Here is a 41,345-nt window from a genome sequence, read left to right as displayed (position 1 = left end):
TAGTGCCAGTAGGAAGATCCGGATTCTTCTTCTCAACAGCCTTCTTGACCTGCTCGCGTTCGGGATCGGTCAGCTTAGTGACATCGACAACTCCGGTGAGCTCGGGGTCGTTGATCTTGATCTTCTCGTTGTCCTTGAGCTGGCGAACCGTCTTGTCCGGAGTGATCGTGGTCGTCGACTTGTCCGGGAAGGTCACGGTGACCGTGCCGTTTTCGGAGACGGTGATCGTGGTTCCTTCGGGGAGGTTCGGGTTCTCCTTTTCAACAGCCTTCTTGACCTGCTCGCGTTCGGGATCGGTCAGTTTATTGACATCAACAACTCCAGTGAGCTCAGGATCCTTGAGGGTGATCTTCTCATTGTCCTTGAGCTTACGAACCGTCTTGTCCGGAGTGAAGGTAGTTGAGGAACCGTCCTTGTAGGTCACGGTCGCAGTTCCATTGTCGGAGACAGTGATCTCAGCATCCGTAGGCAGATCCGGGTTCTTGGCCTTGATGGCATCGCTAACCTTGGTCTTTTCCTCGGGCGTGAGTTTATTGAGGTCAACGACTCCGGTGATATCGGGATCCTTCAAGGTAATCTTCTCTGCCATCTTCGGCTTGGTGACAGCGATCTTGAAGGGAACCTTCACCGGATCGGGCTGGCCGGGAATCGTCACGAGCACAGTGCCCGTCACATCGCCCGTCTCCTTATCCTCGGGGATCTGGTAGGTAATCTTGCCGTCGTTGCCAACGGTGAGTCCAGCAGGAGCTTCGCCGTCGACCTTAAACGTGGAACCGTCCGGGAAAGTGAAGCCTTCCGGCGTGGAGATCGGAACCTCAACCGTGGAACCGGACTTGCCACTGGAATCCGGATACGACGGCGTGACGAGCGGCGCCTTGAAGGTCTTCGTGCCGAGGTCCTTGCCGTTGCGGTTGAAGACAATCGTGACATTGCCTTCCTTGTCCACGGTGACTTTGTCCGTGTCCTTGAGCTGGTTGAGTTCCTTGACCTTAGCGTTGATGGCATCCTGTTCGCCGGGCGTCAGGTTATTCGGGTCGGATACTGCTGTCTCGGAAATCTTGGACGTGTAGTAAATGATGGTAGCGGTCAGCTCCGGGGAGACCGCACCAAGGTCGGTTGTGAGCGTGCCGGGGAATTCCTGGGTGCCGGGTTCGTGACTGATCCCGGGAACCTCAATATTCTTGGTGATTTTGCCCTTGACCTCGTTGTGAACATCCTGCTTAGAAAGTCCCGCGTCGTCGCCGTACTTAAGAATTCCGAGCTTGCCGTAATCCACATCGATAAGCCCCTTCACATCCTCAGGGGTGAAAGGCGCATCGGTATCCAGGCTGCGGATGAGAGTGTCCTGCTTCGTAGGGAGAACGCGGACCTTGAACAGGTTCGAGAAGGACTGGGTGTAGCGCATATCGTGGGCTTTGTCCGTGCGGATTCCGATAAAACGCTTACCGCCAATCGAGTTGGAGATACCAGCGTCATACTGACCGGAGATAACGGCGGTATTGCCGGCGAGCTTGAGGTCGAACCCGGAAAGCTGTTTCGCGGCTGACCACGCCTCGCCCTGGCCCGGGGCGTTAGTTCCCCAGAGCTTACCCTTGCTGTAGTCATCGGCTTTCAGCGTAACTGTTACCGGAGGAACGGGAGTGGACTTCAGTTTGTTCTGGTTTGTATTCGTGGACGGATCCAAGAAGACCAGAATATTGGGAACCTTCCCGATAGCGCTCACGGATTCGCTGCTGGGAACGACGACGCTAAACCCGTCTTCACCGGCTTTGTTTGTGATAGTGAGCTTTCCTTGATCATCCACGGTGACTTGATCACGGGTGAGACCGAGAGCAGGGTTGTTCTTGAGGAAAGCGTCAACGATCTTTGCCTGCTGATCCGCGGACAGGGTGTAGCTATTCGGGTCAGCAACAGTTACTTTGCCCGCGTTATGGGTGCTTTGATTTTGAGGGGCGCCCTTTTGGGGATCCGGGTTTTCCTCCCGGAACGCGAAAGGTGGAGCGTAGTAGAAAACCTTGACGTTGTAAGTGTCGAAGGTGTCCGGAGTCCCCTTCTTGGCCACGATAACCGGTACGTCCTTAACGCGATCTTTACGCTTCGGGCCGTACGAATTGGCGTTGGCCTCACTGAGGTTCTTTACCGTGAACTCATACTCATCGGGATTCAGGTTGTTCTTGGTGAGCTGAGCCTTGACGGAGTCAATCACCTCAGCCTCGGTCAGTCCATTGACTAAGAAGAAGTTCTTTGCGATGGCGCCGCCGAACTTTGCGGAGTTGGCTTGTTCGGCGCTGGAAGCTCCCGTGGGGGAAGCTGGATCGGCGAGCGCGGGTGTGCCGCCGAAGAATATAAGGGTGGCCGCCAGGGTGGCACCCGCTATCTTACGAAAAGAGGTCACGAGATCCCTTCCTTATTTCCCAATCGTTGAACAATGAATACAACATTGATTTGAATAGAGAATTCGTATCATTATTCTAATCCGCAGGTCAGAGGGTTGAAAACCGATTCCCTGTGACGTATGACCAGGTCTTTTATTGCTGGCGAATGTGCGGGTAACAGAGAGGGGTGGGTGCCGCCTTACCTGTTCAGGCTTGTATGCCACTGGGTGTAGCGTTCTTGAATGGCGTGGAATTCTTCTTCGGAGATGCCGTACTGGGCTACCTCGTCGAAGTCCACGTAAGCGCAGGCTTCTAAGCGCTGAATAAAGAATCCCATGTCGAATCCGAGATCGCTTTCCTTGGCGAGGGTGATGAGCTGGTCGTCGGTATGGCGCCCGCTTCGGCGAAGTGAATCCACATCCAAATAGTCACGCGGTTCTGCGCGGGAAAACAACGCGGCGACTTTGCTGCCCGCGGCATCTTCCTCCGCCAGAACTGGGCCGATATGTAACGTAGTCGGAGGGAAGCCACGCCAATCAACACCCATATCGATGGATAAAACGTTATCTCCGTCGGAGATGACCAGGTTGGCGTACTGGCCGCTTGCGTGCGTCGTCGCAACCTTGAAGCCGTATTCGATGCACGTTTCCACTACCTTCTGGTACGCCAGCGGGAACGTATCTGCATGCTTCTGGACGGTGAAAAGGTCGATATCTTCGGTGGGGCGCGTAATAATCCCGTGCTCACGTAGCGCTCCCGAGCCGCACAGAACGAAGCCGTACTCGTTGATCTTCGAGAGGATGAGGCGGGTGAGTTTACGCTGAAATTCGAGATTTTCCATGGAAGATCCGATTCTCCGGCAGCTCTGGGAATTTTGATTCCCACATCTCGTAGACGCGCCACGGCAAACTAAGTGTTGGCCAGACCTGCATGAGGAGTTCCCGATTGAGCCAGCGCTCCTGTTGCTCGGTAGTTCCCTCGTTGATCAACGCTGTATAACCGCGCTTGATGAGGCCGTTGCTTTCAAGATGGATCGTCTGAGAATTTGGTGCCCAGATGATCGAGTGGTCGAGGTAGAGAGTGCCACCCATGCCAGGGCCACGAAGCGCATTCAGAGAAGAGGGCAGTTCATAATGCTTGCGTTGTGAATAGGGTGCAATATCACGCATGCGGCCTCCTTTCTGGTTCTTCCCCCATCCTAGAGGGGAGGAGCGCCGCCGGCCATAGTGGGAACAATTAAATTGAATGCCGCGCAGAATAAATGCGATAAAATTATGCGTAACATCGTTATGTAGGGGTGCGGTTATGTAGGCACAAGGAGGTGCGAGTTATGGCACGGCTACATGTGAGAAGGCGGTGGTCCTTCTTCGATGATAGGAGCCGCCACTATTTGAGCGTGAACGGAAAGAAACGCCCGGAAGTACTGCTTCCCGAACGCGATAATGTTTTTGAGGTGGGCGACGGCGCCTGCGTTGCCCAGGTGCGAACGCTGGTTCCCCTCAAGAGCAATCCCGTATCTTTCTCCGCCGCGGAAGGTGATGACGTCTATCTCAGCTATCGCCTCAAGAAGGGAGCCATTATTGGCCTTATTGTGCTATTTGGCGCGGTGGCGGCCCTGCCCTTTGTGGTGAAGTCCGTGGATCGTATGATTCTGCTGCCGGTGGCCGGGGTATGCCTGATCGTGCTGCTGGTGCTGTCGTTCACCGTTTTTTCGACGATGTACACGCTCAAAATAGAGGACTCATCCAGAGTGGCTGTGTAGCCAACCGTGCGGGCCAGCTTCCCGTAGCCATGTGTGCTGGCAGCGGGCTAGGCGGCGTCGTCGTTCTTATCGGGAATGCACTGCGTTGTTGACGAAATACGCTGGGCTCCGCGATGGTCGGCGAGCCAGCGCTGGCCGTTAACGTCCGTGAAACAGAAACGGAAGTTTTCGTTGATAACGGCGCGCGGGGGCCGGTCGCCGAAAAGTGCGTCGCCGTAGGTGCCCACGTACTCGGCTTTTTCTTTCGGCGGGAGCGTGGGGAACGTGATTTCGTAGCCGGCGGCGGTTTGCCGGAATTCGTGATAGTGGTCGGCGGAGACGGTGAGGCCGTCGAGCGGTGCGGGCAGTGCGAGCGTGAGGTCGAAAACCGGGTTGGGGGAGGCGTTGTGGAAACTCGAGGTGATCTGCCGGCCGATTTTCCCGGTGTCGGTGCGGTGTTCCTCCGCGGTGATCTTATTTTGGGTGAAGGCCTGGTTGGCCTGGGAGAACTGCTCGGCTTTGATCGCCTCGTGGCGGTCGTAAATATTCAAGCCGAGGACGGCCACCGCGATAACCACCGAAATCAGCGAGAGCGTTTCGGATAGTGGCAGCCAGCCGCGCCGCTTCCTGCGCGGCTGTTCAGTGCCGATGGCCTTCTCCTCATCCATGCGGTTATCCCTTTTCTGCCTGTTTTCGAATCGTAGCCGCGCTTGGCGTGACTGATGCCGGCGCCGTGCAGCTCGGGCCCGCAGCGTGGGCCCACAGTGCGCGGCCACCGATGAATTTTAGCGGTTGGGGTTGTGGTGATAAAGGTCTATGGCGGGCATGCTTAGGTACTTCACTTCGCCAGTTCCTCGTACACGTGCGCATTTGTTCTTATGAGGGCGGCTGAGGCCTTCGCGAGCTCGGCATCGTCTGGCTGTGTGGTCTCATTGATCTTGGCAGATTCTGCGCATTCATTAGTCACCGTCATCCCTCCTTGGAGGTTGGTGGTAGTGCTGATGCTTCGATTCTAAGCCGCAATTCTCGTTGAGGATTTTCTTTGTTCAGCGGTTCCGCTCACTGCGGCCAGCTGGCGGCGTGGAACTTTTGTGTTTCGTGGCGGCTGGATGGCACAGCTAGACGCTTGCTGGTGCACTAACAAATGCCCCAAACTGTCAGTGCGATCAACGGCTGGAGGAGAAATGGCGTCGAGTAGTCTTACTATCCGTCTTGATAGCGAATTGAAGGATGGGGCGGCAAGTGTCGTGGAATCCTACGGGCTAGACCTATCGTCCGTTGTGCGAGCGTTTTTCACCGAAATGGTGAACACTAACTCGATTCCTTTGTCTTTCGATTACAAGCGCCCGAACGAGGAAAGCCTTCGAGCTATTCATGAGACTCGGGAAATGATTGCCTCGGGCAGCGGTAAAAGTTATGAGACTGGACGCGACCTCATTGAAGCGGCCTTGACATGAGCAGGCGCCTACAGGCGAAATTCGCTCCGGCATTCAGCAGAGACCTCAAAAAGAAAGCCACCAAACGGCAATGGAACCTTGCGGAACTGGAAAACGAACCGGATCTCATGACGAGCTGTTTCGTCGGTGAGCGGTAAGCCTAAGGTGGAGCGGGCGACGGGAATCGAACCCGCCTCTGCAGCTTGGGAAGCTGCCATTCTACCGATGAACTACGCCCGCGAGAGCGGTGAAACCTCACGCACGCGGCCGAACCGCAGGCGCGAAAGAATCACTAGGTGATTATCCTAGCGTGCCATCCCCGCCAGCGCAAAGCGCGTTCGTGGCTTAGTGCTTGCGGCACGTGTTGCTCAGTTCCCGCGGCACGTGCGGTCCAGCGCTCGCGGCGCAAAGCGCGCCCGAATTGCTTCAATTACTCCATATACCGCCGCGCGGGTGGCGCCCACCCGCGCGGGCGTGTCAGAATCTAGGCGTGTTACTTTCCGATGTTGATATTTTGCGCTCCGTGAGCGAGGGCCGCATCGCCCTGCACCCCTGGGATCCGGCGATGGTGCAGCCCTCCTCCATCGATATTCACCTCGACCGCTTCTTCCGACTCTTCGATAACCACAAATACCCGGTCATCGACCCGGCCGCGGACCAGTCCGACCTCACGCGCCTGGTAGAAGTCCCCGCCGACGGCGAATTCGTTTTACACCCGGGAGAGTTCGTGCTCGGCTCCACTTTTGAGCAGGTCACCTTGGGGAACGACGTCGCAGCTCGCCTGGAAGGAAAATCCTCCCTCGGGCGCCTGGGACTCCTCACCCATTCCACTGCCGGATTCATCGACCCGGGCTTCTCCGGGCATGTCACCCTTGAGCTTTCCAATACGGCAACGATGCCGATTAAGCTCTACCCGGGCATGAAAGTGGGCCAGTTCTGCTTCTTCCAGCTCTCCTCGGCGGCCAATAATCCCTACGGAGCTGGCGCAAGCGGTTCGCGCTACCAGGGTCAGCGCGGCCCCACGGCCTCGCGCTCCCACCTTAATTTCCACCGTATCGACGTGACCCACTACCCGGAAGCCGATAACTAAACTCCAGCCTTAGTACAACGCATCTGGCGCACCGCACGAAGCGTGCCGCATCTAGCAAACTGCCCGAAGCGCGCCAGCCTTAGCAAGCCTCGCGCTCCCAAAGCAAGCCCGGCCGCGCGGTCTCATCGAGAGCGGAAACACGGGACACTCCCGCATATTTTCGCTACTGTAATGATGTTCCATGCGTTAACAACGAGCTCCACCGCCTAAGAAACCGGCGCCCGCACCTACCAGCTGCATCGCGCCAGGTCACCCGCGGAGGGGCTCCGTGGCGTATGTTCGGCACGCGGCGCACGTAGAACACGTAGCGCACCCCGCGTGCATGGCAAAGGTCGAAGGGACGGAGGCTGCCGTGGCATACGTGCTCCTGCTATTTGCGGTGGGGGCACTGTGTGCACCGCTCGTGATGCAGCGCGGGCGTTTCGGCTTCGCAATCCTCGCCCTCCTCCCGGCTGGCACCTTCCTCTGGCTTCTCAGCTTCATTCCCCGCATCCTCCGTGGTGATGTTTACCAGCAGTCCCTCACCTGGGTACCCCAACTGGGCATGGACCTCGATATCCGCATCGATGCCCTCGGCCTGCTCCTCGCCCTCATCGCCACCGGCGTGGGCGCGGCGGTGCTCTTCTACTCGGCGCGGTATTTCAAACGCGATGCCTCCTACCTGGGCCGATTCGGCGCGATCTTCGTGGCTTTCGCCGGCGCGATGCTCGGCCTGGTCACCACGGATAACACCATCGCCCTCTATATTTACTGGGAACTCACCACAGTCTTTTCCTTCCTCCTCATCGGCCACTATTCCGACCGCCAATCCTCGCGGCGCGCGGCCTTCCAGGCCATTATTGTGACCACGGCCGGAGGGCTGGCTATGCTGGGCGGAATTACCATGCTCGGCGTCATGCCCGGGGGGTCCTTCTCGCTGCACGAGCTCGTGGTGGCTTCCCACGAAGCAACAATCTCCCCGGGGAATTCCGCGCTGCTTACGAGCGCCGTCGTACTTGTACTTATCGGGGCGTTCTCCAAATCCGCCCTGGTGCCTTTCCATTTCTGGCTGCCGGCCGCCATGGCCGCGCCCACGCCGGTCTCCGCCTACCTGCACGCCGCGGCGATGGTCAAAGCCGGGGTGTACCTGGTGGCGCGCCTGGCCCCCGGTTTCGCGCATAACCCGGCCTGGCACTGGATGGTGATCATCCTCGCCTCCTACACGGTGCTGCTAGGCGGCTACCGGGCCCTCAAACAAACCGATATCAAATTGGTGACCGCTTTCGGCACGGTCTCCCAGCTCGGGCTCATTATTCTGTTCGTTGGCTACGGGGATTCCGCGATGCTGCTGGCCGGGCTCATGCTGCTGCTGGCCCACTCCCTCTTCAAATCCGCGCTCTTCCTTTCCGTGGGCATCGTGGACGTGTGCACCGGCACCCGTGACCTGCGCGAACTATCGAATGTGGGCCGCAATATGCCCGCGGTTGCCACTTTTGCGGGGATGGCGGATGCCTCCATGATGGGCTTCCCTCCTTTCGCGGCCTTCGTGGCGAAAGAAGGTGCGCTCGGTGCGCTGTGGGGCGGGAGCGCCACCGATATTGCGGTGCTTGTGCTCATCGCGGTGGGTTCGGCGCTCACGGTGGCTTACGGCCTGCGTTTTTGGTGGGGTGCGTTCATGCGCAAACCGCGCGTGGAAGATACCGAGGTGCGTGACGTTTCCGCGGTCATGATCTGGCCCGTGGGTATTTTGGCGACGGCGGGCCTGGTGGCCGGGCTCGCAACCACGCCCATCAGCACCTTCCTGGAGCAGTACCTGGCCCAATACCCGGTACTAGCCCCCTACCAGGGCCACCTGCACCTGTGGTCCGGCTTCAACGGGCCCTTCCTGGTGACCCTCGCCATCCTCGCGACCGGCTGCCTCCTCTTCTGGCAGCGCCACCGCATTTCCGCCTTCACCCAGCGCCACGCCATCCGCACCAGCGCCGAGGAAGCCTACCAGCGCATCGTTTCGGGCACCGAACGTTTCTCCATGACCGTCACCGCCCGCACCCAATCCGGTTCGCTTCCCACCTACCTCCTCACCATTTTCTGGTTCCTGCTCATTACCGTGGGAATCGCGCTGCTCACCAACCCGGTGGGCACCCTGGTGGTGCCGCGGCTCTTCGATAGCTGGGCGCAGGCCGCGGTGGCCGTGGTTGGCTGCCTGGGCGTGCTGCTTGCCGCGGCTTCCCGCCACCGCCTCAAGGCTGTGATCCTCATGGGAATCGGCGGCTACGCCGTGGCCCTCACCTACGAGATCTACGGGGCCCCGGACCTGGCTCTCACCCAGGTGCTTTCCGAAACTCTCACGCTCGTGGTCTTCGTGCTGGTGCTGCGCCGCCTACCCTCCTACTTCTCTTCCCGCCGCACCAAAGGCACCCAGCGCTTCCGCATTGTTTTCGCGGCCATCATGGGGCTGCTTTTCGCGGGGCTCGCCTATCTCGCGGCCGGGGTGCGCACCCACGCCCCGATTTCGGAGCTCTTCGCCGACGAAGGCTTCCGCTTCGGATACGGGCGCAATATCGTCAATGTCACCCTCGTGGATATCCGGGCGTGGGACACCATGGGTGAGACCTCCGTGCTGGTGGTCTGCGCCGTCGGCATCGCCTCCCTCCTCTTCGTACGCGACCGTTTCGGCGGCACAGACCGGCTGCGCAATATCCTCGGCGCGAAAAGCGAACGGGCGCAACGCTGGCGCCGCCTGGGCGAGGACCCGGCGGAATACGTGCGCAACTCGGTGCGCGCGGAAGAAGAAGCGCGGCGTTCGGGGCGCAACCGGGTCTGGCTCGCCTCCGCGAACCGCCCGGGCGTGGCCTCCCGCCCGATGATGCTGCAAATCGGCACCCGCCTGGTCTTCCACACCATCCTCATTATTTCGCTCTTCTTCCTCTTCGCCGGGCACAATATGCCGGGCGGCGGCTTCGCTGGCGGACTGCTGGCCGGCATCGCCTTGACCTTGCGCTACCTGGCCGGCGGGCGTTTCGAACTGGGCGCCACCCTCCCCATCCTCCCCGCCCACCTGCTGGGAACCGGGCTGGGCCTGGCCACTCTTTCCTCGCTCGCCCCGATCCTGTTGGGCGGTAACCCGCTGCAAACCGCGAAAATCGATATGGTACTTCCGATTTTTGGGGACGTTCATTTTACGACGGCGCTCATCTTTGACACCGGCGTCTATATCGCGGTTGTTGGTCTGGTCGCCGAAATTCTGCGGTCCCTCGGCGCGGAAATTGACCGGCACGGGGAAATGGAAGAAGGCGTGTGGGATGCCGATATTCGCATCGAACCCTCCCACGACGCCCGCCAGAACCTGCGCGAAGAAATGGAATCCCAAGCCGGCCTCAGCGAGCGCACCTCCCCGCAACAGGAAGCCGAGCGCCTGGCTATGGCCGCCGAACAGCGCGATGCAGCAACGGAAGGAGAGCAGCAATGAGCGTATCTCTCGCCCTCATCCTCATGTGCGGGGTTTTCGTTGCGGTAGGCGTCTACCTTATTTTGGAGCGCTCCCTCTCGCGGGTCATCCTCGGGCTGGGCTGCCTTTCCAACGGCGTCAATATTCTTTTCCTCATCGCGGGCGGCCGCACCGGCAACCCGCCCTTTATCGGCAACGGCTCGCCGGATCTGTGGGCGGATCCGCTGGTCATGGCCATGATGCTCACCGCCATCGTGATTACCTTGGCCACCACCGGCTTCCTGCTGGCCATGGCCTACCGCACCTGGCAGCTGCGCGATGATGACGAAGTGCGCGACGACGTGGAGGATCGCGCCGTCGCCGTTCGCCAGCAACTGGAAGAAAGCAGCCAGCGATCCGAAGTGGGAACAGACTTGCAGGAAACCTCCGCGGAATTCCGCGACGAAACCGATACCCCGGCCCCGCGTTTCGGGCGCCTGGGCCGCTGGAACCGCCGGCATCCCAAACGCCGCCGGCACCGCTACGTGGCCAACCCGAATGCCACCCACGGCGTGGACGGCTCGCTGGGAAACGGTAAAAATGCGGGAGGTGCGCGGCGATGATTTCCTGGCTGCTAGCCGTTCCCATTGTGCTGCCCCTGCTGGCCGCCGGGGTGCTCCTGGCGATTCCGCGCCGGCGCCGCGTGCAGGCCTGGACCGCGGTGGGGATGCTCTCCATCGTCCTTGTGGTCGCGGTCATTCTGCTCTTCGTTTCCGCGCGCGGCCCCATCACCCTGGACGTGGGCAATTGGGCGGCGCCCGTGGGCATTTCCCTGGTGGCCGACCGGCTCTCCACGATTATGCTCACCACCTCGGTCACGGTGACCCTCATCGTGCTGGTGTATTCGGTTTTCCAGGGCGTGGCAGATGGCGAACGCGGCGCCCCCACCTCGGTGTACTACCCGGCCTTCATGATTCTTTCCGCCGGGGTCTCCGATGCTTTCCTCACCGGCGATCTGTTCAATATGTACGTCGGCTTTGAGATCCTGCTGGCCGCCTCCTTTGTGCTCCTCACCATGGGCGGCACGGCCGAACGCATGCGTTCCGGCTCGGTTTACGTGATCGTCTCCATGGTCTCCTCCCTCATCTTCCTCACCGCACTCGGCCTCACCTACGCCGCGGTGGGCAGCGTGAACCTGGCCGACCTGGCCGTTAAACTCCCGCAGGTGGATCCGGGAATGCGCATGGTCCTCCAGATCCTCTTCCTCGTGGCCTTCGGCCTGAAAGCCGCGATTTTTCCGCTGGCCGCCTGGCTGCCCGACTCCTATCCCACCGCATCCGGCCCGGTCACGGCGGTATTCGCCGGCCTGCTCACCAAAGTGGGCGTGTACGCGATTATCCGCACCCAGGTGCTGCTTTTCCCGGGCGGGCGCCTGGACGATATCCTCGCCGGCTTCGCGGTGGCCACCATGCTCATCGGTATCCTCGGCGCGATCGCGCAGGAAAATATTAAACGTCTGCTTTCCTTCACCCTGGTCAGCCATATTGGCTACCTCATCTGGGGTATCGCCATCTCCACCGAAGCCGGGCTTTCTTCCACGATTTTCTACGCCGTGCACCATATAGTGGTGCAGACCGCGCTGTTCTTGGTGGTGGGCCTCATCGGTTGGGTGGCAGGAACGACGTCGCTCGTGCGGCTCGGCTCCATTATGCGAGCGGCCCCCATGGTTGCGGTTCTCTATTTCCTTCCCGCGCTCTCCCTGGGCGGTATTCCGCCGCTGTCCGGATTCCTCGGGAAAGTGGGGTTGCTGGAAGCGAGTGCCGCGCGCGGAACCCCGATTGACTGGGTGCTTATTGCGGCCGGCCTGGTCACCTCGCTCCTCACGCTTTACGCCGTGATCCGCGCCTGGAATATGGCTTTCTGGCAGGAGGCTCCGGCGGAGCTGCCCTCCACCACCTACCCGAGCGGCATGGTGATTTCCGCCTCTGGGCTCATCGCGGTCATGCTCGGTATTACCTTCGCGGCCGCGCCGCTGCGCTCGTTTACCGACGGTGCCGCCGCCGAGCTGGAAGCCCGCACCCCCTATATCAGCGCGGTGCTTCCCGATTGGGATCGCGGCACCGGGATTTCCCCGGAGGTGGATGAAGAAACCGTGGTGCCCCACGAGGATTCCACCCCGGATACCGGCACCTTCACCCAAACTCCCGAACCGAAGGAAAGCCCGCGCCTGCTGCGCTCCCCGAGTCCGACGCCCGCGGCCACACTGGTGCCGACCGGCGCACCCGTGCCGAGCGGTGCGCCGTCGTTCCACACACCTGCGCCCGCGGCGGTTCCCGCGCAAGGTCCCACGCCCGTTCCCGCGCAAGGTCCCACGCCCGTTCCCACAGTTTCCGGAGGTGAGCAATGAGTCGCGATAGTGAAGCAATCCGCCTGGTCACCCGGCGCGAAGGCCGTTTCCCGAGCGCCTCCCTGGGGGTGCTGGTATGGCTGACCATTGTGTGGGTGCTGCTGTGGGGGCAGGTGAGCGCCGCCAATATTGTGGCCGGTTTTGCCCTCGCCCTCCTCGTGACTGAAGTGGCGCCTTTCCCCACCGCGTCTTTCGATGGGCGGTTCCGCATCTGGGGTGTGATCCGGCTGGTTGCGATTTTCGTGCGTGACCTCGTGCATGCCTCCTGGCAGCAAGCCTGGTTTATTCTGCGGCGCGCCACCCCGCGCGGCGCGGTGATCCGCGTGCGACTGCGCTCCCACTCCGATGCCTACCTGGCGATTACCGCCGGGATGTCCACCCTGGTGCCCGGCTCGCTCGTCATCGATACCGACGCCGCCACGGGCACCCTCTATGTGCATGTCTTTGACGTGGGCATGGCCGGGGGAGTGAGCGCGGCGCACCAATCGGTACTCGACCTGGAGGAGCGGGTGCTGCGCGCTTTCGCCTCCCGCAGCGAGCTGGTGCAGGCCGGATTCGTGCCCGGCTCCAGCCCCAAGGCCGGGCGTTTGCCCGTTCCCTTCGCTCCCGATAGTTCCGGAGGTGAACGGTGATTATTGTGATGGTGATCTGCGGGGTGCTGCTGACCATCTCCGCGCTGCTGGTGACGGTTCGCATCGTCAAAGGCCCCACGGTCCTTGACCGGGTGGGGGCGCTCGATGTTATCACCTCGATTATGGTGGGGGCGCTCTGCCTGCTCGCGGCGGTGACCCGGCGAGCGGATTTGCTGGCGGTATTCGTCGTCGTCGCCATTGTTGGTTTCCTCGGATCCGTGGCCGTGGCACGCTTCATCCGGCCCGTGGACCAAAACGACCCGAAGGAAATGCGGCGCCTCGAAAAGGCGAACAAACGCGAAACAACCGACGAAGAAGAAGACGAAAGCCCCGCCCACGATCCGGACCGCGAGCCGCCCGCCGCGGGCCGCATCCACCCGGATACCGCTCGCCTTCCGAAACCGGATGCCGCGGGCCGTGCGCAACCGGATACCGCGGGCGCGCAGGAAGGAGCCCGGCCGTGAGCCCCTGGGATATTATCGGCGCCGCGCTCATGCTGGCCAGCGCCACCCTCACTTTCGTGGCCGCCATCGGCATGTTCCGCTACCCGGACCTCATGACGCGCCTGCACGTGGCCACCAAACCGCAGGTCCTCTCCCTGATCATGGGTTGTCTGGGCGCGGCCTGCCTGGTGCGTGACCCCTCGATGACGTGGACGCTGCTCCTCGTGATCGGCTGTCAGCTCATCACCTCGCCCATCTCCGCGCATATGCTCTCGCGCGCCGGGTACCGCACCGGCCGCATCGATTCGGATGCCATGGTTGTGGACGAATTGCGCGAGGACCTGCGCTTCGGGCGTGGGCTGAGTCATAATAGTTCTGGACAGGAGAAGAATTCCGCGCGGGGGAGCACCTCCACGCACTAATGATCGAGGGCGGTGCCGGGTGCCCGGCCGCATCTGGCCGGGGCCGCGCCGCGCGAAGAAAGGGACGTTATGGATATCGGTTGGAAAGTTGTGAGCGCGGGCGTGGGAGTGCTCTCGGGGATCGTCGCCAATAAAATCGTGGACGTGGTGTGGAAGGGCATTTCCGGGCGGGAGATTCCCGATTCGGAGGATCCGAACGCGCCGCTCGTGGACGCGGTGATTTTCGCGGTGGTGTCGGCCGGGGTGGCCGCGGCCGTTTCCCAGCTCACCCAGCGCCAGGCCGCCAAATGGTACGGTAAGGGCGAAGTGATCGATTCGCAGGCGCGCGCCCGGGCCTAAGGTTCGCGCGGCGCCGATCCGGTTCCGTGCCCGTGTCGGCACCGATCCGCACCGCCGCCGCAGGCGTGAAAATACGGGACCTCCGTACTAGACTGGACGGCACGACAGGGGAGCGCAGCAGCGCTGAGAGTGCGGCCGGCACGCGGCACGCAGACCCTCGAACCTGATCCGGTTAGTACCGGCGAAGGGAGTCGAGATCTCTCCTCCGCACCGCGGAGACCCTCCTTATATCCTGAGGAGGATGCATGGTCCAGAAAAATAGGCACGGCGCCCGCGCACTTGCGGCCGCCGCGATGGTTGCGGCACTGGCCCTGGCCGGCTGCTCAAAGAACGACGACGCCGCCTCTCCGGCAGCGAGCGATCAGCCCACCACAGTTCGGGTGGTCAGCCACGAATCATTCAACCTTCCCGATGAGCTCATCGCCCGCTTCGAGAAAGAATCCGGGTACACCATCGTGAAATCAGCACCCGGGGATACCGGCCAGGTTGTTAACCAATTGGTCTTGGCGGATGGCAAACCCGGTGCGGATATGGTGTTCGGGGTGGATACCTATACCGCCTACCAGGCGCTTGATGGTAACACCATCGCCGATTATTCTTCCCCGAAACTCCCCGCGGGAGTGACCGCCCTGGAAGGGAAACTCAATCCCATCGACCAGGGCGAAGTCTGCGTGAATTACGACCGCGAGTGGTTCACCCAGAAAAATATGATTCCGCCCCTGAGTTTCGCCGATCTTTCCCGCCCCGAATACGCCGGGCTGCTCGCGGTGGAAAACCCGGCGCTTTCCTCGCCCGGCCTGGCTTTCCTGGCCGCGACCGCCCACGTTGCCGGGGGAACGGAGGGGCTCTCCCAGCTGTGGGGCCAGCTACTCGGGGCCGGCACCCGCATTTCCGGTTCGTGGACGGATGCCTACTACACCGATTTTTCCGGTTCGGAAGGCAAGGGAAACTACCCGCTGGTGGTTTCCTATTCTTCCTCCCCGGCCGCTGAAAACGGGCGCACCGGCGTGATCGAATCGACCTGCGTACGCCAGGTGGAATACGCCGGGGTACTGCGCGGGGCAGAGAACCCGGAAGGCGCGCAGGCTTTTATCGACTTCCTGCTTTCCGAGGATGTTCAGAAAGCCATCCCGGAGTCGATGTACGTGTATCCGGTGGCCGATGTGGAACTGCCCGCGAGCTGGCAGCAGCACGCCCCGCGTGTCACGGACCCCATCGTGCTGGACGCTAAAGAAGTGGGCACCCAGCGCGCCGAATGGATCCGCGCCTGGCGTGACACCGCAGGAATGTGAGTAACGCATTCCGTATCCCGCGCCCGCACGGAGCTTCCCTGGTGGTTGCCCTCGCGCTCGCGGTCCCGCTATTTTTCCTCGCGGTGTTCTTCCTGTGGCCGGTGGTGGCGATGCTCGCGCGCGGGCTCGTCACCCCGGCCGGGGTGGATACCGCGGGTTTTGCCGCCGAGCTCACCCGCCCGCGCACCTGGAAAGTCGCCGGGCAAACCCTGTGGATGGCAGCGGCCAGCACCGCGTTCTCGGTAATGCTCGGGCTTCCCCTCGCCTATGTGCTTTACCGGCTGCGCCTTCCCGGGGTGCGGGTGGTGCGGGCCTTCGTGGTGGTGCCTTTCGTGCTCCCCACCGTGGTGGTGGGTACCGCGTTCCGGGCGCTGCTGCGCGCGGACGGCCCCTACGGTTTCCTCGGCTGGGATTCCAGCCCGTGGGCGGTGGTCGCGGCCATGGTTTTCTTCAATACCGCGGTGATTTCGCGGACGGTGGGGCCGCTGTGGGCGGCGCTTCCCCCGCACGCGGAGGCGGCCCGTACCCTGGGCGCCTCCCCGTGGCGGGCTTTCCGTACCGTCACCCTTGTGGAATTGGCCCCGGCTATTACGTCCGGCGCGGCTATTGTCTTTTTATTTTGTTCGACGTCGTTCGGAATCGTCCAAACTTTAGGTGCGCCCGGCTACGGGACCCTCGAAACTGAAATCTGGGTGCAAACTACCACCTTCCTTGATTTACGGGCTGCGGCGGTGCTTTCGCTGCTGCAAGTGGTGATCGTTGGGATTGCCACCGCGGTGGCGGCCCGGGCCACCCGGCGCACTTCGGCGGCCTTGCGCCTGCGCCCGGCCGCCCGGAGGAAGGTGAGCCGGAGTGATATTCCGGCGCTGCTCATCAGCGCGGCTACCGTTATTTTCCTTATTGGAGCCCCGCTCCTCACCTTGGTGGCGCGCTCCTTCCAGCGTTCGGGTACCTGGACGCTGGAGAACTACCGCAATCTCATCGGTTCTTCCGGATTCTCGGGGGTCTCGGCTTCCGATGCGCTCCGGAATTCTTTGACAACGGGCCTGAGCGCTGCCGCACTTGCCCTGCTCCTCGGGGCGCTGCTGGCTTTCGCGTTGGCTTCTCCGTGGGCTCCGCCGCGGCCGGTGAGTGCGGCGGCGGAAGGGATCGCCCTGCTGCCGCTGGGGGTTTCCGCGGTGACGGTCGGTTTCGGATTATTCCTCACCATTCGCATGCTTGTACCTTCCGCGCAGGTGCTCGTGCCGGTGGCACAAGCGGTGGTGGCCCTTCCCCTCGTGGCCCGGGTGATCCTCCCGGTGGTGCGGGCCATCGACCCGCGCCTGCGCGAGGCCGCCGCCACCCTGGGGGCCGGCCCGGGGAGGGTCTGGAGAAGTATCGACCTGCCCTTGGCTGCCCGCGCGCTCGCGGTGGCGGCAGGTTTCGGCCTGGCCATTTCTTTAGGGGAGTACGGTGCCACATCCTTCCTGGCCACCAGTGATTCCACCACGCTTCCGGTGCTGATCGGCCAGCTCCTGGGGAGGCCCGGGGCGGAAAATTACGGGACCGCGATGGCGGGGGCGGTGATGCTCGGTACGGTCACCGGGGGCCTGATGGCACTGAGTGAAATGGCGGCGCCTGCCGGGGCTGCGTCGTCGTTATTAACGCAGCAGAAAGGAAAGCTTCGTGTTAGAACTTCGTGACGTGTCGGTGCGTTACCCGGACGGTTTCGAGGCGGTGCGCGGCGTGAATCTGAGCGTGGAGTCGGGCACGACCGTGGCGCTGCTGGGGGCGTCCGGTTCGGGGAAATCCTCGCTGTTGCGCGGGATCGCCGGGCTGGAAGCGGTGCGCGGGCAGGTGCTGATCGACGGCGCTGATATGACGGCGGTTCCCACCCATCGGCGCGGGGTGGGCATGGTTTTTCAGGACGGGCAGCTTTTCCCGAATCGCAGCGTGGGCGGAAATATTGCCTACGGGATTGAGAAGGGCCGTTCGCGCGCCGAGGTGGCAGCGGAGGTCGAGCGCTGGCTGGAGCTGGTGGAACTCAGCGGTTATGCCAAACGGGCGGTCACGACTCTTTCGGGTGGGCAAGCCCAGCGGGTGGCTCTGGCGCGTTCCCTGGCGGCGCGCCCGCGGGTGCTGCTCCTGGACGAACCGCTTTCCGCCCTCGATACCCGCCTGCGGGAGGACCTGGCGGTATTCCTGCGCCGGGTGCTGCAAAAGGCCGGCACGACGGCGGTCTACGTGACCCACAATGATGCCGAAGCGGCGACCGTTGCCGACCGGGTGGTGCGCATGGATAGCGGGCGGCTGGTTGCCGCAGGTTAACTAATCTTCCTGAACAGTGCAGCTAAACCCCGAGGAAGCGCAGGATCGCGGCGAAGTCCTCGTTGATCTGGGCGGTGCCGGCCGTGAAAGAGGCTTCCAGCTTCGCCACAGTGGTTTCCCTATTCGAAGTCAGCTGGTGGCGCGGGAAGTAGAGATAGGCCCACCCCTGCGCTTCCAGATCGAAAAGATGGGCCCGGGTGGCGTTGTACTTTGTGGCGCGTTCCTCCAGCGCGGTAATGAGGTGGGGGTATTTGCGGAAAGCCGCCCGGATCAGCGCACTTGCCTTTCGGGAAGGCGCTGGGCGCACGTAATCGCGCGGTTTCGTCATAATAACGACGGCGCGCTCGAAGCCAGCAGCCTCAGCGGCATCAATAGGTATACCCCCGGATGGCCCGAGCGCGCCGTCGGCATAAAGCTCACCGTCGAGCGTTACGAAAGGCATGATGCCGGGCATCGTTGAGGACGCCTGCACCCGCACCAACAGATCGTCAAGAACCTTAATATCGCCGCGGTGCCAGTGCACGGCGGCGCCGTCGCTCAAACGAAAAGCACTGATATCAAAATCTCCGGGCGTGGACTGGAAAGTCTTGAAATCAAAGGGAAGTGCCTGGCCCGGGCGCGACGTGTGAAGGTAAATATAATCCGAATTGAAGGCGCCCTTGCCGCTGAGGAAGGTCCGCCAGTTTCCGATATTCGGATCTGCCCCAAATTCCACGAAAGAACGCCGGGCCCGCAGCGGGTCACGGCTCAGGTAATTCGCCACGTGACTGGAACCCGCCGAAATCCCCGAAACATGCGGGAACTCCAGCCCGGCCTCGATGAGCTTGATAACCACCGGGGCGGTGGCGCTCGCGCGCATACCGCCGCCCTCAAAAACGAGGGCTGTCTCAGAAATCCGAGACATAAAGTCTCCTTTCTATGCGCCAGGTCGGGGCGGGTGCGGCCGCGAGTGAGGATGGCTCCGGCCGCGGTCCAACTACCTTCCGCGCACTCCTGATTCACCCATTCCGTAACGCAGCGAATTGACTTCGCAGCTGCATTCGGTGGCGATATTGATCGTGGAAGCAATCGCCCCTTCGGCGCGCAGCTCCAGCAGGCGGGGAACCACCCGATCCCGCAAGGACCACGGGTCAATGGTATTGACGTAGATCTTGGTGCCGCCTTCAAAACCGGCAAGGGTGGAGGTGCGCCACTTGAGGAGCACCCGCCACGGGGTTGCTACTTCCATATCCCGCGAAGGTGCGTACCATTCCTCATTCGTGGGAATATCCGGGCCGGTGGCCGCGTGCATGGCATGCACCAGATCCGAAACCGCGCGCAATTCATGGCGGGTGTGCTCGAAAGGCTGAGATGCTTCCGAACGCGACCACACTTCGAGGGTGGGATAGCGATGCCCGAACCCGGCGTAGGCCACCGCGTACTTGTTCTCCGCGATAACGAGATTGTGGTAGCCGGCGTAATCCACCCCGTACTCGTTGAAAATATTGGGGTTATCGCGCACCCGATCCACTTCGTAGCGGTGATTGACGGTGCGCTCATCAATGGAGACCAGCTGCTTATGGAGGTGTTCGAAGGAGGCACCGGCCGGCCGCAACCAATTCTGGAAGACCTGCACGTATTTGACGTAGCGGTTCTGCTCGTACAGATCGCGCATGGCATCCGCGGTAAGCAGGAAGTACCAGTAGTGCTCAGCCGGGGTGAGGGTACCCGAGCCAGCCCGATTCGCGGTGGAATCTGAACCTGGCACATAGTGGTGGCGCCCGATAATGAGGTCATGCCCGCCCCCGTAGAACGGCAGTGCGCTCAAGAGGCGCTCCCGCTCCGGAAGTGCATTCCAGGCATCCTCATCCATGCCCGAGGCAATGGCCTTGTTATGCGCCACGGAAAGCACGTGGGCGCGCCCGGCCGCATCCGAGGTGTAGCGCTCAAAAGCATCCTGGCGGCGGGTGGTGAGTTCGTACTGGTAGTTGGTGGTCCAGTACTGGAAAGGAACAATCTCAAAAAGATTGGGAACTCGCCGGAAATCCCACGGGTCCGCCAGGGAATCCACCGGGGCATCATAGGTGATCCGAGCTTCACCCGTGGCGGGGTTGCCAACGATGCGCGCCTTTTCCGGCGGTGTTTCCAGCACTCGATCCGCGCAGAAAGAACAGAAGTTTTCCGGGTGATCCGCACTCAGCGGTTCCGCGATGGGAACTTCCGCCTTGAGAGGCCGGTTAGCGCGGCCCGGCTGGGTCCACACTTCGGTACCGGAAAACGGGTTGATCTGTTTGATGGTCCCGTCCGGAAGCCGGGTAATAGGCGGGCGGATTTCGTGGCGTACAACCATAAGTTCCCCTCACGTTCGGCAGCAGAGCCACCCACCATAGTAGTGGGTAGCTCCGCTGCGAGCACGGTGAAGCTGAATTCTTAGCTCACCGAATACCCGGCCTGCGCCAAAGTTGCATAAGCCTCATTGACGAAAGCTCTACGCACCTGCACCTCATAAGAATTGGCGGTGGTGGCCCGCACCGAAGCGAAATCACGCCGCCCACCGGTAAACCCGTGCGAGATCGCACCCATAATGGCACCGAGCACCGCCCCGCAGGCAAGCCCGAAGAGGAGCACCTGCCAGAGCACCACGGCCGGCGCAAAAAGGATAAAGAAGAAGGAGAAGAAGAGGCCCCAGGAGGCCCCGCCCGCCGCGCCGTAGAGCGCGGCCTTCCCGGTAGTCAGGCGCCCGGTCACCTGCTCCACGCTTTCCAGATTCACGCCGACGATACGCACATTTTCCACCGGGAACCCGGCATCCGAGAGCGCATCTACCAGGCGTTCGGCCTGCCGGTAATCAGAAACTTCCGTAATGGTGCGGTAATCCGCGGCACTTTGTTCAGCGGCGCGCGCGGTGGCGGACGCGCCAGTAGTTATGTTTTCATTCATAGGCTCATCCTAAAGGTGGCCTATGACAGAAAAACCGCCCTCGAAACAAAAATCAGCTGCGCGCCGGAAATGCTCGCTAGCGGTGGAAACCGGGAAGCGTATTCCGGCGCGCAGCTCAGACGGTTACTTGCGGTTCTGTGCGCGCTAAATCGTACTGGCGTGCAGCTCACGCACGTTGGCTAGCCAGCCACGTTACTCAATCGTGGACAGATCCGCGGCGCCGATAATCCCGGCGTCGTTCCCGAGCCGCGCGAGGCGAATCTCCGGCAGCGTCCGGTATTTCGCCACGGGGAGAACTTCGGGGAATTCGCGTACCAGCGGATCAAGCACGAGCGAACCAGCCTCGCTTACCCCGCCGGCAATCACGAAGATTTCCGGATCGAAAATGGTGGCCATATCCGCCAAACCGATGGCATTCCAATGCGCGAGCTCATTGAAAACATCGAGGGCCATCTCATCGCCCTCCTGGGCGGCCGCGGTCACGGCCGGGCCGGTCACGCGCCCTTCGCCCAATTCCAGGATACGAGCGGCCCCGCTCGGGTAATTCGCGGCCCGTTCGGTGGCGAAACGCACCAGCGCACTACCCGAGCCCATCACTTCCCAGCACCCGCGCGATCCGCACCCGCACAGCGGCCCGTTCGGAACCATGTGGATATGCCCGATTTCCGCGCCGAAACCGAAAGCTCCGCGCAGCAGATTCCCGTTCATGATGACGCCGCCGCCCAGCCCGGTGCCGAGCGTCACCACAACGGCAGATTCCGCATCCGCGGCCGCACCGAAACGGTATTCGGCCCAGGCCGCCGCGTTAGCGTCATTTTCAACGACGACGGGCATGCCGGTGAGCTCAGCGATACGTGAACCGAGCCGTCCGTTCTGTAGGGGCACATTCGTGCCGTAGATCAACGTATCGCGATCCGCGGCGATATAGCCGGCCTGCCCGATTCCAACGGTGGTAGCCCCCGAGGATTTGAGGTCATTGACGCAGGCGGCGATGGTTGCGATAAAGGCCTCGGAATCCTGGCGCGGCGTGGGGCGCCGGACCCGCTGCAAAATTTCACCTTGTTCATTGACGACGCCGGCGGCCACCTTCGTGCCGCCAACATCCACACCGATGCTCAGAGTCATGGTGCAAGTCTACCTGGCGTGGCCAGCCGGATTCCGGGATGGCGCAGCGGCGTCGTCGTACCGAAAAAAGAGGGTGCGCAAGGACGTGACGTAGCTCGCGAAAAGTGGGCGGGAATAAAAACCATGCCCCTAAGGTTGAGTTAGGTGGACTCAAGAAAGGGCGAGCCGATTGGACATAGGTTCTCGGATCGTTCAGACTTGGAAGGAAACTTTGTCGAAGGGTCCGCGGCCGGTACCGCCGGTGTGCGGATCTGCGGCACGAATGCAGAAGGAGCAATCATGGCACGTGCAGTAGGTATTGACTTGGGAACAACCAACTCCGTGGTGGCCGTCCTCGAAGGCGGGGAACCCACGGTGATCGCGAATGCGGAAGGTGCGCGCACCACCCCGTCCGTTGTGGGCTTCTCTAAGAGCGGAGAAGTACTCGTGGGTGAAGTGGCCAAGCGCCAGGCTGTCACCAATGTTGATCGCACGATTTCGTCCGTCAAGCGCCATATGGGTGATGACTGGAAGGTTGATATTGACGGTAAGGAATACAACGCGCAGCAGATTTCCGCGTTTATTCTCCAGAAGCTGAAGAAGGATGCGGAAGCCTACCTGGGCGATACCGTCACCGATGCGGTTATTACCGTGCCGGCCTACTTCAATGACGCGCAGCGCCAGGCCACCAAGGATGCCGGCACTATCGCCGGCCTGAATGTGCAGCGTATCGTCAACGAACCCACGGCCGCGGCGCTGGCCTACGGCCTGGAAAAAGGCAAGGAAGACGAAACGATTCTGGTCTTCGATCTGGGCGGCGGCACCTTTGATGTTTCCCTCCTGGAAGTGGGCAAGGATGAGGATGATTTCTCCTTCATCCAGGTGAAGGCCACCTCCGGGGATAACAAGCTCGGTGGGGATGATTGGGATCAGCGCATCGTCAACTGGCTGGTTGATCAGGTGAAGAACGCCTCCGGTGTGGATCTGTCCAAGGATAAGATCGCGCTGCAGCGCCTCAAGGAAGCCGCGGAAAAGGCTAAGATTGAGCTGTCTGCCGCGACCTCCACCCAGATTTCGCTGCCCTATATTTCCATGAGTGAATCCGGGCCGATCCACGTGGATGAAACCCTCAGCCGCGCCAAGTTTGAGGATATGACCAAGGATCTGCTGGACCGCACCAAGACCCCGTTCATGAACGTGATTCGCGATGCGGGCATCCAGATTTCCGATATTGATCACGTGGTGCTGGTGGGTGGTTCCACCCGTATGCCGGCCGTGACCGAAGTGGTCAAGGAGCTCACCAACGGGCGTGAACCCAATAAGGGCGTCAACCCCGATGAGGTTGTGGCCGTGGGTGCGGCGCTGCAATCCGGTGTGATCACCGGGGACCGCAAGGATGTTTTGCTTATCGACGTCACCCCGCTCTCCCTCGGTATTGAAACCAAGGGCGGCGTGATGACCAAGCTCATCCAGCGCAATACCGCTATCCCCACCAAGCATTCGGAAACCTTCTCCACCGCGGAAGATAACCAGCCTTCGGTATCCATCCAGGTGTTCCAGGGTGAACGTGAGTTCACGCGCGATAACAAGCCGCTGGGTACCTTCGATCTGACCGGGATCGCGCCGGCTCCGTCCGGGGTGCCGCAGATCGAGGTCACCTTCGATATCGACGCCAACGGCATCGTGCATGTGTCCGCCCGTGATAAGTCCACCGGCAAGGAACAGTCCATGACCATTACCGGCGGTTCGGCCCTCTCCGAAGAGGAAATCAACCGCATGGTCAAGGAAGCTGAGGAACACGCCGCGGAAGATGCCAAGGCCAAGGAAGAAACCGATACCCGCAACCAGGCCGAGCAGACCGCGTACTCCATTGAGCGCCTGATCAAGGACAATAAGGACAAGCTCACCGATGCCACCGTCACCGAAGTGGAGGAGGCCATCGCCAAGGTACGCGAAACCCTCAAGGGCACCGGCAACGTGGAGGACGTCAAGAGCGCCCTGGCCGAACTCAACGAGAAATCGCAGAAGATCGGGCAGGAAATTTACGCGCAGGCCCAGGCCGCTGAGCAGAACGGCGGCGCGAATGCCTCCGGTGCCGCGGGTGGTTCCGGTGCGTCCGGTTCTTCTGACGACAATATCGTCGACGCCGAAGTCGTGGACGATGAGGAGAATAAGTAATGAGTGAGGACGATCTGAAGCGCAACGGCCCGGAAAGCGCGGAGGAGCCTGCTGTTAGTTCTGGTGCCGGGGAAAGCGCGGGCGCCGGTAACGGCGCGGGCGCTGTTTCTGGGAACGACGACGCAGCTACCGCCGCGGCCTCGCCGGCAGGTGAAGGTGAATCCGGCACGGGCACGGCTCAGGAACCCGAGGCGGGCGCGGCTGGCGCTGGAAAAGCTGGCGCGGCTGGCGCTGCCCAGGCATCCGATTCTCAGGAATCCGATGCTGAAGCTTCTAGTGCTGAATCCGGCGCAGGCGATACTGAGGCAGTTGCGGCCGATCCGCTGAGCGAAGCAATGGCGACCATTAGCACCCTGGAGGACCAGCTCAAACGCGCCCAGGCCTCGCTCTACAACACCGAGACGGAGTACACGAATTACGTGCGCCGCTCCAAGCAGGAAGCCGGAGCGCACCGTGATTCGGGCACTCTCAAGGTGATTGAGGCCTTGCTTCCGGTTCTTGATGATGTGGAGCTGGCTCGCCAGCACGGGGACCTGGAAGGCCCCACCGGCTTGATCGCGGAGAAGGTGGAGCAGATTCTCTTCTCCACCTTCAAGGTGGCGCGTTTCGGGGCGGTTGGTGATGAATTCGATCCGGAGTACCACGAGGCACTCATGAATCGATCCTCTGCGGAAGCCACCTCACAAACTATCGAGACGCTTATCCAACCCGGATACACCGTGGCGGATAAGGTGCTCCGCCCGGCCCGGGTGGGAGTGGTCTCACCGGAATAGTGGGGGGGGGCAGGCTTCACGCAATACACACAGCACGATAAGAAAGGGGAGGTGAGCATATGGCAGGGGCAAGCCAAGATTGGCTCGATAAGGATTTCTACCAGGAACTCGGCGTGAAAAAAGACGCCACCCAGGAGGATATTAAAAAGGCCTACCGGAAGCTATCCCGCCGTTACCACCCCGATCGGAATGGCGGCTCGAAGGACGCCGAAGAAAAGTTCAAGAGGGTGGGGGAGGCCTACCAAGTTCTCTCCAATCCGGAGGATCGCAAACAATACGATGCGATCCGGGCGCTCGGGGCCGGCGGGCCCCGCTTCCGGGCCGGTGGGCAAGGCAGCGGCGGTTTCGAGGACATCTTCTCCATGTTCTCCGGCGGGCGCGGTGGAACCTACCACGCCTCATCCTCCACGGGCGGCACCCGCGCAGGCGGCTTCGGCGGCAACTTCGAGGACGTGCTAGGCGGACTTTTCGGAGGCGGCCAGGGAGGCGGAGGTTTCGCCGGATTCGGCTCCCAGCGCCGAGCCCAGAAGGGTGCTGATATGACCGCCGCGGTCTCGCTCCCGCTCCGCCAGGCTGTGGACGGGGCCACCGTGAAAATCCAAACCGCTTCCGGCAAGTCCGTGACCGCGAAAGTCCCGGCCGGTGTGAGCGACGGCCAGAAAATTCGGATCGCTGGGAAGGGGCATCCGGGTCTCAACGGCGGGCCGGCTGGCGATATTATCGTCACCGTCCACGTGGAGCCCCACCCGGTTTTCGAGGTGCAGGGCAAAGATGTTTACGTCAATGTCCCGGTATCCTTCCCGGAAGCCGCTCTCGGGGCTACCGTAGAAGTACCCACACTGGCAGGGCACACCGTCCGGGTGAAAATCCCGGCCGGTTCCTCCACGGATAAAATTCTGCGGGTGCGCGGCAAGGGTCTCACGGCCAAAGGCACGGCCGGGGATATGTACGTGCGTCTCAAGGTCGTGGTCCCCACCCGGCTTTCGGATGACGCCCGCAAAACCGTGGAACTCTTCGCCAAGGCCACAGGCGATGCCGATCCGCGCACGGATTTCATTCGCATGGCCAAGGTCTAGGCGAAGTGCTAGCGAAGCTCATGCGAACAGCTAACCAAGCTAGCGTGAAGCACTAGCGAAGCGGCACAAGGAACGAAAAACCCGGCTAGCCCGGCCCCGCACGGGGCCGGGCCCGGAACCCCAACAAAGGAGGTTGAGGAGGTATGGCGAATCGACGCGCACCGTTACTCACGGTGTCAGTAGCGGCCGAACTCGCGGGCATGCACGCCCAGACGCTGCGCCAATATGACCGCCTGGGGCTGGTGTCCGCTCGGCGCACCCGCGGAGGCGGGCGGCGCTACTCCCTGGAGGATGTGGAACGCCTCCAAGAAATTCAACGCATGTCCCAGGAGGATGGCATCAACCTGGCCGGCATCGCCCGCATCCTCCAGATGCAAGAGCGCATTGACCAGCTCACCCGCTCCCTCCAGAACGCCGAACAAGAACTCGCGGCAGAGCGGGAACGCGCCAACGAACGGCGCGCCCATGCTCGCCGGATTTTCGCTGCCGGAGCGGATGGCGACGTCGTTCTTACCCGCGGTCATAAAGACCTACGCGAGTATCTGCGGCACCAGGCCGCGCAGCGCCTCGCGCAATTACGTGCCCAGGAAAGCACCGGGCCTTCCCGCGCGGGGGCCTCAGGAAGTTCCGCGGCAAGTGCCGCAGCCGGTGCCGCAGCCGGTAGCGCGCGCCACCCCGGCTCCGAACTGACTCGCTACCAACCCCACACCCTGGATCTACTCCTCGCTGCGCTCGCGGTGCAGATGGATTGGGACCGCAACCGCGAACACGGTCGCGACCGCAACCACGCGCGTGACCGCGAGCTTGACCGCGCCTAGGAACGCGACCGCACCCAGGAACGCGACCGTGACTTCCAGTGCGGCGCGGCACGCGAACGCCCCGGGAACAGCGCGCAGTACTGCTAGGGTCACTATGTGCACGCACTGCTAAGAATTTTTCGTTTCACTTCCGCGCTGTCCCGTTACTACGTGGCGGTGGCCCTCGCATCCATCCTCGTGACCGCCGGAACCATCATCGTTCCCTTCGTGCTCGGCGCCGCCACCGATACCGCGGTTGCCGCCGTGAGCGGCAGTCTCGAGGTTGATGCGGCGGTGCGGCGTGTCATCCTACTGGCCGGTGCCTTCCTCGCCATCGATTTTTTCTCCACCACCATCGACTCGCTGGGCGGATACGCCGGCGACCTCATGAGCCAAAAAATGCGCTCCATCCTCTCCGTGCGCTACTTCGATAAACTCCTCACTCTCCCGCAAGATTATTTCGACCGCGAACTCACCGGCACCATCACCTCGCGCCTCAACCGCTCCATTATGGAGGTCACGAATTTCGTCAAGAACTTCGCAAACTCCTTCTTCACCACGCTGCTCACGGTGATCGCCGTACTGATTATTTCCTTTATTTATTCCCCGCTGCTCTGCCTCCTCCTGCTTATTATTTTCCCGATTTACATGTGGCTGACCGCCCTCACCTCGCGGCGCTGGCAAGGCCTGGAAGCACAGAAAAACGAAGACATCGACGTGGCCGGCGGGCGCTTCAACGAAGTAATCGGCCAGATCCGCGTGGTCAAATCCTTCACCCGTGAACGCGGCGAACTCGCGCATTTCGCCCGTCACTACGAGCACGCCGAGCGCCTCACCGCCGATCAATCCCGCCACTGGCACACCATGGACTTCCTGCGCCGCATGGTTATGGCCATTATTTTCTTCGCGATTTACGCCATTATTTTCCTGCGCACCGCCCGCGGTCAATTCTCCGTGGGCGACATGGTTATCCTGGTGCAGCTCGTGGGGATGGCACGCCGCCCGGTCATGTCCATGAGCTGGATCGTGGACACCACCCAGCACGCCATCGCCGGCTCGCGCGATTACTTCGAGGTCATGGAACTCGCCGAAACCGAACGCGGCCAGCGCCCCGTTATATCCAACTCCGCTACCCTTCCCGGTGGCACCGCTCCTAGTCAGAACGACGACGCCGCACCGGCCCGCCCACTTACGGCCCGCGCGCTCCACCAGAACGTGGAGGAGATTGAGCCTGACGTGCCGGCGATTCGTTTCGAGAACGTGACTTTTGGATACGGCACCGATCCGGATGTTTTACGCGATGTTAGTTTCGCTATCGAGCCGGGGGAACGGGTCGCTTTCGTTTCCGAATCCGGGGGTGGGAAAACCACCCTGACCTCGCTTCTTCTAGGGCTATACGAACCGCGGGCCGGACATATTGAGCTCTTCGGCAGCGATATCGCGGGTCTGCCACTCGGGCAGGTGCGCGCCGCCATCGGGGTAGTTTTCCAGGACCCGGCGCTTTTCTCCGGAACAATTAGGGAAAATATTGCTTACGGGCGCCCGGATGCTACCGAGGAAGAAATCCTCGATGCCGCGACCCGCGCTCACGCGGATCGTTTTATTCGGCGTTTCGCCCAGGGGTATGACACCGTCATCGGGGAGCGCGGGCTCAAGCTTTCCGGTGGGCAACGCCAGCGCATCGCGGTGGCTCGTGCGATGCTCAAAGCTGCTCCGGTTTTGGTGCTGGACGAAGCGACTTCCGCGCTGGATACCCGCTCCGAGCGGTGGGTGCAGGCCGGTCTGGAAGACCTCATGAAAGACCGCACCTCGATTATTATCGCGCACCGGCTCTCTACTATTGCCAGCGTGGACCGCATTATTACTCTGCGCGCCGGGCACATTGATGAGGTGGGTAGCCCGGCAGAGCTTGCCGAGTCCGGAGGTATCTACGCCGAGCTGCTCGCCTTACAGAATGACAACTCCGCGCGCGCTCAACGCCACCTCAAACGCTACGGCTTGCGGTGAGTGTGTAAGCCGCGAGCGAGCCATGTGCGACTGTGCCGGTCTACGATAGCGGTGCGAGCGGGGTTTTTCGTTGCTATTGTGCCGATCCGTCAGTTCCTACTGCAATGATTTGGTCGGTTCTACTGCAATGATTTGGTGGGTCCTACTGCAATGATTTGGTGGGTTCTACTGCAATGATTTGGTAGGATCTACTGCAATGATTTGGTCGATCCTACTGCAATGATCTGGTGAGGTCTGGTGCAGATATACGGTGGCTCTGCTATCGCAATGAAGGGAGAGTGTGGCACGGTGATTCCTCGCAGCGCGAGTGGTTATATCGCACAATTGGCGCAATGGTTTCCGGTAGTTTTCGTTACCGGCCCGCGCCAGAGCGGGAAATCAACCCTGGTTCGGATGGCTTTTCCCACGTATCAATACGTCAACCTCGAAAATCCGAATCTCCGTGCGGCAGCTACCCAGGATCCAGTTGGTTTTCTTGCCGCGCACCCCGCGCCGCTTATCGTTGATGAGGCGCAATACGCTCCGGATCTTTTTTCTACCATTCAGGTGCGATCAGATGAGCGTGGTGAGGCAGGGCAGTATATTTTGACCGGTTCACAAAACTTTTCGCTGCTGCGGAGCATTAGCCAATCCTTGGCCGGCAGGGTTGGAATGCTTCAGCTGCTGCCCTTGAGCTGGCAGGAACTTCAAGCACTTGATCCTGTGCCCACACTCAGCGAAGCGCAAGTTGCCGGAGGATATCCGCGTATTTACGACGCGGGTATCCCGGCCCACGTTTTTATGCCTAATTACGTGCGGACTTACCTTGAAAGAGATGTCGCGGATTATCTCGGTGTCCGAAATATTGACGCATTCCGTGCTTTCCTGCGATTGTGTGCAGAGTCGAGCGGAAGCCTCATTAACTACAGTGGCTTGGCGCGCGATATCAGCTCCACCTATCGGACCGTTAAAGAGTGGGCGTCGATTCTCAACTCCTCCTACATCACGTTCACGCTGCAGCCGTATATGTCCAGCGGTGTGAAACGAGTGACGAAGACTCCGAAGCTGTTCTTTTACGATACGGGTTTGCTGTGTCATCTCTTGGGAATCCGAAGTGCTGCTGAACTTCTGACCCATCCGAAACGCGGGGCGGTATTCGAGAATTTTGTGATCGCGGAGATGCGGAAACAATATCTCCATACGGGAACGGAACCGGAGCTCTATTTTTATCGTGATGACTCCAAGCGCGAGGTTGATCTCCTTGATCTCACCGTGCGTAGTCACCCGCGCATTTTCGAGATTAAATCCTCGATTACGATGCGCGATAAATTTGGCCACCAGCTTTCCCAGATCGGTGAGCTCCTGGGAATCCCGGCTGAAAATCGCGCGGTTATCTACCAGGGGGAGGAATCGTACCAAGGGAAAAACTTTGCAGCCCAGTCGGCCGCGCACTTGCTCGCTACCTATCCGCAACCTGCCCCAGGTGCTTAACTCCCGTAGCGGGAGCTTTATTGTGCCCGGTGCCGCTCTTCGACCACGGATAAGGTAGTCGGGGAGGCGGCACCGGGCACAGCTTATAAGGAAGTGGATGGGCTATGAACTATGCGCAGTAGCGCTTGATGGCTTCGTGAACGAATACCGCGGTTCCTTCGCCCGCAAAATCATCAATATTGCGAGTGAACTCTCCACCATCGGTATACATTTCCCCGAGGCCGGCCAGGATCTCATCCGTGCACGCATAGAAATTATCGGTGATGAAGCCTTGCAGCTTTTTCACCAGCACTTGAGCTTCTGGCGAGTCGGGAGCGCCGGTTTTGATCTTCCCGAATTCTCCGAAAATTAACATGAGGCTCTGGGTGATGGCCTGGTTTTCCGTGGTACTCCGTCCTGCGTGCTTGGATTCATACTCCTGATATTCCGACGTTGCGCCCCAGCGCTCTCGGGCCTGGCGTGCGTAATCATCGATTTTTCCGGTGTCAAAAACTGTGAAATCCATGTAGGTACCTCCTGACGATTTGATTCTTTTTGCGAAGTCCAGCAAGGCTTCGAGCCGGTCCCTTTTCAGGGACAGTAGGGTTATCTGCTGGTCGAGTGCCTCGGCTTCATCGAAGTTCTCGCTGTGGACTATGGCTTTGATTTCTTTGAGCGGGAATTCCAACTCCCGAAAAAGCAAAATATATTGCAGCTGTTTCACGTCCGAGTCGCTGTACAGCCTGTATCCAGCATCCGAGTAATCGGTGGGCTTGAGAAGCCCGATTCTGTCGTAGTACTGTAACGTGCGAACGCTAATGCCGGCTATTTTGCTGACCTCATTGACGGTTTTCATCACTGATCCTCCTTCCGTGTTAACAACGGTAGAGTGTGACGTAACGTCAGGGTCAAATGGCAGAAATCAGGCCTGCCCACAGTTAAACGCAGACGATCTCCGAGCAGCAAGAGCGCCACATGAATCAAAGCGGCTGGGTTTCGGTGCCTATCGCGGAATCCCATTCGCCGAACTCTGAACTCAGTGATTTAAATACTTCGTCTGCGGGTTGGGTGGTGCCAGATTCGATGGACCGGAGGCCTTTGTCCAATTCGGCAATTAACTCCTCTTTGGTCAGCGAGCTAATATCAACCGGCCTGGCATACGGGAGCTTCACTTCAAAGGGAATGCCGCGGTGCAGGATCACTTGCTTATAAAGCAGAGTAATAAGAGCTGATGGGGAGATACCCAATAAGCTCAAAATGTGTTCTGCCCGTTCCTTGAGCTCGGGATCAATGCGGACGTATACATTCGCTGTCTTTGCCATGGGTGACCTCCTTATCGCCTGTTGAACAGTCTGCGCCAATGTAGTGGCAGGCGCAAGCACTTATCCTTCGCGAAACGCCCGGGATAAATATGGCGGCATACCGCTCCGAAACTTCGCTGCCGCCCGCCTAATCCACCCGCTCCGCCAGCACCATGCACTCCATGTGTGCAGTTTGCGGGAACATGTCCATGAGGCGTGCTTCGTGCACGGCAAAGCCCTCCAGTAGCTGCAAGTCCTTGGCCAGCGTGGTGGGATTACATGATGAATAGATGAGCCAGCGCGGGGGATTCGCCGCAATCCACTCGGTGAGATCTGTCAGGCCACGTCGCGGTGGATTGACGATGAGCAGATCGGGCGTGCCGCCGAGCTTGCCGGCGGCACGTGCGGCGTCGCCGGCAAAAAACTGCGCGGAACTGCCGGCCTTCGCGGCAGCGTGGCGCGCGGAATCCACCGCGGCCTCGGAAATCTCCACGCCGGTCACGCGCCGCCCCGGGCCGGCCACGTGCAGCGCGAAACCACCCACCCCGCAATACAAATCCCAAACCGTGCGCACCCCGCCCAAACCCGCGGCCCATTCGCGCGCCTGTGCGTACATCGCCCGGGCAATCGTGGTATTCGTCTGGAAGAAGGAACGCGGGGTGAGGTAAAGCGTCACTGCGCCAAGCGGGAAAGGCAGCGTATCCTCCCCGGTCAGCACAATCTCCTCCTCACCCTCCACGAGGGCGGCACGCTGCGGAAGCAAATTAACAGAAATAACCCGAGCGTTCGGCAGCTGCGCGCGCAACCAGGGCAGATGCTTGCGAATCCGTACCACCGACTCGGTCGAGCGCAGCACAAAACGTAGCAGCAGCTCACCGCTCGGCGCCGCGGTAATAAGAATATTTTTGAGTTCCCCGCGCCCGCTCGGCACGTCAAAAGGCGTGAGCCGCGCTCGCCCGATGAACTCGGTTAGTGCCGGGAGCGCCGCGGTAATGGGCTCCTCGTAAAGCCCGCATTCGCGCAGGTCTACCCCGCGCATGCCCCGATCCAAAATTCCCAGCGTCGGCGCCTGCGCGGTTCCGCCCACGGCGAGCTTCGCTTTATTACGAAAATGCGATTCCGGGGAGAGCGCGGGCGGCAGCCACGCCGGTGCGAAAGGCGTCAGCAATTCGGCCAGGCGTTCCTCCTTGTCCGCCACCTGAGCGGGGTAGGCCTCACCCATCCGGGTACATGAACGGCAGGTCCCCGCCTCAAAATACGAACAACGCACGGTCCCAGCTTAGTGGGCGCGCCCCGCATCCACGGTCTCCACCACCGCGAGCTCGCGCACCCCGCGCCGCGCCGGCCCCAATTCCACCCCGGTGATCGCCCCGGCGGCGGTTTCCTCGCCCACCAATTGCTGGCACAATTCCGCCAATTCTTCGGCTTCGCGCGGCGGAGTATCGGCCAGGAGCGCCAGACGCGCCACCCGCCCGCGGAAATATTTCGCGGCGTGTGAGATAGTTCGGGACGTTGCGCCCGTGATGCGGGTCGCGGTTATTTTTACGACGTCGCAGCTAGCCGGCACCTTCCATCCCGCATAGGCACCGGACCTCGCGTCAATGACCAATCCGGAGGCCCGGCTATTGAGAACCGGCCACAGGGGCGCCCAGCGGGCCGCAATTTTCGCGCCGCCCAACTCCACGTTCATCCCCAAACGGTAGGAAGGGATGAGATCAAGTGGCGAGGTGGCGCCGAAGAGCCCCGAGAAAATCAGGGTGTGCTCCCCGGCGCGGGTGAGCTGCGCGGCAGAGAAGCTTCCCATATCGAGGGCCTGGTAGAGCACCCCGGTATACACCTGCCAGGCCGGAGCGCAGGGCTGCTCGCGCAGCGTGATCTGCGTGGCGACCTCATCAGCAATACTCGGACCCACCCCGAGAATATCGAGGGCGTCCGGGCGGCGGGATACTTCTTCCAGCTCCGCCACCAGCTCGGTGCGCAAGGCCGTGAATTCCGGGATGCTCAAGGCGCTCAGGTCAAGGGCGGGGCCGCTGGCCGGCGCGGTTTTCCCTTCCGAAGGAGGTAGGAGGATAAGCACTGTTTACTCCCCACTTTCCGCGTCGGCATACCAGGAAAAGAGTTCAACGTCGCCTCCGGCGGGATCAACGCCAATGATACGAGCGCTCGGGTGCGGCTCGAGTTCGAGGCGCACCCGCAGCTCAGCGGGCTGGCCAGAGTTCACTTGGGCGGCCGAGTCTGCCTGCGTGGCAGTGCCGGTGAGCTGCTCATGGCGGTCAGTACCGTGCGCGCCAGAGTCCGCACTGGTCGGAGCTGCGTCGTAGTGCTGACGCTCCCAAACGCGGTACTCGATCCAGGTATTATCCTTGCCCGTGACCTCGAGGTGGGCGCGGGTGAGCCACGGGTGGGTGCGGCGCAGCGCGATGAGGGCGCGGTAGGCGTCGTACATCCCGGCGCCCAGGTCGGAGAGCTGTTCGGGGCGTTCGGGCAGGGGCGGGCGCAATTGGTCGTCGGCAGAAAAGCCTTCGAGTTTGGTTCCCGTGAAGCCCTGTTCGTCCCCGTAATAAATCGAAGGCATCCCGGGAACCGTGAAGAGTACCGCGGCAGCCAGCACCGCGCCGGCCGGGCCCACCGCCGTGGCGATGCGTTCCACATCGTGATTGCCGATAAACGTATTGGGAATGAAATGCTCGCAGAATTGCGCGTGCCGCCCCAGATTCCAGTCCAGCTCCCAGAAATTACGCGCGGCAATCGACTGGCGGATCGAGGCCCAGAGCTCGTACTGGGTGAGGGTATCCACGCTGGAGCGCGCCACGAAATCGGGGTAATCGCCGTGGATAACTTCGCCTAGGAACAGCGCCTCGGGGAAGCGCTCGCGGACTTTCCCGAGCACTTCCGCCCAAAAATCGGTCGGGACCGCGTAGGCCACGTCCAGGCGCCAGCCATCGATACCGCGCTCCAGCCAGAATTCCATGACCTCGCGGACCAGCTCACGTACCCGCGGCGAAGAATGGTCGAGGGTAATGAGATCCCCGTGCCCTTCCCAGGTGTGGAAATCGCCGCTCCCGGTGCGCAGGCCCAACTCCTCCACCTGTGGATGGGAACGGGAAATATGGTTGAAGACGCCGTCGAAAAGCACCCGGATGCCGCGGCGGTGCGCTTCCTTGATGAGGTGGGTGATATCCGTGTTATCGCCCAGGCGCGGATCGAGGCGGAAATGATCGAGGGTGTCATAGCCGTGGGAAACCGAAGCGAAAATCGGGGTGAGGAGCAGGCCATTGGCGCCGAGCTCAATAAGATAGTCCAGCCACGGATCCAAAGCCCGTAAGCGGTGTTCACCGGGGGTGGCGTCGGAAAGTTCCCCGGCCGCGGTCAGGGGGCTATGCCCCTCGCGAATGGGCGCCCCGCAGGCTCCCAGGGCAAAAACCTGCCACCAGATGGTGTCGAGCTGTGACATAGCTACGAGCTGCCTTTCTTCGCTTGATCGCTTGGTTGCTTATTCGTTTATTCGTTTGATCGCTTGTGTGCCGCTACGATCGCCGCCGAGGAGCGCGCTCAGCTGGGTGAATGCGCCGCGGCCCCTCGCTCTCGATTCTAGAGCGAAGGGCCGCGAAGAGAAACGCCTAGCGAAGTAAGCGGCGTTTACTGCAAGTTAACAGTGGCGTTATGAATCCACCCGGTCTCCAGTTCCAGCTTGGCAGGAACCGCATCGGCAGGCACATCGTAGAGCAGCTTGCCCGTCACGGTATTGCCCGGATTGACCTTCTCGTAGATCATCGACGCATCGCCCAAGTACAGGGAATCCCCGGAAACCGAATGCTGGCGCCCCTCGGTATCCACGAGCTTCTGCTCCGATTCGGCGAAGCCAGCCGCTTCCTTCCCGGTATTCTTCACGGTCACATCCACAATGACGTACTGGCCGGTGGCATCCTTGCCGAGCACATCATTGCCGATATGGCTCACGCCTTTCTCCACATTGGTCACGGTCACTTCAAAATCACCGAGAACGACCGGGGTGCCGATGCCCACGGTTGCGTCGTCGTTCTTATCTTTCTTATCGCCTTTATCGCCCTCAGCCTCGGCCTTCTTATCCGCGCCCTCCGCGGCGTTCCCGGATGCCGCGCTATCGGCGGCCTGGGAGCTGGACGTGGCGGCGGGCTTGCCATCGGATTGCTTGGACAGCGCGGTGCCCACAATCGCGAGCACCACAATAGCGAGCAGCGCGGTGAGGAGCTTATGGCGCGCAAACCAATTCTTTTTCTGTTCCGGAGCGGGTACTGCGCCGTACACCGGCGGCGTGGATGCTGACATGCGAGAACCTTTCTTATCTACAACGGTGGGCGCCGCCCCGGCCCGGCAGGAAGCCCGCGGCCGGAGTCGCTCACGTATCGCCTCCAGGGTAGAAAGGCGGCGCGGTGCGCACATCCTCCACCTGGGCAGACCCGCCTCATCCCTTCGGGTGGCATTCGCGGGCCGAACGGCGGTTCTGAAGCGCGCGGGCGCGCCGTACAATCACAGGCATGACAGATTACGCGCCGAAGAAACGCAGCGGTGCGGCGGCGCGTGCGGGGCAGAGTCCGGCGCGCCGGCGCGGGCTCGCCGCCCTCCCCTTCTATCTCAAAACTGCCGCCATATATATCGTCATGGTGGTGGGGGTCGGCTACCAGATTGAACGCGCGAAAATCCGCGCGCTGCCTGGCTGGCTCGGCACCCTCGACGAAGTCGGGATCTTCGTATCGATGTGCTGCTGCATTATGGCGGGCGTGTGGGTGGCGCGCCGGGAACGCTACCCGCGCCGCGCGCTCGCGGTTGCGGCCGTGTGTTCTACTTTGGGTGCGATCGGACCGGTGGTCGGGTTTTTGCTGCCGCGCTATCTTGCGGGGGCGCGTGCCTTGGGGCGACGACGCCGCGCCTTGGGCGTGTGCCTCATGTATGCCCTCATTACCGCCTGGCAATTCGCCCGCGAACTGACCGGGAAAGATTACAACTCTTCCTGGGTGATGGGCTTCCTCAATCACCAGAATCCGCTGGATGATTTCCCGAATAATATTGCGCCGCTCCTGGTGCTCTACGCGGTGGCGGTGCTCCTCCCTATCGGTTGGGGGCTGTGGCGCAGTGCCACCGCGGAGCTGCAGGAAACTCACCATCGCCTGGATGCCACCAGCGAGGAACTCCAAGCATCGGCCGCCACTTCCGAAGAGCTAGAAACTCAGCTCACCCGCAAAGAAGAACGCGATGCCCTTGCTCGGGAAATTCATGATTCCATCGGCTCTCAGCTTGCCATTATGAGCCTGCAGGCCGGCTCCTTGGAATTGCTGGCGCGCGGGGATGCGGACTTAGAGGAAGCGGCGCGGTCGCTGCGGGAATCATCCCGCCAGGCCACCGATGATTTGCGTTCCCTGGTGCGGGTCATGCGCGATCCGAGTTCCTCGGCCTACCGCCCGCCGCGTTCCCTCACTGAATTAGCGGATCATATTGATAAAGTGCTGGCGGCCGGGCATCCCGTCGTCGCCAATGTTTTTATTACGGATGCCGAACGCGCCCCGGCCGCGCTCACCACGGCCTGCTACCGCATCGTCCAGGAACTACTCACCAACGCGGTCAAATACGCCCCGGAAGAAACCACCCGGGTGCGGGTGAGCGGGGGGCCGGATCAGGGCCTCGATATTGCGGTGCGCAACGCTATGCCCGCCACGAATGACGGGGAGAAGACCGAAAGCGAGCACGGGGCGGGTTCGGGATTGCGCGGGGTGCAGGCCCGAGCCCAGGCCCTGGGCGGGCGAGCCAGCTTCACTACCGCGGGCGGCGTTTTCGCAGTTGATGTGCACCTTCCCTGGGACGGGAGTGCCCGGGGCGGCAATCCTGGAATGGTAAAATAGCGCGGTGCCGATTTCCTCACCCATTCGCGTTATGGTCGTTGATGACGACCCGATGGTTCGCCGTCTCCTGGTACAGATTATTAACCTGAGTCCGGAGCGCGATAGTGAGGTGGTGGCGCAGGCGGGCACGGCCCGCGAAGCTTTGGAAACTCTCACCGCGGTGAAGATCGACGTCGTGCTCATGGACGTGGCGATGCCCGGAGGTATGGACGGCATCGAGGCCACGCGCCAGCTGCGGACTTTCCCGCATCCACCCCACGTCATTGTGGTGACCACCCTGGATGCCGATGATGAAGCGGTACGCGCCGCGGAAGCCGGCGCTTCTGGCTTCATTCTCAAATCGGAAGATCCCCAGGTTCTCCTCCAGGCGATCCGCAATGTGGCGGCCGGGGATGGCGCTCTCTCCCCGCGCGCGGCCAAGCAGGTGTACGAATATTTGGCGGCGACCCGCACCGTGAGCGCGCGCCGGCGCGCCCAGGAAAAAATCGCGCGGCTCACCGCCCGCGAACTCGAGGTGGCCCGGCAGGTTTCCCGGGGGCTCTCGAATCGCGATATCGGCGAGAAATTGCACCTGTCCGAATCCACGGTGAAAACGCACCTCTCCGCCATCGTGGCGAAAATGGGGGTGGAAGGGCGTATCGGGGTCGCGGTGGATATGACGCGCGCCGGGCTGCTCGACGACGAGCCTGTGTAGCGCCGCAAGCCCTGGTCACCGCCCGTTTACCTGGTGTTTAAGAGTTGGCGATGCGGCCGGGCTAACGTGGAGGAGGCGTGAAGCACTTTCCGCGCCCGCCACGCGCGGACCACACAGAAAGGTCGCAACGTGAAAAAACGTGCCCTCGCGGGCGTTGCGGTACTATCAGCCACGGCTTTGATGGTTCCCGGCGTCTGCCTCCTCCCGGCGTTCGCCGCGCCGGACGGTTCCGGAATTGTCATTAATGAGATTTACACCCGGGGCGGGTCCTCCGGATCCACCTACACTCATAAATACGTTGAGCTGTACAACCCGAGCTCGGCGGCGATTGACCTGAGCGATCTGACGCTGGGCTATTCGGCAAGCCACGGGAAGAACATTTCTTCCAAGGTGGCCCTGAGCGGCAGCCTGGACGCCGGGGCTTATCTGGTGGTCAGCGCCGGATCGAACGGGTCCAACGGTGCTCAGCTCCCGGAGGCGGCCACCTCCCCGATCAACCTCGGAGCCAAGGGAGGGATTGTGGTGCTGGCGCCGTCGTCGCGTATTGACGCGGCCCTGGCCGATCCCGCCACCGCGATTGACCTGGTCGGATACGGGAACGCGAGCGTGGCGGAAGGCGAGGCGGCTCGCGTCGGCTCCAATTCCCAGATGGCCGCGAACTCCGCCTCCCGCATCCCCAACGGCGCGGATACGAATAATAATGCGGCCGATTTTAGTGTTGTTCCGGCTACGCCGGGACGTGCGAACGACGACGCAACCCCGAGCCAACCGGATCCCGGCACCCAGCCGCAACCCGGGCCAAGCACCGGCCCCGGCACCGAGCCAACAACGGAGCCGGGCACGGGAAGCACAAGCGATCCGGCCGCGCCCGTCACCATCGCGCAAATTCAGGGAAGCGGGCAGGCAAGTCCACTCGCCGGGCAGGAGGTGACCACGCGCGGCGTCGTGACCGCGGCCTACCCGGAAGGCGGACTCAACGGGGCCTATATCCAAACGCCCGGGGTGGAACATACTGATGCATCCCACGGTATTTTCGTATACGGGGCAGCGGCCGCCCAGCTGGAGGCCGGTGCCTATGTGGAGGTGCGCGGCACGGTCACCGAGTTTTACGGGCTGACTGAAATTAATGCCGCTGCTATTACCGTGCTGGAGGAAAAGCCGGCGGCGATTGAGCCGGTTGAAATCGCCTGCAATGCCACGGCGGCGCAGCGCGAAGCGGTGGAGGGCATGCTCGTGCGCGTGACCGGGCCGCTCACGGTGACTAATAACTATGCCACCAACCAGTACGGCGAGGTGGGTCTGGCCTGTGGCACTCAGCCGCTGTGGCAGCCCAGCGAACGTTTCAACCCGAGCGAGAATCCCGAGCAGATACAGGCCCTGGATGCCTATAACGCGGCGAATGTGCTGGTTTTGGATGATGGGCGCTCGCGGGCCTACTTCGGGCGCAATGCCCAAACGAATGTGCCGGTGCCCTATCTGTTCGCGGATAATGCGGCGGCTCAGCGTGGTGAAGCCGGTGCCGCCGGTGAGGCTGGCGCGACCGGTGGGGCCGGTAACGCCGGCGAGGCTGCTCAGGCTGCGCCGGTGCGCGTGGGCGCCGCCGCAACTCTCCAAGGCGGGCTCATTATGGACTTCCGCAATAATTCCTGGAAGCTGCAACCGCGGTTCCCGGTGACGCTGGAAGATGGCACGGATCGGTCCACCGAAGTGGTCACTTTTGAGAACACCCGCGCGGCGGCCCCCGGGGATCTGGGCGGGGATATTTCTCTCGCCTCCTTCAATGTGCTCAACTACTTCACGAGCCTCGGCGAAAACGAGAAGGGCTGCCGGGCCTATACCGACCGCGAAGGTAATCCCATCGCGGCGAATAGGTGCAAGGTGCGCGGGGCATATAGCCCCGAGTCTTTCGCGCGCCAGCAAACCAAGATTGTGCGGGCTATTAACGAGCTGGATGCCAGCGTGCTGGGGCTGCAGGAAATTGAGAATACTGCCCGGGTATCCGGCGGGGATCGCGATACTGCGGTGCGGGCCCTGGTGGCGGCCCTCAATGCGGACGCGCAGGCCGAGCGCTGGGCTTATGTGCCTTCCCCGGCGAAAGTGGGGGAGAACGAGGACTATATTCGCCTTGCCTTTATCTACCAGAAAGATAAGGTGCGGGCGGTAGGCGCCTCGCAGATTCTCAATAGCGAGTGGTATACCGGGACGGCGCGCCAGCCGCTGGCACAAACTTTCCAGGCGGTTGTGGATGGCGAAGGCGTGGGCCCGGAGTTCGTGGTGATTACCAACCACTTCAAGTCCAAGGGTTCGCTATCCAAGAAGATCGCGAACGACGAGGATGTGTACCAGGGCAATAACAACCGCCTGCGCACCAAGCAGGCGGAGACGCTACGCGATTGGATCGCGGCGGAGTTTGCCGATAAGCCGGTGTTTGTGGTGGGGGATCTCAACTCCTATTCGAAGGAGGATCCGATCCGGGTCTTTGAGAAGGCCGGATACACCAATCTGCACGGGCATTTCCAGCCGGATTCCTACACCTACCAATTCTCCGGGCTGGTGGGCTCGCTCGATCACGTGCTGGCCAATCCCGCCGCCGCGAAGCTCGCCACCGGCGGGCAGGTGTGGAATATCAATTCCCCCGAGTCGGTGGCCCTGGAGTACTCCCGCTACAACTACAACATCAAGAATCTGTGGGATGAGAGCGCTTTCCGCTCCTCGGATCACGACCCCTTCAAGGTTGGGCTCAAGGTGATTCCGGAGAAGGAAGATCCGGCTCCTGCGCCGACGCCCACGAAGCCGGAACCGACTCCCACGCAGCCGGAGCCGACCGCGCCTGAACCAACCAGTCCGGAACCGACTTCACCGGAACCGACTTCACCGGAACCGACGGCGCCTGCGCCTGAACCGACGCAGCCGGAGCCGACGGCGCCCGAACCAACCACGCCCGCGCCGGAACCGACGGTACCTGCGCCCGCACCGACAACTGGCAATATGTTCTACCTATCCAATACTTGGCAAGCCACCGTGGCCGACCTCGTCTTCAGCTACGGCCGGGCCGGCGATGAAGTCCTCGTCGGTGATTGGGATGGTGATGGTGTTGATACGTTTGCGGTGCGGCGTGGGAATGTCTTCTACGTGAAGAATTCCCCGGCCAGTGGCGTGGCGGATAGCGTGTTTTCCTACGGCCGGGCCGGCGATGAGGTCCTGGTCGGTGATTGGGATGGTGATGGTGTTGATACGTTTGCGGTGCGGCGTGGGAATGTCTTCTACGTGAAGAATTCCCC

Annotated in this window: 37 protein-coding genes, 1 tRNA gene and 1 riboswitch; of the genes, 22 read left to right on the top strand and 16 right to left on the bottom strand. The window is 61.6% G+C overall.

The window, feature by feature from the left end; all coding sequences use genetic code 11:
* From QP305_RS07780 to QP305_RS07770, 3 genes are all read right to left on the bottom strand, one after another.
* On the bottom strand, window positions 1–2,395 hold a 2,395-nt coding region (locus QP305_RS07780), incomplete at its 3' end, for a YPDG domain-containing protein (RefSeq protein ID WP_284904799.1).
* Between the two features lie 179 nt (window positions 2,396–2,574).
* Entirely contained in the window at window positions 2,575–3,216 is a 642-nt protein-coding gene (locus tag QP305_RS07775; RefSeq protein ID WP_284904798.1) for a nucleotidyl transferase AbiEii/AbiGii toxin family protein, read from the bottom strand.
* Window positions 3,191–3,544, bottom strand: coding sequence for a hypothetical protein (locus QP305_RS07770; protein WP_284904797.1), 354 nt, complete (start codon window positions 3,542–3,544; stop codon window positions 3,191–3,193). Before QP305_RS07770 ends, QP305_RS07775 begins: the two co-directional genes overlap by 26 nt.
* Window positions 3,545–3,771: 227 nt before the next feature.
* Here QP305_RS07770 and QP305_RS07765 point away from each other — a divergent pair, with 227 nt between their 5' ends.
* On the top strand, window positions 3,772–4,137 hold the full coding sequence (locus QP305_RS07765) for a hypothetical protein (RefSeq protein ID WP_284904796.1): 366 nt from the start codon (window positions 3,772–3,774) through the stop codon (window positions 4,135–4,137).
* Window positions 4,138–4,184: 47 nt separating this feature from the next.
* Here the strand turns inward: QP305_RS07765 and QP305_RS07760 are convergent, their stop codons facing one another.
* On the bottom strand, window positions 4,185–4,784 hold the full coding sequence (locus QP305_RS07760; RefSeq protein WP_284904795.1) for a hypothetical protein: 600 nt from the start codon (window positions 4,782–4,784) through the stop codon (window positions 4,185–4,187).
* 170 nt (window positions 4,785–4,954) lie between these two features.
* Complete coding sequence (locus QP305_RS07755; protein WP_284904794.1) at window positions 4,955–5,089, bottom strand: hypothetical protein; 135 nt, start codon at window positions 5,087–5,089, stop codon at window positions 4,955–4,957.
* A gap of 136 nt (window positions 5,090–5,225) precedes the next feature.
* On the opposite strand from QP305_RS07755, the gene QP305_RS07750 reads away from it, so the two are divergent.
* Window positions 5,226–5,573, top strand: coding sequence for a type II toxin-antitoxin system RelB/DinJ family antitoxin (locus QP305_RS07750; RefSeq protein ID WP_350309603.1), 348 nt, complete (start codon window positions 5,226–5,228; stop codon window positions 5,571–5,573).
* A gap of 145 nt (window positions 5,574–5,718) precedes the next feature.
* On the opposite strand, the gene QP305_RS07745 is transcribed toward QP305_RS07750, so the two are convergent.
* Window positions 5,719–5,792: transfer RNA gene (locus QP305_RS07745), tRNA-Gly, on the bottom strand.
* Window positions 5,793–6,042: 250 nt separating this feature from the next.
* Here QP305_RS07745 and dcd point away from each other — a divergent pair.
* The 11 genes from dcd to QP305_RS07690 all read left to right on the top strand — a co-directional run bounded on the left by dcd (window position 6,043) and on the right by QP305_RS07690 (window position 17,890).
* A complete protein-coding gene (gene dcd / locus QP305_RS07740; RefSeq protein ID WP_026428605.1) occupies window positions 6,043–6,642 on the top strand; it encodes a dCTP deaminase in 600 nt (199 codons plus the stop codon).
* A gap of 352 nt (window positions 6,643–6,994) precedes the next feature.
* Window positions 6,995–10,090 carry a Na+/H+ antiporter subunit A gene (locus QP305_RS07735; RefSeq protein WP_284904792.1) on the top strand — a complete coding sequence of 1,032 codons (3,096 nt, stop codon included), beginning with the start codon at window positions 6,995–6,997 and terminating at the stop codon, window positions 10,088–10,090.
* Window positions 10,087–10,671 carry a Na(+)/H(+) antiporter subunit C gene (locus tag QP305_RS07730; protein WP_051278270.1) on the top strand — a complete coding sequence of 195 codons (585 nt, stop codon included), beginning with the start codon at window positions 10,087–10,089 and terminating at the stop codon, window positions 10,669–10,671. Before QP305_RS07735 ends, QP305_RS07730 begins: the two co-directional genes overlap by 4 nt.
* Window positions 10,668–12,455, top strand: coding sequence for a Na+/H+ antiporter subunit D (locus QP305_RS07725; RefSeq protein WP_284904791.1), 1,788 nt, complete (start codon window positions 10,668–10,670; stop codon window positions 12,453–12,455). The genes QP305_RS07730 and QP305_RS07725 overlap by 4 nt, the downstream gene beginning before the upstream one ends.
* Window positions 12,452–13,087, top strand: a complete 636-nt coding sequence (locus QP305_RS07720; RefSeq protein ID WP_087069996.1) for a Na+/H+ antiporter subunit E — start codon at window positions 12,452–12,454, stop codon at window positions 13,085–13,087. Before QP305_RS07725 ends, QP305_RS07720 begins: the two co-directional genes overlap by 4 nt.
* A complete protein-coding gene (locus tag QP305_RS07715; RefSeq protein ID WP_284904790.1) occupies window positions 13,084–13,551 on the top strand; it encodes a monovalent cation/H+ antiporter complex subunit F in 468 nt (155 codons plus the stop codon). Before QP305_RS07720 ends, QP305_RS07715 begins: the two co-directional genes overlap by 4 nt.
* Window positions 13,548–13,952: a monovalent cation/H(+) antiporter subunit G gene (mnhG, locus tag QP305_RS07710; RefSeq protein WP_284904789.1), complete on the top strand. Its 405-nt coding sequence runs from the start codon at window positions 13,548–13,550 to the stop codon at window positions 13,950–13,952. The genes QP305_RS07715 and mnhG overlap by 4 nt, the downstream gene beginning before the upstream one ends.
* 69 nt (window positions 13,953–14,021) lie before the next feature.
* On the top strand, window positions 14,022–14,291 hold the full coding sequence (locus tag QP305_RS07705; protein ID WP_016441870.1) for a DUF4235 domain-containing protein: 270 nt from the start codon (window positions 14,022–14,024) through the stop codon (window positions 14,289–14,291).
* 96 nt (window positions 14,292–14,387) lie between these two features.
* Window positions 14,388–14,498, top strand: a riboswitch (TPP riboswitch).
* A 38-nt stretch (window positions 14,499–14,536) separates the two neighbouring features.
* Window positions 14,537–15,583: a thiamine ABC transporter substrate-binding protein gene (locus tag QP305_RS07700; RefSeq protein ID WP_284904788.1), complete on the top strand. Its 1,047-nt coding sequence runs from the start codon at window positions 14,537–14,539 to the stop codon at window positions 15,581–15,583.
* Complete coding sequence (locus QP305_RS07695; protein WP_284904787.1) at window positions 15,580–17,265, top strand: ABC transporter permease; 1,686 nt, start codon at window positions 15,580–15,582, stop codon at window positions 17,263–17,265. The genes QP305_RS07700 and QP305_RS07695 overlap by 4 nt, the downstream gene beginning before the upstream one ends.
* Window positions 17,249–17,890 (top strand): ABC transporter ATP-binding protein, encoded by a 642-nt coding sequence (locus tag QP305_RS07690; RefSeq protein WP_284904786.1) that lies wholly within the window; start codon window positions 17,249–17,251, stop codon window positions 17,888–17,890. Before QP305_RS07695 ends, QP305_RS07690 begins: the two co-directional genes overlap by 17 nt.
* Before the next feature lie 22 nt (window positions 17,891–17,912).
* On the opposite strand, the gene QP305_RS07685 is transcribed toward QP305_RS07690, so the two are convergent.
* The 4 genes from QP305_RS07685 to QP305_RS07670 form a co-directional block, all read right to left on the bottom strand.
* Entirely contained in the window at window positions 17,913–18,794 is an 882-nt protein-coding gene (locus QP305_RS07685) for a patatin-like phospholipase family protein (RefSeq protein WP_284904785.1), read from the bottom strand.
* A 72-nt stretch (window positions 18,795–18,866) separates the two neighbouring features.
* Window positions 18,867–20,219: a DUF4921 family protein gene (locus tag QP305_RS07680; protein ID WP_016441865.1), complete on the bottom strand. Its 1,353-nt coding sequence runs from the start codon at window positions 20,217–20,219 to the stop codon at window positions 18,867–18,869.
* 80 nt (window positions 20,220–20,299) lie between these two features.
* Window positions 20,300–20,809: a general stress protein gene (locus QP305_RS07675; RefSeq protein WP_087069990.1), complete on the bottom strand. Its 510-nt coding sequence runs from the start codon at window positions 20,807–20,809 to the stop codon at window positions 20,300–20,302.
* A gap of 192 nt (window positions 20,810–21,001) precedes the next feature.
* The gene (locus tag QP305_RS07670) at window positions 21,002–21,934 is read right to left on the bottom strand and encodes an ROK family glucokinase (RefSeq protein WP_016441863.1); all 933 of its coding nucleotides are present in this window, start codon (window positions 21,932–21,934) and stop codon (window positions 21,002–21,004) included.
* 279 nt (window positions 21,935–22,213) lie between these two features.
* Here QP305_RS07670 and dnaK point away from each other — a divergent pair, with 279 nt between their 5' ends.
* The 6 genes from dnaK (at window position 22,214) to QP305_RS07640 (ending at window position 30,214) form a co-directional block, all read left to right on the top strand.
* Window positions 22,214–24,091, top strand: a complete 1,878-nt coding sequence (gene dnaK, locus QP305_RS07665) for a molecular chaperone DnaK (protein WP_284904784.1) — start codon at window positions 22,214–22,216, stop codon at window positions 24,089–24,091.
* Entirely contained in the window at window positions 24,091–24,864 is a 774-nt protein-coding gene (locus QP305_RS07660; protein WP_284904783.1) for a nucleotide exchange factor GrpE, read from the top strand. The genes dnaK and QP305_RS07660 overlap by 1 nt, the downstream gene beginning before the upstream one ends.
* 59 nt (window positions 24,865–24,923) lie before the next feature.
* Entirely contained in the window at window positions 24,924–25,940 is a 1,017-nt protein-coding gene (locus tag QP305_RS07655; protein ID WP_284904782.1) for a DnaJ C-terminal domain-containing protein, read from the top strand.
* Between the two features lie 143 nt (window positions 25,941–26,083).
* Complete coding sequence (locus QP305_RS08720) at window positions 26,084–26,758, top strand: heat shock protein transcriptional repressor HspR (protein ID WP_350309602.1); 675 nt, start codon at window positions 26,084–26,086, stop codon at window positions 26,756–26,758.
* Window positions 26,759–26,854: 96 nt separating this feature from the next.
* Window positions 26,855–28,744, top strand: coding sequence for an ABC transporter ATP-binding protein (locus tag QP305_RS07645; protein ID WP_284904781.1), 1,890 nt, complete (start codon window positions 26,855–26,857; stop codon window positions 28,742–28,744).
* A gap of 288 nt (window positions 28,745–29,032) precedes the next feature.
* A complete protein-coding gene (locus QP305_RS07640; RefSeq protein ID WP_284904780.1) occupies window positions 29,033–30,214 on the top strand; it encodes an ATP-binding protein in 1,182 nt (393 codons plus the stop codon).
* A 109-nt stretch (window positions 30,215–30,323) separates the two neighbouring features.
* Here the strand turns inward: QP305_RS07640 and QP305_RS07635 are convergent, their stop codons facing one another.
* From QP305_RS07635 to QP305_RS07610, 6 genes are all read right to left on the bottom strand, one after another.
* The gene (locus QP305_RS07635) at window positions 30,324–31,049 is read right to left on the bottom strand and encodes a MerR family transcriptional regulator (RefSeq protein ID WP_284904800.1); all 726 of its coding nucleotides are present in this window, start codon (window positions 31,047–31,049) and stop codon (window positions 30,324–30,326) included.
* Window positions 31,050–31,173: 124 nt separating this feature from the next.
* On the bottom strand, window positions 31,174–31,515 hold the full coding sequence (locus QP305_RS07630; protein WP_284904779.1) for a type II toxin-antitoxin system RelB/DinJ family antitoxin: 342 nt from the start codon (window positions 31,513–31,515) through the stop codon (window positions 31,174–31,176).
* A 127-nt stretch (window positions 31,516–31,642) separates the two neighbouring features.
* Window positions 31,643–32,716, bottom strand: a complete 1,074-nt coding sequence (locus tag QP305_RS07625; RefSeq protein WP_284904778.1) for a methyltransferase domain-containing protein — start codon at window positions 32,714–32,716, stop codon at window positions 31,643–31,645.
* Between the two features lie 57 nt (window positions 32,717–32,773).
* A complete protein-coding gene (locus QP305_RS07620) occupies window positions 32,774–33,571 on the bottom strand; it encodes a YaaA family protein (protein WP_284904777.1) in 798 nt (265 codons plus the stop codon).
* A 3-nt stretch (window positions 33,572–33,574) separates the two neighbouring features.
* Complete coding sequence (locus QP305_RS07615; RefSeq protein ID WP_284904776.1) at window positions 33,575–34,948, bottom strand: alpha-amylase family glycosyl hydrolase; 1,374 nt, start codon at window positions 34,946–34,948, stop codon at window positions 33,575–33,577.
* 185 nt (window positions 34,949–35,133) lie between these two features.
* Window positions 35,134–35,802 carry a DUF4352 domain-containing protein gene (locus tag QP305_RS07610; protein WP_284904775.1) on the bottom strand — a complete coding sequence of 223 codons (669 nt, stop codon included), beginning with the start codon at window positions 35,800–35,802 and terminating at the stop codon, window positions 35,134–35,136.
* A gap of 209 nt (window positions 35,803–36,011) precedes the next feature.
* Here QP305_RS07610 and QP305_RS07605 point away from each other — a divergent pair, with 209 nt between their 5' ends.
* The 3 genes from QP305_RS07605 to QP305_RS07595 form a co-directional block, all read left to right on the top strand.
* Window positions 36,012–37,370, top strand: coding sequence for a sensor histidine kinase (locus QP305_RS07605; RefSeq protein ID WP_284904774.1), 1,359 nt, complete (start codon window positions 36,012–36,014; stop codon window positions 37,368–37,370).
* A gap of 4 nt (window positions 37,371–37,374) precedes the next feature.
* Entirely contained in the window at window positions 37,375–38,064 is a 690-nt protein-coding gene (locus QP305_RS07600) for a response regulator (RefSeq protein ID WP_284904773.1), read from the top strand.
* A 129-nt stretch (window positions 38,065–38,193) separates the two neighbouring features.
* On the top strand, window positions 38,194–41,345 hold a 3,152-nt coding region (locus QP305_RS07595; protein ID WP_284904772.1), incomplete at its 3' end, for an ExeM/NucH family extracellular endonuclease.

It is taken from the genome of Actinotignum timonense (assembly GCF_030216305.1).
In the GTDB taxonomy this organism is placed as follows: domain Bacteria; phylum Actinomycetota; class Actinomycetes; order Actinomycetales; family Actinomycetaceae; genus Actinotignum; species Actinotignum timonense_A.
Note: the sequence above shows the minus strand (reverse complement) of the source record. Positions and strands in the feature narration are given on the sequence as shown.

Excerpts from the sequence above, each read along its gene's own strand:
- QP305_RS07775 (WP_284904798.1), bottom strand. The coding sequence starts at position 3,216 with ATGGAAAATCTCGAATTTCAGCGTAAACTCACCCGCCTCATCCTCTCG.
- QP305_RS07770 (WP_284904797.1), bottom strand. The coding sequence starts at position 3,544 with ATGCGTGATATTGCACCCTATTCACAACGCAAGCATTATGAACTGCCC.
- QP305_RS07760 (WP_284904795.1), bottom strand. The coding sequence starts at position 4,784 with ATGGATGAGGAGAAGGCCATCGGCACTGAACAGCCGCGCAGGAAGCGG.
- QP305_RS07755 (WP_284904794.1), bottom strand. The coding sequence starts at position 5,089 with ATGACGGTGACTAATGAATGCGCAGAATCTGCCAAGATCAATGAGACC.
- QP305_RS07750 (WP_350309603.1), top strand. The coding sequence starts at position 5,226 with ATGGCACAGCTAGACGCTTGCTGGTGCACTAACAAATGCCCCAAACTG.
- QP305_RS07730 (WP_051278270.1), top strand. The coding sequence starts at position 10,087 with ATGAGCGTATCTCTCGCCCTCATCCTCATGTGCGGGGTTTTCGTTGCG.
- QP305_RS07725 (WP_284904791.1), top strand. The coding sequence starts at position 10,668 with ATGATTTCCTGGCTGCTAGCCGTTCCCATTGTGCTGCCCCTGCTGGCC.
- QP305_RS07720 (WP_087069996.1), top strand. The coding sequence starts at position 12,452 with ATGAGTCGCGATAGTGAAGCAATCCGCCTGGTCACCCGGCGCGAAGGC.
- QP305_RS07705 (WP_016441870.1), top strand. The coding sequence starts at position 14,022 with ATGGATATCGGTTGGAAAGTTGTGAGCGCGGGCGTGGGAGTGCTCTCG.
- QP305_RS07700 (WP_284904788.1), top strand. The coding sequence starts at position 14,537 with ATGGTCCAGAAAAATAGGCACGGCGCCCGCGCACTTGCGGCCGCCGCG.
- QP305_RS07685 (WP_284904785.1), bottom strand. The coding sequence starts at position 18,794 with ATGTCTCGGATTTCTGAGACAGCCCTCGTTTTTGAGGGCGGCGGTATG.
- QP305_RS07680 (WP_016441865.1), bottom strand. The coding sequence starts at position 20,219 with ATGGTTGTACGCCACGAAATCCGCCCGCCTATTACCCGGCTTCCGGAC.
- QP305_RS07675 (WP_087069990.1), bottom strand. The coding sequence starts at position 20,809 with ATGAATGAAAACATAACTACTGGCGCGTCCGCCACCGCGCGCGCCGCT.
- QP305_RS07670 (WP_016441863.1), bottom strand. The coding sequence starts at position 21,934 with ATGACTCTGAGCATCGGTGTGGATGTTGGCGGCACGAAGGTGGCCGCC.
- dnaK (WP_284904784.1), top strand. The coding sequence starts at position 22,214 with ATGGCACGTGCAGTAGGTATTGACTTGGGAACAACCAACTCCGTGGTG.
- QP305_RS07660 (WP_284904783.1), top strand. The coding sequence starts at position 24,091 with ATGAGTGAGGACGATCTGAAGCGCAACGGCCCGGAAAGCGCGGAGGAG.
- QP305_RS07655 (WP_284904782.1), top strand. The coding sequence starts at position 24,924 with ATGGCAGGGGCAAGCCAAGATTGGCTCGATAAGGATTTCTACCAGGAA.
- QP305_RS08720 (WP_350309602.1), top strand. The coding sequence starts at position 26,084 with ATGGCGAATCGACGCGCACCGTTACTCACGGTGTCAGTAGCGGCCGAA.
- QP305_RS07635 (WP_284904800.1), bottom strand. The coding sequence starts at position 31,049 with ATGAAAACCGTCAATGAGGTCAGCAAAATAGCCGGCATTAGCGTTCGC.
- QP305_RS07630 (WP_284904779.1), bottom strand. The coding sequence starts at position 31,515 with ATGGCAAAGACAGCGAATGTATACGTCCGCATTGATCCCGAGCTCAAG.
- QP305_RS07625 (WP_284904778.1), bottom strand. The coding sequence starts at position 32,716 with ATGGGTGAGGCCTACCCCGCTCAGGTGGCGGACAAGGAGGAACGCCTG.
- QP305_RS07615 (WP_284904776.1), bottom strand. The coding sequence starts at position 34,948 with ATGTCACAGCTCGACACCATCTGGTGGCAGGTTTTTGCCCTGGGAGCC.
- QP305_RS07610 (WP_284904775.1), bottom strand. The coding sequence starts at position 35,802 with ATGTCAGCATCCACGCCGCCGGTGTACGGCGCAGTACCCGCTCCGGAA.
- QP305_RS07605 (WP_284904774.1), top strand. The coding sequence starts at position 36,012 with ATGACAGATTACGCGCCGAAGAAACGCAGCGGTGCGGCGGCGCGTGCG.